This is a genomic window from Amycolatopsis camponoti (assembly GCF_902497555.1).
GTDB lineage: Bacteria > Actinomycetota > Actinomycetes > Mycobacteriales > Pseudonocardiaceae > Amycolatopsis > Amycolatopsis camponoti.
The window spans coordinates 731,832-787,481 of sequence record NZ_CABVGP010000003.1 but is presented as its reverse complement, the minus strand read 5'-3'; the positions used below and the strand labels follow the sequence as shown (position 1 = coordinate 787,481).

The following is a 55,650-nucleotide window of genomic DNA, read 5'->3' as shown; positions in this document are numbered from 1 at the left end:
CGACGACACAGCCGGCTTCAGCCACGCGTGCAGCCGGCGCGTGATCGCCTGGACCTCGTCGGAGTCCGCCGTGAGCCCGGCCGCGTGGGCCGATCCGAACGCGGCGGCGATGTCCCGCTGCTCCAGCTGGTGGGCCTTCTTCTCCTCGGCCGACAGTGAGCGCCACCACTCGTCGCTCGTCCGGTACGCCGATGCGCCCCAGCGCTCGGTGACCTCCTTTTCGTAGCGGGTGTGGTCGAAGCCGTCGAAGACTTCTTCTGCCATCAGTCGTTCACCTCCCTTCAGTTTCCGTAGCGTCGTCCGGACCGAATCGATCTGCCGTCCGATCCGCCGCTGCTCCTGTTCGAGCAGCTCCAGGTGGGTCTCGAGCGCCGCGACGCGGTCGCGTTGCCCGTCCAGGACCTCCGCGATCGCCGGCAGCCCGAGGCCGAGTTCGCGCAGCAGCAGGATCCGCTGCAGCCGGACGAGCGCCTGCTCGTCGTAGTAGCGGTAGCCGTTGCTGCCGACGCGGCTGGGCTCGAGCAGGCCGACCGCGCCGTAGTGGCGCAGCGTCCGGCTCGTCGTCCCGGCCGAGCGGACGATGTCCTGGATCGACCACTCCATGCCGTCGACGATAGAAGTTGACGTCACGTCAAGGTCAACCGCTAAAGCTTTCTAGTGCTCTCTAGCAATACCGCGAGATTCGCGCAGAAACACCGATGAGGGTTCGACGGCGGGACGAGCGGGCACTCAGCGAGTAGGTTCGACCAGGCAGCGGCCCGTACGAGGAAGGCAACGACCGTGATACTCCGTCGACTGGCACGTCCCCTGCTGGCAGCGATATTCGTGAGCGGCGGGATCAATGCGCTGAGGCACGCCGAGGGGCACGCGAAGGCGGCGGAGCCGTTCCTCAAGGGCGCGTTCGACAAGGTCGGTGACGTCGTCCCGGAGCAGGTTCCGCGCGACCCGGTGACGCTCGTCCGCATCGACGCCGGGGTGAAGATCGGCGCCGGTCTCGCGCTCGCCACCGGGAGGGCCCCGCGGCTCGCGGCCGGGCTCCTGCTCGGCAGCCTGGTGCCGACGACGCTCGCCGCGCACAGCTTCTGGACCATCAAGGACCCGGGCGAGCGCCAGCAGCAGCAGATCCAGTTCTTCAAGAACGCGAGCCTGGCCGGTGGCCTGCTCCTCGCGGTCAGCGACACGCACGGGAAGCCGTCGGCGGCTTGGCGCGCGCGTCACGCCGCGAAGGACGTCGGCGTCGCGGCCGGGAAGCTGAGCCGCAAGGCCGAGAAGCGCGCGAACAAGCTCGCGAAGCGCGCCCAGAAGGCGCTCCCCAACTAGAACGCGAAAAGGGCCGCCCCCGCGAGCGAGGGGCGGCCCTTTTTCGTGCGCTACTTCTCGAGGATCGCGGTGACGCCCTGGCCGCCGGCCGCGCAGATCGAGATCAGGCCGCGGCCGGACCCCTTCTCGTGCAGCAGCTTCGCCAGCGTCGCGACGATCCGGCCGCCGGTCGCGGCGAACGGGTGCCCGGCCGCCAGCGACGAGCCGTTGACGTTCAGCTTCGCCCGGTCGATCGCGCCGAGCGGCGCGTCCAGGTCCAGCTTCTCCTTGGCGAACGCCGGGTCCTCCCACGCCTTGAGCGTGGCCAGCACCTGCGACGCGAACGCCTCGTGGATCTCGTAGAAGTCGAAGTCCTGCAACGAAAGCCCGGCGCGCGTGAGCATCCGCGGCACGGCGTACGCGGGCGCCATCAGCAAGCCCTCTTCACCGTGGACGTAGTCGACAGCGGCGGTCTGCGAGAACGTCAGGTACGCCAGCACCGGCAACTGGTGCGCCTTCGCCCACTCGTCGGTGGCGAGCAGGACGGTCGACGCGCCGTCGGTCAGCGGCGTCGAGTTGCCCGCGGTCATCGTGCCGCCGGGGCCGCCGAAGGCCGGCTTGAGCTTGGCGAGCTTCTCCGCGGTCGAGTCCGCGCGCAGGTTCTGGTCGCGCGCGAGCTTGAGGAACGGCGTCACGAGGTCGTCGAAGAACCCGCGGTCGTACGCGGCGGCGAGGTGCTGGTGGCTGGCCGCGGCCAGCTCGTCCTGCGCCTCGCGGGTGATCTCCCAGATCTTCGCGGTGAGCGCGGCGTGCTCGCCCATCGACAAGCCGGTCCGCGGCTCTTCGTTGCGCGGGATCGCCGGGACGATGTGCCCGGGCCGGATCTTCGCGACGAGCTTGAGCCGGTCGCCGAGCGTCTTGGCGGAGTTGAGCTGGATGAGGATCTGCCGCAGGTCCTCGTTGACGGCCAGCGGCGCGTCGCTCGTGGTGTCGACGCCGCCGGCGATGGCCGAGTCGATCTGGCCGAGCGCGATCTTGTTCGCGACGTTGATGATCGCCTGGAGGCCGGTGCCGCACGCCATCTGGACGTCGGACGCGGGCGTCGCGGGCGACAGCTTGCTGCCGAGCACGCTCTCGCGGGCCAGGTTGAAGTCCTTCGAGTGCTTGAGCACGGCGCCGGCGGCGACCTCGCCGATCACCTCGCCCTGCAGCGAGAACCGGCTGACCAGACCGTCGAGCGCGGCGGTGAACATGTCCTGGTTCGACGCCTTCGCGTACGGGCCGTTCGACCGCGCGAAGGGGATCCGGTTGCCCCCGATGATGGCGACCTTGCGCACGGAGGGCGCCTGCTTCGGTTGCTTCTGCCTGGGGGGCATGTCTCCACCTCTCGGTCGTGTCTCTCACACTGTAACCTACTAGCGAGTAGGTTAGACTGCGACGTGACGCAGACTGCACGGGAGGCAATCGATGGCTGACAGGTACCAGCAGTTCACGAAAACCCCGTTGGGGAAGTTCGTGGTGCCGAAGCTCGGCTTGCCCAACCCCGCCACGCTGCGCCGGTACAAGCCCGGGCAACCCGCCCTCGAGGGTCCCGCACTTCTCGGCGCCGCGCCTGGTAGCCGGCTGGAAAAGACCCTTAAGGATCAACTGGCCGACGCGGGCATCGACGTCGTCACGTCGGCGGGTGACCGGCACGCGGCGCTCGTCTTCGACGCCACCGGCGTCACCGACCCTTCGCGCCTGCGCGAGGTCTACGACTTCTTCCACCCGGTGATCCGCAGCGTCGGGCCGTCCGGCCGGGTCGTCGTCCTGGGCACGCCGCCGGAGCAGGTCGAGGGCCGCGAGCGGATCGCTCAGCGCGCTCTCGAAGGCTTCGTGCGCTCCGTCGGCAAAGAGCTGAAGCGCGGCGCGACGGCTCAGCTCGTGTACGTCGCCGAAGGGGCCGAAGAGGCTACGGAGTCGACGCTGCGCTTCCTGCTGTCCGCGAAGTCGGCGTTCGTCGACGCGCAGGTGATCCGGATCGGCGCCGAAGGCAAGACGGCTGTCGCGCCCGCGAACTGGGAGAAGCCCCTCGACGGCAAGGTCGCGCTGGTCACGGGCGCGTCCCGCGGCATCGGCGCGGCGATCGCCGAGGTGCTGGCCCGCGACGGCGCGCACGTCGTCGCGCTCGACATCCCCGCTCAGGGCGCCGACCTGTCGAAGGTGGCGAACAAGATCGGCGGGTCGTCACTGCAGCTCGACATCACTTCGCCGAGCGCGCCCGCGAAGCTCGCGGAGTACCTGAAGGAGCGTCACGGCGGTGTCGACGTCGTCGTGCACAACGCGGGCATCACGCGCGACAAGACGCTCGGCAACATGAGCGAGAGCGCGTGGGACTCCGTGATCGCGGTGAACCTGGCGTCGCAGCTCGCGGTGAACGACAAGCTGCTCGGCGATCGCGTGCTGAACGAGAACGGCCGCATCATCGGCGTCTCGTCGATCGCGGGCATCGCCGGCAACGTCGGCCAGGCGAACTACGCGACGTCGAAGGCGGGCGTCATCGGCATGGTGAACGTCGGCGCGCCGCAGCTCGCGGCGTACGGCGGTACGATCAACGCCGTCGCGCCCGGGTTCATCGAGACCAAGATGACCGCGGCGGTCCCGCTGTTCATCCGCGAGGCCGGCCGCCGGCTGTCGAGCCTCGGCCAGGGCGGCCTGCCGGTCGACGTCGCCGAGACGATCGCCTGGTACGCGAACCCGGCGTCGGCCGCCGTGAACGGCAACGTGGTCCGCGTCTGCGGCCAAGCCCTGCTGGGGGCGTGAGGTGGCGATCCGCGAACTCGACAGCACGCCGAGCCTGGCGACGCTGTACCCGAAGGCCCTGCTCGGTTTTCGCAAAACGGGATCTTCGCTGCCCGACACGGAGCTGGTGCGCACAGGCGTCGTCGTCGACCCGGCGCACCTTGCCGCGTACAACACGGTCTGCGGGTTCCGGCTGAGCGACGAGCTGCCGGCGACCTATCCGCACATGCTGGCGTTCCCGCTGCAGATGGCGCTGATGACCGAGTCGGGCTTTCCGTTCCCGCTGCTCGGCATGGTGCACGTGGCGAACCGGATCACCCAGCGCCGCGCGTTGCGCCTGGGCGAGCCACTGACGATCCGGGTGCGCGCGGAGAACCTGCGCCCGCACGAGAAAGGCCGTCAGTTCGACGTCGTCAGCGAAGCATGGGCCGGCGACGATCTGGTGTGGGTCGACGTGAGCACGTACCTGCGTCGCTCGGGCGCGTCCGGCGCTTCCGCCCGCCGCGAGCAGCTGGCGCCGCCGACGCCGGACGCGATCTGGCGAGTGCCGGGCGACATCGGCCGCCGCTACGCCGAGGTTTCGGGTGACCGCAACCCGATCCACCTGCACCCGCTGACGGCTCGCCTGTTCGGCTTCCCGCGCGCGATCGCCCACGGGATGTGGACGAAGGCCCACGCGCTGGCGGCGTTCGAGGGCCGGCTGCCGTCGGCGTTCACGGTGGACGTCCGCTTCAAGCAGCCGGTGCTGCTCCCGGCCAAGGCGGGCTTCACGACGTGGGCGGACGGCGACGGCTGGGCGTTCGAGCTGTGGAGCAAGGCGAAGCCGCACCTGGAGGGCACGATCACCTCACTCTGACGGCTTCCAGACCTCGCCCTCGATGAGGTCGTTGAAGCCGAGCCAGACGAGGTTCATCAGCCACGACGCGAGCACGCCGTCGGAGATGTCGGGGTGGTCGAGGGCCCAGTCGGCCAGCGACTCGGCCGCCCCGACCAGGGCCGCGGACAGGCCTTCGCCGGAGAACTCGGCCTGCTCGCCGACGCCCTTGCGGGTGCCCGCGGACACGACGAGCGCCGCGACCAGCTGGATCGCGCGCGCCCGCATGTCGGTGATCTCCGCGGCGAACGCGCCACCGACGGTCAGTGCCTGGCGGTGCAGCACCGTCCACGACTCGCGGTACTCCGAGACGAAGCGGTAGAACGAGCGCAGGCCGTGCCAGAGCTGCATGTCCGGCGGCAGGTCGGGCTGCACGCCGGCCTGGATGGCCTCGAGCAGCCGCGTCGCCTCGCGGCGGATGCACGCACCGAACAGGTCCTCCTTGGACCCGAGGTAGGTGTAGATCATCGGCTTCGAGACGCCGGCGACGTCGGAGATCTCGTCCATCGAGGCCGCGTGGTAGCCGTGGCGCGAGAACACCTGGACGGCCGCGTCCAGGATCTGCCGCTCGCGCACGGCGCGCGGAAGCCGCCGGGCCCGCTCGGGCGGACGCTGATCATCCTCTGACACGCTGGACCTCCCTGTTGCTGCCCGGAGACGGTACCGGGCGTTGCCCCGGGAGGGTGATTTCGGCACGCTTGCCCGCCTACCTACTGGCGGGTAGCCTACGTGTGAGTAACTTGAGAGGGAGTGACCATGGCCGACAACGCCGGGATGACCAGCGCAGATCAGGTCGCGGAGCTCCGTGGGGCGGCGCTGCTGAACGCGCTGGAGCGCCTCGACCCGCTCGGCCCCGAGGCGCACGCCCTCGACGTCAACGCCCTCGCCGACGCGGTCGACCCGCGCGACCTCGGCAAGGACGACTTCCGAAGACTCCTGAACGCACTGCTTCGCCTGGCGGAGCGCGCCCCGGCGTTCGACCTGAGCAAGGTCGACCCGGCGCGCTTCGCGGCACTGGTGTCCTCGGCATCCCGCGCGCAGCTCGAGAGTGTCGTAGCGGAACGTCCCCTGCGCGAGCGGGTACTGGACGAGATCTTCGCCCGCATGGGCGCGCACATCCGGCCCGAGAGGGCCCGCGACCTGCACGCGGTGGTCCACTGGCGCCTGTCGGGCGGCATCGGCGAAGGCGGCTACGACCGCTACGAGACGGTGATTTCGCACGGCTCGTGCACGGTGAGCCGCGACATGCGCTCAGCACCCCGGGTCACGATCACGATCGCCCCGGCCGACTTCTTCCGCCTGATCACCCACCAGGCGACGCCGGCGGTGTTGTTCGTCACGGGAAGAATCAAGGTCAAGGGTGATTTGGCCTTCGCGGCCGGGCTGATCGGATACTTCGATCTCCCGCACCCCGTATAGTCCGTCGCTGTGCCCCGAAAAGCGAAATGGCGCCTTTCCCGGCCCCGCAGCGGTGTTCGTGGCGGTCACGCGGTCAACGCGTTCGCGGAGAAGCTGGTCATCGCCAACCTGACGCCCGAGCAGTTCATCCAGGTCCTGGAAACCCTGCACATGCTGGGCTCCGCGGGTGCGGGTATCGAGCTGAGCTCCCTGTCGACGGACGTGCTGGTGGACGTGGTCGGACGAGCCTCACGCGACCAGCTGAAGGCGATCGCGGCGCACTCCGAGTTGCGCGCGGTGTTCCTGGACGAGATATTCCGCCGAATGTCCGAGCACTTCTTGCCGGAACGAGCACGCCACGTCGATTTCGTGGTTTCCTGGCGCTTTTCCGACGGCACCGGCGAGGACGGCTACGACCGCTTCCAAACGGTGATCGAGGACGGCTTGTGCGTTTCTTCAACGGACTTGTCGCGGACTCCAGACACGACGATCACCCTGTCCGTGGACGACTTCATCAAGATGGCAACGGGCAACGCCGCGGTGGCGGCGATGTTCGTGACTGGGCGAGTGAAGGTGAAGGGCGAGTACGCCCCGGCGGTCCGCTTCTCCAGCTACTTCGACATCCCCAAACCGACCGGGGACTAGCTGTCGCACGTTGGTGACACCAAACTGTCGGTGTCCACCTTTAGGGTGGATCCATGAGCGGTCCTGATGTCGGCAGCGTGCCGGAGATCTTCTTGGAGCCTGGTCGGGTCTGGGGTGCCGTCCCCGGTGTCCCGGAAGGAACCACCTTCTCGAGCCGACGTGAGGCGTACGACCGCGGCGTGCACTTGGCTCTGCAGGCAGGCATCGTCGGCGTCGCGCGGACGTGTGCAGCGTCGATCGTGCTTTCCGGCGGGTATGAGGATGTCGACGGCGGCGAATGGATCTTGTACACCGGCCACGGCGGCCGGAAAAACCGCAAGCAGGTCGATCACCAGACCTTCAACGACCCGGGAAACGCTGCGCTCGTGGCGAGCCGGGTACATCAGACACCTGTCCGAGTTGTGAGGGGCTCCGAGGCGGAGTTCGGGCCAGACAAGGACTACCGGTACGACGGATTATTCCTGGTGAAGGATTCGTACTACGAAGTCGGTGGCGACGGCTTCAAGATGTGTCGCTTCCTCATGGTCAAGTATGGCTCCCGGGTGGATATCAATTACCCGGACATGGTCATTGAACTTTCACCTGTCGAGAAGCATTCGATGAAGCCGGCGGGTAAAAGTAAGCCCGCTCGCCGAAAAGCGGTAACCAGGCCAATCGTGCGCTCGCCCGAAGTTTCCGACTTCGTCAAGCAGGTCCACGACGACACGTGTCAGATGTGTGGTATCAGGTTGGTCGTTAAGGGTCAGGGATTTTCGCAAGGGGCGCACATTCGTGCTCTTGGTGGTATTCAGGCTGGCCCCGATGTGCCCGAGAACGTTCTTTGTCTATGTCCGAATTGCCACTCCCTGTTTGATCTGGGGGCAATCCTGGTTCAGCCCGATCATTCCTTGCAATATAACGGAATGAGTGTCGGAAAGCTTCGGATGGACGGCCGGCACTTCGTCGACGACAAGTACCTCACGTTCCATCGTGAGATTCACTCGTGATCAGTTCTCGACGACTCGGCCTTCGATCACCGTCGGCTGGTCGCGCCGCGGTTCCTGAGGAGGTACGACCTCGCTGTCCACCACCATCACCGGCCCCCGGCGCTGGTTGGCGAACCGCACAGCCCGCTTCTCCATCCGGCGAAGCCACAGCTTCCGAGCCACCGCGCGCGACGGCGGCAGCATCAGCAGCAACCCCAGCACGTCACTCACGAACCCCGGGACCAGGATCAACACTCCGCCGAGCGCGACCAGCATCCCGTCGGTCAGTTCCTTCTCCGCCGGCTGCCCGGCCCGGGCGGCGGACATGAACGCCCGCATCGCCTTGGCGCCCTCGCGGCGGGCCAGCCAAGAACCGATGAACGCGCCGGCCAGGAGGAGGCCCAGCGTGCCGAGCACGCCGACGGCCGAACCCACCGCCCAGATCGCGGCGATCTCGGCGAAGACGTAAAGCAGGAACGCGACAGCCATACCTGGACAACGAACGACCTGTCCGATTTGCTCCCGCGCCCGATGACCAGCGGCTAGTCTCACCCTTCGTGTCCGACTGGCTCCGCTGGCTCCTGATCGCGATCGTCGTGCTCGCCGCGGTCGGCCTGGTCGTCGGGCGGCGGGTGTCGCCGGACCGGCTGAGGGTCTCCTGGCTGCGGATGCCGGACCTCGCCGGGCGGGGCTCGATCCTGGTGTCCGTCCTCGCTTGGCTGGTCGTCGCGATCGTTGTCGCCGGCGGGACCACCGGGGGACTGCTGTGGTTCCTCGGCTGGCCGAAGCTGCCGGCCGCCGGGGTGTTCGGGGTCGACCAGCTGCTCGACCTGCTCAAGATCGCCCTCTCCGTCGTCGCCGGGTTCGGTGGTGTGGTGCTGCTCGCCGTCAACTACCGCAAGCAGCGGGTCACTGAGAAGGAACACGACCTCGCCGTCGACAAGGCTGATCGCGAGACCGTGCAGAGCTTCAACGAACGACTGGGCACCGCCGCCGAGCAGCTCGCCCACGAGAGCCCGGCTGTTCGGCTGACCGGCGTCTACGCCCTCGCCGGCCTCGCCGACGACTGGGTCGACAAGCGCCAGGTCTGCGTGGACGTCCTCTGCGGTTACCTGCGCCTCCAGCCCGAGGTCATGACACCCGGCGAGACCGAGGTCCGGCAGGCCATCCTCCGGATGATCCGGGATCGGCTCGCGGGCTTCGAGTGGTGGCTGCCGGTCGACTTCGACTTCACCGGGATCGTGTTCGAGAACGCCGACTTCTCCGGCCTGCGCTTCCCCGGCCGGGTCGTCGTCTTCGACCGGGCCACCTTCACCGGTGAGCTGACGTCCTTCGACCACACGCGCTTCGAGGGGCTGCTCAGCTGCCACGGCGCGCAGTTCTCCGCCGTCCGGACGTCCATCACCTACGCGTGGTTCAACGGCGGTGCCGAGTTCGTCGGTGCCGAGTTCGGCGGCCAGCAGCTGATCTGCTCCGGGTGGGACGCCCGCGCGCCGGTCGACTTCTACCGTTGCCGATTCCCGGTCGGCTCGCTGGACTTCTCCGCCTTGTCCATCGAGCACGCTGTGGTTCGATTCGAGCAGGCCGAATTCAGCGATGCCGCGCTCGATTTCGGCTTGCTGGGCAACTGGTCCGGCAGTGGCGCCTTCGCTCGGCTGAGCTTCGAGGATGTTCGGTTCATCCGGTGCCGGCTCGACCTGCAATTCCTGTCCGAGAGCGAGCGGGCGATCTGGCTTACTGACTGCTTGCTCGACACGACGGCCGTCGTGATCGACGACCGCGAGGCGTCGATGCCGTGGCTCAACCTCCGCAACGTCGAGCTGCGCGGGGGCACCGAGATCCCCGAAGAGATCATCCGGCGCCCCCGGTCGCTCAGCTCGGCACCTCGTCCAAGTACGCCTGCGCCTGAAGCGTGAACAGCTCCGCGTACCCGGCCTTCGCCGCCATCAGCTCCTCGTGCGTTCCGTACTCCGCCACCTTTCCGTGGTCCAGCAGCAGGATCCGCTCCGCCTGCCGCACCGTCGAGAACCGGTGCGAGATGTACAGCGTCGTCCGCCCCTCGGACAGCTCCCGCAGCCGCGAGAACAGGTCGTGCTCCGCCTGCGCGTCCAACGCCGACGTCGGCTCGTCCAGGATCAACAGTGGCGCCTCACGCTGGAACGCGCGGGCCAGCGCGATCTTCTGCCACTCGCCGCCCGACAGGCTGACGCCCTGGTCGAACCAGCGGCCCAGTGGGCTGTCGTAGCCGGAGGGCAGCCGCTCGATGCGCTCGTCCGCGCCCGCTCGGCGGGCCGAGTTCTCGATGTGGGGACGGTCCTCCAGCCGGGTCAGGTCGCCGAGGCCGATGTTCTCCGCCGCCGTTCCCTGATACGTCACGTAGTCCTGGAACATCGCGCTGATCCGGGTTCGCAGTTCCACCGGGTCGTACTCGCGGATGTCCACGCCGTCCAAGAGGATCCGGCCGGCGGTCGGGTCGTAGAGCCGGCACAACAGCTTGAACAGCGTCGACTTGCCTGCGCCGTTGCGGCCCACCACCGCCACCGTCTCGCCCGGGCGGATCTCGAAGCTGACGTTGTCCAGGGCCGGCTCGTCCGCGCCCGGGTACGCGAACGTCACCGAATCGAACTCGATGTGACCGTCCACGACAGACGGGAAAGCGCGCGGAGACGAGGGAGCCGTGATCTCCGGCTTCGTGTCCAGGAAGCGGTACAGCGTGTCGAGGTACAGGTTGTTCTCGTACATCCCCGAAAACGCCGTGAACAGCCCGGACACCGACGCCTGCACGGACGTCGCCGCGGCCGTGTACAGCGCCAGGTCGCCGAGCGTCAGCTCCCCGCCGACCGCCTTCAGCGCGATGTACAGCGCGATCGCCGAACCCGCGAGCGTGCTCAGCAGGCCCCAGGACGTCGAGCTGAGGTTGCGGTTGATCGTCAGCTTCCGCTGCCGCTCGTACGACACGAGGCCGAGCCGGCGGAACCGGTCGACGAAGTACGGGCCGAGCCCGAACAGCTTCGTCTCCTTGGCGTACGTGTCCGTCGTGACCAGCGAAGACAGATAGTCCATCCGTCGCTTGATCGGCGACATCAGGAACGTCAGCCAGAACGCGCGCGAGCCGTACTTCGACTGCGAGATGAACGCCGGGATCGGCGCCAGCAGGGCGACCAGCGCCAAGAGCGGGCTCACGGCCACCAGCAGCGCGATCATGCTGCCGAACGTGATCAACGTGCGGACGAGCCCCAGCGCGGAGTTCATCATCGACAGTGGCCGCGTCGGCGCCTCCTGGGCGGCCTGGCGCAGCATGTCGTACGACGTCGAGCCCTCGAAGTACGCGAGGTGCAGCTCGCTCGCGTGGGCCATCACCTGGTGGCGGATGGTCAGCGTCATGCGCTCCTGCAGCAGCGACTGCGCGATCGACGTCATGGCGCTGCTGATCGCGGTCGCGGCGAGCACGCCGAACTGGAACAGCGCGACGTTGACGATGTCGGCCGTCGTGCCGCGGTGCTGGATCGCCGCGACGACGGAGTCGAGAAGCAGCTTCGCGATGTACGCGGTCACCGTCGGCAGGAGGCCCGAGAGCAGGGTGATCAGCGCCAGGAGGATCGTCAGGACCGGGCTGGCCTGCCACGTCAGCCGCACGACCTTCGGCAGGCCGCGGACCGTGCCCGCCACGGACGTCTTCGCGCGCTTGAGCCGCGAGCGAAGGTCCTTCGGCTGGTCTTCCGGCTTGGGCTCGGGGATCTCGACCGGCCCGGTGAGCCCGCTTTCCGGGACCGTCGACGCATGCCGCCGTCTTCCTCGCCGAGCCAGCATGAACTCCATGCCGCCCCCACCGCCCGGGATCATTTGGCCTCCACGGCGCCGTGCAGGAAGACGTCGACCACCTGGCGCGTGGTGGCGGGGTCGTCGACCGGTGCCATTCGTCGGCCGCCGAACAACAGGGTCAGGAACAGCGCGGCCAGCTGCTCGGGCGTGAGCCGCAGCCGGTCTTTGTCGGGTTCGAACAGTTCGGTGATCGCGCCGCGCATGGCGGCCATCGACTCGCTGCGGCCGCCCTTCCACGTGCCGCGGCGCTCCTTGAGGCGCTGTTCGGGGTCGCGGTGCTTGTGCCGGCCGGACGCGTGCAGCGCCCCCATCAGCGCGCCCATCCGCTCGAGGTGCGCGCCGAGCGCGTCGGCGGCCTCGACGAGGCGCTCTTCGAGCGGCTGCTCGATGGGGATCTCGGCGATCGCGTCGAGCACGTGGTCGGGCCGCAGCGCCTCGGCGGTGCAGGCGTCGAACAGCTCGTCCTTGTCCTTGAACGCGCGGAAGATGGTGCCCTCGCCGATGCCGGCGGCTCGGGCGATCTGGCTGGTCGTGACGCCGGTGCCGTGCTCCATCAGCAGGGGCAGCACCGCGTGCACGATCATGGCGCGCCGGGCTTCGACGCTCATGCCCGGCGCTCGCCGCCGGGTTTCGGGTGCTGGTGTCATGCGACCAGTGTGCGGAGTGAGCACTCACTCCGTCAAGCGAGTATGCCGGAGGCGAACACGAAGAGGGCCGCCCCGAAGCTCCGGGACGGCCCTCTACCTGCGAAAACTCAGTAAGTCATCGCCATGGCCGGGTCGGCCAGCAAGGCGCCGACGTCGGCCAGGAACTCCGAACCCTGCTGGCCGTCGACCACGCGGTGGTCGAAGCTCAGCGACAGCTGGAGGACCTTGCGGACCTTGATCTCGCCGTCCACCACCCACGGCTGGTCCTTGATCGCGCCGAGGCACAGGATCGCGGACTCGCCCGGGTTGATGATCGGCGTGCCCGTGTCGACGCCGAACACGCCCACGTTGGTGATCGTGATCGTGCCGTTCGCCATGTCCGCCGGCGACGTCTTGCCCTCGCGGGCGACGTCGGTCAGCGTCGTCAGCGCCTGAGCCAGCTCCTTGAGCGAAAGAGAGTCGGCGTCACGGACCTTGGGCACGATCAGGCCGCGCGGCGTCGCCGCCGCGATCCCGAGGTGCACGTAGTCCTTGAAGACGATCTCCTGCGCGGCCTCGTCCCACACCGCGTTGATGTCCGGCGTGCGCTTCGCCGCCAGGCACACGGCCTTCGCCGCGAACGTCAGCGGCGTGACCTTCACCCCGGCGAACTCCCGCGACTTCTTCAGCTTCTCGCGGAACTCCATCATCGGCGTGACGTCGATGGTCAGGAACTCCGTGACGTGCGGAGCGGTGTACGCGCTCTGCACCATCGCCGCCGCGGTCATCTTGCGGACGCCCTTGATCGGCACGCGCCGCTCGCGGGTGGTGGGGTCGTAACCGGTGTCCACAGTGGATGCGGCAGGCGCCACGACAGCACCGTTCGCCGCGCGCTCGACGTCGTCACGCGTGATGACGCCGCCCGAAGCGGTGCCGGTCAGCGCGTGCAGGTCGACCCCGAGGTCCTTCGCCAGCTTCCGCACCGGCGGCTTCGCCAGCGGGACGTACCCGCCGCGCGGAGCCGCGACCGGGGCGGGCGCGGGCGCCGCGACCGGGGCGGGCGCGGGAGGAGCGACGACAGCGGCGGCCGGAGCGGGAGCGGCCGGAGCCGCGCCCTTGCGAGCCCGCCGCTGCGTCACGACGGCCTTGGAGCCGTAGCCGACCAGCGGCTTCATCTCTTCTTCCTCGGCCGGAGCCGAAGCGGGAGCAGCGGCCGGTGCCGGAGCGGCCGCCCCACCGGGGTCGACGTCGATGGTGAGGATCGCGGTGCCGACCTCCACCGTCTGCCCCGGCTCGACGTGCAGCTCCGTGACCACCCCGGCCCACGGGATCGGCAGCTCGACGGCGGCCTTCGCGGTCTCGATCTCGACCACGATCTGGTTGACCGTCACCGTGTCGCCCGGCTTCACGTGCCAGGACAGGATGTCGGCTTCGGTCAGCCCCTCGGCCGTGTCGGCCAGGGGGAACTGTTTGTACGTAGGCATTGCGCGGAGATCCCCCTTACCAGGCGAGCGAGCGGTCGATGGCGTGCAGCACCCGGTCCAGGTCGGGGAGGTAGTGCTCCTCGAGCTTGGCCGGCGGGTACGGCGTGTCGAACCCGGTCACCCGCAGGACGGGCGCTTCCAGCGAGTAGAAGCACTCCTGCTGGACGCGCGCGGCGATCTCCGACGTCAGCGACGACTCGGACGGCGCCTCCGACAGCGCGATCAGCCGGCCGGTCTTGCGCACCGACTCGAACACCGGGCCGAGGTCCAGCGGTGAGAGCGTGCGCAGGTCGATGACCTCGAGGGACTTGCCCTCGTCTTCGGCCGCGGCGGCCGCGTCGAGCGCGACCTTCACCGACGGGCCGTACGCGACGACCGTCGCTGTCGTTCCCTCGCGGACGACCTGCGAGGAGAACACCGGGGACGGCGTGCCGTCGGTGTCGATCTCCGCGCGCAGCGCACCCGAGTGGTACAGCCGCTTCGGCTCGAAGAACAGGATCGGGTCGTCCGACTTGATCGCCTGCTGGATGCCCCAGTAGGCGTCGACGGCGTTCGAAATCGAGATGACCTTCAGGCCCGGGATGTGCGCGAACAGCGACTCCGGCGACTCCGAGTGGTGCTCGACCGCGCCGATCCCGCCGCCGAACGGCACCCGGATCACGACGGGCATCTTGATCTTGCCCTGCGTGCGGTAGTGCAGCTTCGCCAGCTGGGACGAGATCTGGTCGAAGCCCGGGAAGATGAAGCCCTCGAACTGGATCTCGCACACCGGCCGGAACCCGCGCACGGCCAGGCCGACCGCGGTGCCGATGATGCCGGACTCCGCCAGCGGCGTGTCCAGCACGCGCTGCTCGCCGAAGTCCTTCTGCAGGCCGTCGGTGATCCGGAAGACGCCGCCGAGCTTGCCGACGTCCTCGCCCATGATCAGGACCTTGGGGTCCTCTTCCATCGCGCGCCGGAGGCCGAGGTTGAGCGCCTTGCCGATGGTGAGTTTCTGGAGGTCGGTCATCAGTGCTCACCCGCCGATACGAAGCCGTCGAGGTAGGACAGGAACTCTTCGCGCTGCGCTTCCAGCACCGGGTTGCCCTCGGCGTAGACGTTGCTGAAGATCCGCTCGGGCGGCGGCTCGGGCATGTTGAACGTGTATTCGCGCAGGTCGGCGGCGAAGGCGTCGGCCTCGGCCTGGACCTGCTCGAAGAAGTCGTGGTCGGCGCCGCCCTTGCGGGCCAGGAACGCCCGGACGCGCTCGATCGGGTCCTTGAGCTTCCACTCTTCGAGCTCGTCGGAGAGCCGGTAGCGCGACGGGTCGTCGGTCGTCGTGTGCGCGTCCATCCGGTAGGTGAACGCCTCGATCAGCACCGGTCCGTTGCCGTGGCGGCACTCGTCGAGCGCCCAGCGGGACACCGCGAGGCAGGCCAGGACGTCGTTGCCGTCGACGCGGATGCCGGGGAAGCCGTACCCGCGGGCGCGCTGGTAGAGCGGCAGGCGCGACTGGCGCTCGGTCGGCTCGGAGATGGCCCACTGGTTGTTCTGGCAGAAGAACACCAGCGGCGCGTCGTAGACCGCGGCCCAGACGAATCCTTCGTGGACGTCGCCCTGTGAGGTCGCGCCGTCACCGAAGTAGCAGATGGTCGCTTCGCCGTCGTCGTCCCCGACCTTGCCCTCGAACTTCTGCCCCATCGCGTACCCGGCGGCGTTGAGCACCTGGTTGCCGATGACGATGCAGTACGGGTGGAAGCCGTGAGCTTTGTAGTCCCAGCCGCTGTGGTCGGTGCAGCGGAAGATGCCCAGCAGATCCTTCATGTCGACCCCGCGCGCGTACGCGACACCGTGTTCGCGGTAGCTGGGGAAGGCCATGTCGTTCTGCTTCAGCGCGCGGCCCGACCCGATCTGCGCGGCCTCCTGGCCGAGCAGCGGGACCCAGATGCCGAGCTGGCCCTGGCGCTGCATCGCGTTGGCTTCGCGGTCCGCGCGGCGGACGAGCACCATGTCGCGGTACAGGCCGCGCAGGGCTTCGTCGTCGATGTCGTCGACGTACTTGTCGAACTGGGGTGACGGGACCCGTTCGCCTTCGGGGGTGAGCAGCTGAGTCAGCTCAGCGCCCCCTTCGCTGGTCGCTCGCAATCCGGCGATCACCTGCTCGGGCGAAGGCTGAGCCGCGACGGCGGCCGGCCCGTCTCCAGGCTCCGGGTGCGTCCACTGTTCGGACGGCATGGGCGGTACTCCTCGGTGTCGGTGCCTCTGGCGGCCGCTTGTGGCGACCACAGCGACTGCACCGGCGGGGACCAGCGGCTCGGGTCTCCGAAGCGCTCGGTCACCGTCGGCGTTGACGGTTCACGCCGACATCCTGGCACGAAGGTCGTGGCTTTGGTCAGTGACGGTTGCTGATTTGTTGCTGAGAAAGGGGCTCTGAACAGGGAAAACGTTAGGAAGCCCGAGCATCGGACCTACGAGAGTAGGGAATCGGTCCGGGCGCTCACCAGGCGTGGCCGCACGAGCACGTGGCCGTGCGCCTGCGTGATCCCCCACTCCGGGGACGCTGTTGTGATGTGCCGCACGCCCGTAGCCCCGTGGCACGATGGGCTCGTGGAGCAGAAATCCGTTCGTGAATCCGTCGTGACGTCGTGGACCGACGACGTCATCCCGAGTCTGTCCGGGCTGGTGGCCATCCCCGCCTTGTCCCCGGCCTTCGACGCCGAGTGGGCGACGACCGGTCACCTGGCCGCCGCCGTCGAGCACGTCCGCGAGTGGATCGCCGCGCGCGACCTGCCCGGGGCGACCCTCGACGTCGTGCAGCTCGAAGGCCGCACTCCCCTGTTGCTCGTCGACGTCCCGGCGACCCCGGGCGCGGCGGACCGGGGCACCGTCCTGATGTACGGCCACCTCGACAAGCAGCCCCCGGTCGGCGGCTGGTCCGAGGGCCTCGGCCCGTGGACGCCGGTGATCCGCGACGGCCGGCTGTACGGCCGCGGGTCCGTCGACGACGGCTACTCCGGCTACGCGGCGACGACGGCGATCGAAGCCGTCCACGCCGCCGGCGGTGAGCACGCCCGGATCGTGGTGCTCCTGGAGACCGGCGAGGAGTCCGGCAGCCCCGACCTGCCCGCGTACGTCGAGCACCTGGCCGACCGCATCGGCGCGGTGTCGCTGGTGATCTGCCTCGACGCCGGCGGCAGCGACTACGAGCGGTTGTGGCTGGTCACGAGCCTGCGCGGGATGCTGCACCTCGACGTCACCGTGCAGCTGCTGGCCTCGGCCCAGCACTCGGGCATCGCTTCGGGCGTCGTCGCCAGCTCGTTCCGCGTGCTGCGGAAGCTGATCGAGCGGCTCGAGGACAGCGAGACCGGCGAGCTGCTGCTCGACGAGCTCAAGGTCGACGTCCCGGCGGACCGGCTGGCCGAGCTCAAGGCCGTCTCGCAGGACTTCCCGGAGGCGCTGTCGAAGGCGTTCCCGCTGGTCGAGGGTGGTCGCGTGATCACCGAGGACGCGCTGGAGCTGATGCTCAACAACGCGTGGCGCCCGACGCTGTCGATCATCGGCGCCGACGGCTTCCCGAAGCCGGCCGACGCGGGCAACGTCCTGCGCGAGAGCACGACGTTGACCCTGAGCTTCCGCCTCCCGCCGACGGCCGACGCCGAGAAGGGCCTCGAAGCCGTGAAGCGGGCCCTGACCACCGACGTCCCGTACGGCGCGAAGGTCACCTTCGGTCACAACCCGCAGGCGGAGGACGGCTGGAACGCGCCGACCGAGTCGCCCTGGCTGACGGCGGCCCTGCGCACGGTCAGCGACGAGGTCTTCGGCCGGCCGCACCGCGCGACCGGCATGGGCGGCTCGATCCCGTTCATGGGCCTGCTCTCGCGCAAGTACCCGGAGGCCCAGTTCCTGGTCACCGGCGCGTGCGGGTCCGACTCGAACATCCACGTGCCGGACGAGTGGCTGCACCTGGACCACGCGCAGCGGGTCACCGAAGCCGTGGCGCACATCCTGGACGCCCACGCCCGAGGCTGATCCCCCTGAGCGGCGCTTTCCCGGGAAAGCGCCGCTCAGGCCAGCCGGGTCAAGTGGACGGACACGTCCAAAGTGGACTGCCCACCACCCGTGAAGATCCCCTTCAACGGCGCCACATCGGCGTAGTCCCGCCCCATCGCCACCCACACGTGCCGCGGCCCGACCGGAATCGCGTTCGTCGGGTCGTACGCCCACCAGCCGCCGGTCCAGACGTCGACCCACGCGTGCGACTCGCCCTCCACCACCTCGCCGAGCTTCGCGGCCGGCTTCGTGTGCAGGTACCCCGACACGTACCGGGCCGGGACGCCGATCGCGCGCAGCATCACCAGCGTCACGTGCGCGAAGTCCTGGCACACACCCTCACGCGCCTGCCACGCGTCGGTCGCCGTCGAGTGGACGCCGGTCGTGCCCGGTTGGTACTTCAGCTGCTTGTTCACCCACTCGCACACCGCCAGCACCGATTCGGCCGGATCCAACCCGGTCCGCAGCGCGCGGGCTTCGCGCGCCAAGGCGGCGTCGCGCGGGGTGTAGTCGGTCGGGCTCAGGTACTCCGTCCGATGATCGATGACCGTCTCCGAACGCAGGTCCTTCCACGACGCCGTGCGGATCGGCTCGGCTTCGTCCGCCGTCTCGACCACCGACGTCGCCAGCACCGTGAACTCCGTGTGCGGCGCGTGCAGGTCGAACGACGTCACGACCGTGCCCCAGTAGTCCGTGTAGCGGTACGCACGCGTCGCCGGGGTCGTCTCGATGCGCGTCGCGACCGTCGTCTGACGGCGGTCCGAGCGCGGGGTCAGGCGCGCTTCGTTGTACGACTGCGTCGCCGGCGTCGCGTACCGGTACCCCGTCCGGTGCGCCACCCGCAGCTGCCACGTCACAGTGAAACCTCCGCACCGCTCCACGCCACCCACGGCGACGTGCTGAAGTACTGCAACGACACGGCTTCCCCGATCTCCCGGATCGTCGTCTGCAACGTCCCGAGCCGCCGCGGCAGGTCGGTCAGCAGGTCCGCCGGGCGCAAGAACTCCAGCTCGCTGCGGGCCCGGCCGAGCTGGCGGAGGGCCTCCGACTTCTCGTTGTTGCGCGCGCCGCCGCCCGGGTCGAGCCGCTGCAGGCACTCCTCCGCCTGCCGCAGCGCGTGGAACACCGAACGCGGGAACAGCGTGTCCCGCAACAGGAACTGCACGACGCGGCCCGCGTCGAGCGCGCCGCGGTACGTCCTCAGGTACGTGTCCTGGGCGCCGGCCGAGCGCAGCACCGTGATCCACCCCGGTGACGACGCGCGGTCCGCGACCCGCGACAGCAGCAGCCGCACCACCATGTCGGCGCGTTCGATCGAGCGGCCGAGCACCATGAACAGCCAGCCGTCGTCCCGCGACATCGTCGAGTCGGCGAGCCCGGCGAACATCGCCGCGCGCTCCTCCACGAACGAGAGGAACGCGTGCGGCCCGGCTCGACGCGCGTAGCGCTGCCGGTCCGGGACCGCGTTCCACGTCGCGTTCAGGCACTCCCACAGCTCGGTCGAGACGACTTCGCGCGCACCCCGCGTGTTCTCGCGCGCCGAGTTGATCGAGCCGACGATCGACGCCGCGTTGTCCTTCGCGTACGCCACCAGCTCGGTCAGCTTCCAGACGTCGAGGGCCTCGCCGTCCGGGGTGTCGATGCCCAGGACGGCCAGCAGCTGGCGGCTCGCGTGGTCGGGGTCGACCGTCGCGTCCTCCAGCAGCTGGTGGACCGAGACGTTGAGGATCCGGGAGGTGTCGTCGGCGCGTTCGACGTACCGGCCGATCCAGTACAGCGACTCCGCGTTGCGTGCCAGCATCCGGACCTCCCTAACTCTGTTGTTGCTGCTGTTGTTGCTGCTGGGACGACGTCAGCTCGGGCCCCTGCTCGGCGATGAGGCCGTCCACGGTGGACATCGCGCCGAGGGCGGGCTGCTCCAGCTCGCGCTCGGCGCTCGACGTCCGGGACGTCAGCACCCACGTGTCCTTGGAACCGCCGCCCTGCGACGAGTTGACGACCAGGCTGCCCTCCGGCAGCGCCACCCGCGTCAGCCCGCCGGGCAGGACGAAGATGTCCTTGCCGTCGTTGACGGCGAACGGCCGCAGGTCGACGTGCCGCGGCGCGAGCCGGTCCTCGACCTTGGCCGGCACGGTCGAGAGCTGGACCACCGGCTGCGCGATCCAGCCGCGCCGGTTCGCGCGCACCTTCCGCCGCAGCGTCGCCAGCTCCTCCGGGGTCGCTTCGGGCCCGAAGACGATCCCGTAGCCGCCGGAGCCCTCGACCGGCTTGACGACCAGCTCGTCGAGGTGGGCCATGACGTGGTCGAACTCGTCCGGCAGCCAGCACCGGAACGTGTCCACGTTGGGCAGCAGCGGCTTCTCGTTGAGGTAGTACTTCACCATCTCGGGCACGTAGGTGTAGACGAGCTTGTCGTCGCCGACGCCGTTGCCGACGGCGTTCGCGACGACGACGTTGCCCGCGCGCGCCGCGTTGAGGACGCCGGCGATGCCGAGCACCGAGTCCGGCCGGTAGTGCACCGGATCGAGGAACTCGTCGTCGATGCGCCGGTAGATGACGTCGACCTGGCGCTCGCCCTCGGTCGTCCGCAGGTAGACGACGTTGTCGCGGCAGAACATGTCGCGGCCTTCGACCAGCTCGACACCCATCAGCCGGGCCAGCAGCGAGTGCTCGAAGTACGCCGAGTTGTGGACGCCGGGGGTGAGCACGACGACCACCGGGTCGGCGACGTTCGCCGCGGCCGCCGCGCGCAGCGCCCGGAGCAGGTGCGACGCGTAGTCCCCGACCGGCCGGACGCGGTGCTGGGCGAACAGGTCCGGGAAGACCCGCGCCATCGTCCGCCGGTTCTCCATCACGTACGACACCCCGGACGGGTTGCGGAGGTTGTCCTCCAGCACCCGGAACGTGCCCTCCTCGTCGCGCACCAGGTCCACTCCGGACACGTGGATGCGCACGCCGTTCGGCGGGTTGATGCCGAAGGCCTCCCGCTGGAAGTGCTCGCACGAGGTGATGAGCCGCCGCGGCAGCACGCCCTCGCGCAGGATCTGGCGGTCGCCGTAGATGTCGGCGAGGAACGCTTCGAGCGCGCGGACGCGCTGGGCCACGCCGCGCTCGAGCTTCGACCACTCCGCCGCCTGGATCACCCGCGGCACCAGGTCCAGCGGGAACGGCCGCTCCTGGCCGGACAGCGAGAACGTGATCCCCTGGTCGACCATCGCCCGGTCCAGCGCCATCGACCGGGAGTTGAGGTCGTGCGCGTCGAGTGCGGCGATCGACTCGTAGAGCGCGCGGTAGGGCCCGCGGACCGTGCCGTCGTCGGCGAACATCTCGTCGTACGCACCGGCGTGCGGGCGTTCCGGCGAGAGGTACCCGTCGAACCGCGCCCCCGGCCGGGTGATCCGGCGGGTCGTCGCCTTCCTCGCGCGTCGACCGGACGGGGGCAGCCGGGGCGGGATCGCGTTCATGAACGACATCCTCACCCACGTGGCCCTTCGTGCGCGACACTCTCGCGGAGGTGGGCGCGGGGCGAAACGTCGCTGTAACTCGACAGTGCTGTGCTTTGGTATGGATGAGTGGCAATATGCGTGCTCTCACGAACTGAGAACTACGAGGAGTGACGACGTGGCCCGAGTACCCCAACTCAAGGCGCTCGCCCTGATCCCGGCGCTGGCGTTGGCGGCCGCCGCCCTGACCGCGTGCGGGGGCGACGACGGCGGCACGGCGGCCGGCGGTGTCCAGCTGATCGCGTCCGGCAAGCTCACGACCTGCACGCACCTGCCCTACCAGCCGTTCCAGGTCAAGCAGGGCGACAAGATCGTCGGCTTCGACGTCGACCTCGTGGACCTGGTCGCGAAGAAGCTGAACGTCACGCAGAACATCGTCGACATCGCGTTCGAGAACATCGAGTCGGGCGAGGCCATGAACAGCGGCCAGTGCGACCTGGCCGCGGCGGGCATGACGATCACCGACAAGCGCAAGCAGAAGTTCGACTTCTCGAACCCGTACTTCGAGGCGACCCAGGCGCTGCTGGTCAAGTCCGGCTCGCCGATCAAGGACTTCAGCAACGTCGCCGGCAAGAAGATCGGCGTCCAGTCGGCCACGACCGGCGCCGACTACGCCAAGGAGCACGCGAAGGGCGCCGAGATCGTCACCTTCGACGACCTGGCGCTGGAGGAGCAGGCGGTCAAGAACGGCACGGTCGACGCCGGCGTCAACGACAACGGCGTGCTGTACGACTTCGTGAAGACGAACCCGGACACGGCCGTCGCGACCGAGTTCAAGACGAACGAGTTCTACGGCATCGGCGTCAAGCAGGGGAACTCCGCCCTGGTCACGGCGATCAACGACGCGCTGAAGGCTTCGGTGTCGGACGGCACCTACGCGCAGATCTACCAGAAGTGGTTCGGCAAGGCACCGACCTGGCTGCCCGGTAACCCCACCCAGTAAGACCCCCGCCTGTGGCCGGTGCTTCGGCACCGGCCACAGCGGTGTTTCCAGAGGTGTCTTAACCGCCCTTTCCGGGCTTGCCTGAGGAGTGAAATGGCACTGAGCCGACGCCGGCGACGTTCGGCGTTCCGGGGTGCGCAGTACGTCCTGTTGCTCGTGATCATCGTGGTCTTCGCGTTCCTGGCCAACTGGGGTCAGATCGGGCGGGCGTTCTTCGACCTCGACGTCGCCGCCGCGCAGTTCCCCGACGTGATCACGGTCGCGCTCAAGAACACCATCATCTTCACCGCGCTCGGCTTCGCGCTGGGCCTGGGGCTCGGCCTCGTGCTCGCGCTGATGCGGCTGTCCTCGGTGGGCCCGTACCGGTGGTTCGCGCGGGGGTACATCGAGTTCTTCCGCGGCCTGCCCGCGCTGCTGATCTTCCTCGCGGTCGGGGTCGGCGTCCCCATCGCGTTCCCGGACACGCACCTGCCGCGCAACATCTCCATCATGATCGCGCTCGGCATCGTGTCCTCGGCCTACATGGCCGAAACGATCCGGGCCGGCATCCAGGCCGTGCCGCGCGGGCAGGTCGAGGCCGCCCGCTCGCTCGGCATGTCGCCGACGCGGTCGATGATCACGATCGTCATCCCGCAGGCGTTCCGGATCGTGCTGCCGCCGCTGGCCAACGAGCTGATCATGCTGACGAAGGACTCGTCGCTGGCGTTCCTGCTCGGCACCACGCCGGCGCAGCAGGAGCTCGCGCAGTTCAGCCGCCAGGCGCTGCTGGAGGCGAAGGGCCTGACCCCGATCGTCGTCGCGGGCCTCTGCTATCTCGTCATCACCATCCCGCTGTCGATCCTGCAGCAGCGGCTGGAGAAAAAATACGGCGCCGGAGTGTCCGGGGGTACCAAGTGAGCGACGTGATCGTCGAAATCGCCGGCCTGCACAAGGCGTTCGGCCCGCTCGAGGTGCTCAAGGGCATCGACCTGCAGGTCGAGCGGGGCCAGGTCGTCTGCATCATCGGGCCGTCCGGCTCGGGCAAGTCCACGTTGCTGCGCTGCGTGAACCTCCTGGAGGAGCCGCAGCAGGGCAAGATCGTGGTGAACGGCAACGAGATCACCCACGAGGACGTCGACATCGACGGCGCTCGCCGCAAGATCGGGATGGTCTTCCAGGGCTTCAACCTCTTCGCGCACTTGACCGTGCTGGAGAACCTCACGGTCGCGCAGCGCAAGGTCCTCAAGCGCGGCAAGGAGGAGTCCGAGCGGATCGCGCGGGAGAACCTCGAGAAGGTCGGCCTGAGCGAGAAGGAGACGTCGCTGCCCGGGCAGCTGTCCGGCGGGCAGCAGCAGCGCGTCGCGATCGCGCGGGCGCTGTCGATGAACCCGGACGTCATGCTGTTCGACGAGCCGACGTCCGCACTGGACCCGGAGCTGGTCGGCGACGTCCTCGCGGTCATGCGCCAGCTGGCCGAAGAGGGCATGACGATGCTGGTCGTCACGCACGAGATGCAGTTCGCCCGCGAGGTGGCCGACAGCGTGCTGTTCATGGACGGCGGCGTGGTCGTCGAGCAGGGTCCGCCCGGCCAGGTGATCGGCGACCCGCAGCACGACCGCACGAAGTCGTTCCTCGCGCGCGTCCTGGACCCGACGAACAGCGCGGGTCTCGAGGGTCAATAGCCGTTTGCCCTGCGCGTCCGAAAGTGGACGCGCAGGGCAAACGCTTTTCTAGTGGTGCGTGTTGTCGTAGGTGAAAATCCACTTGTCGTTTCCGGCGGTCAGCTGGAAACAACCCTGGACAATCGTGTAGTAGCGCTGGTACTCCTGCTGCGTCCGGTGGCACGAGTCATACCAGTCGAATGGGCCCGCTACCACCACTTCATTGGTGCTCGCCGAGGTGGCGAACGCCGCTGTGCCGCCCAAAGCGAGCGCTCCGCCGGTCGCCAACGCGGCGGTGACCAGTGCTCCACGTACGAGTGCGCGCATTTCTACCCCTCTGCTGCCGGAACAGTTTTTCCGATTGCTGATCGGAAACGGCTGCACGGGTACACGCGTGCTGGGTTCGCGCGGAAATCCGCGGTCGATTAAATGCCACCAGCGCCCCTCCCCGAGCAATCGGTTAAAAGATCACATCATGCGTGGCCGGTGGGCGTCAATGGGCCGGTTCGGTGATCTACCGGTGATATAGTCGGCGCGGGGACGGGGTGTGATTCCGGGGGTTCCGACGCGGCGCCACTGGGAACGAGGTGGGGGGAGAAACAGCCATTACGACCGAAAGCGCGCTGCCTCCGCTCGACCCGTTCGCGGGCATCCCCGACCGTCGCTACGAGGTCAAGGCCGCCGACCTGCTGAAACCCGGCAACGGTGGCTTGCTGCGCTGGCGGCGAACGGCCACGAACGCCCCGATCGTCTACGTCGAGGACGCCTACATCACCGGCACGCTCGACCTGCGTGCCGCGGACCTCAAGTACCTCTTCCGGTTCGAGCGCTGCCGGTTCGAGCAGCCGCCGGACGTGCGCGAGGCGCACCTGCTCGGGCTCGTGTTCCGCAAGTGCTGGCTGCCCGGGCTCAAGGCGCGCAACATGCGCAGCCGCAACGACGTCCGGCTGATCCGCAGCGTCGTGCAGGTCGACGGCGCCGACCGCGAGATCGAGGAGACCACCGTCCAGCGCGGTGACGACCGCGAGCGCGGGATGCCGAACGCCGCGGTCAACCTCACCGACGCGGTGATCGAGGGGTCGCTGGTGCTGACCCGCACGGTGATCGCCCACCCGCACGGCAAGGCGATCCACGCCGACCGGCTGGTGCTCGCCGGCGCGCTGCTCGCGTACCGGATGGTCGCGAACGGCGAAGTCCGGCTCCCCGGCCTGCGGACCGGCGGTAACGTCAACTTTTCCGGCGCGACGCTGAACAACCCGGACGGCTTCGCGCTCAACGGCAACGGCCTGCACATCGGCGGCAGCCTGCTCTGCGAGGTCGACAACTACGGGCCCGCCAGCCAGCGGAAACGCTTCTCCGCGACCGGGATCATGTACCTGCCGAGCGCCACGGTGGACAGTGACATCGTGTTGCGCGAAGCGAAGCTGACGGTGTCGCAGCAGGGGCCGATCGCCGTCGACGCGTGGAAGTCCAACGACCCGTATCTCGACCCGCGCCCGGCGCTGGTCGCCGATCGGATGCGCGTCGACGGCAACGTCGAGCTGTCCGACGGCTTGCAGGCGCTGGGCACGTTGCGCATGGTCAACGCCCGGATCGGCGGCTCGCTGCGGCTGGCCGGCGCCGAGGTCAGTGTGGTGCGCGGCAAGTCGCAGCCGTACTACGACCGCGCGCTGCACCTGGACGGCACCGAGATCGGCGGCGACATCGAGGCGACGAGCCTGCGCGTCCCGGCCGGTCAGCTGCGGCTGGCCGACGTCACGGTCGGGGGCAACTTCCTGGCCTGGAACTCGATGTTCCGCCACCCGGGCCGGGACGTGTTCTCGGCGCGCCGGTCGAAGATCGCGGGCAACTTCCAGCTCACGGACGCGACGATCCACGGCACGTTGCGGCTGCAGGGCGTCGAGGTCGGCGGCTCGATCAACCTGGCCGGGACGCGGCTGACGGAGCCGGGCCTGCGCGCGACCAGCAGTTTTTCGCTGGACGTCCGCACCGGCCGGATCGGCCGCGACCTGACGTTGCGGGACAACAACGGCCGCCCGTTCGTCGCGGAGGGCGGCGTCAACCTGGACGGTGCCCAGGTCGCCCGCCGAGTGGACCTGCGCGGTTCCCAGCTGGGCTCGCTGCCCCCGTTCATGGTGGCGCTCGACGCGGGCGACGTCGCGGCGGACGAGTTCACGCTGACGCCGAACGTGCCCCCCACCGGCCGGGTCGTGCTGCGCCGCGCGCACTGCGGGACGCTGACCGACAACGAGGAGTTCTGGGCCGCGTCCGAAGGCATCGAGCTGGAGGACTTCCGGTACGACGCGCTGGGCAAGAGCATTCCACTGGCCGACGACAAGGCGCTGGACCACCGCATCGACCTGCTGAGCAGGGCCATGCGCGGCTACCGGCCCGGCCCGTACGACCAGCTGGCGCACATGCTCCGCGCGGCGGGAAACGAAGAGCACGCGTCGACGGTGGCGTTGCGCAAGCAGCAGTTCCGCTACGACGCGCTGGCCGGCGGCTTCAAGTTCTTCGGCCCGGGGGTGCGGCTGTGGAGCTGGCTGCAGCGGTCGATGGTCGGCTACGGCTACCGCCCGGTGCGCGCGCTGGGCTGGCTGTTCACGCTGCTCGTGCTGGGGAGCCTGTGGTTCGGCCTCGGCTCGGACGACTGCATCCACTGGGTCAGTTCGGATCCCACGCACCAGATCATCGCGAACGGCCCCCGGTGCGTGGTGAACCAGCAGGACACGGGGTTGCAGTGGAACCCGGTGATCTACACGGCGGACCTGCTGGTGCCGATCGTGGACTTCGGCAACAAGTCGCGCTGGTACATGCACGGATCGGACAACTGGGTGGCGGCCGGGTTCACGGCGTCGGGCTGGATCCTGGCGACCACGGTGGCGGCGGGCGTCAGCCGGATGCTGCGGCGGGAGAGCTAGCAGCTTCTAAGTTTCTCTAGCTTTGGCGCTAGACAGCGTCAGATTCGCTTAGTCGATGAAGCGGGACCAGAAATCTATATAACGCGGCCCGTCCGGCGGGGCCGTGCTGATGCCGCCCGTCGCGAACTCGCGGTGCAGGTAGTCCCGCAGGTCGGAGCCGTAAACGATGATGTCCGTCTGGTACACCGACAGCACCGGGTAGCCCGCCGTGTCCGGGAAGCCGGGCAGGTACCGGTGCCCGCACACCGGCACCAGCTGCGGGACGTCGGCCAGGCGACGGCGGGCTTCGCGGACCGCGTCCTCCGGGCCGACCGGGCGCGTGCCCCAGTCCGGCAGCCAGAAGCCGTTGTGCTCGACGTCGTACAGCACGCCGTCGACCGGCCAGGCCAGCCGTTTGCGCAGCTGCTCCGGGTTGCCGCAGCGCCAGTCCGGCCAGCGGTCGCCGATCGGGACGCCGGCGGACAGGAACGTGCGGTGGTCCGCGGCGAAGCGGAAGCCGAACCGGCGCTCGACGTCGTCGAGCTCGGGTCCGGTCAGCCCGGGACGCACCGGTTCCCGGAGGTTCTCCTGCAGGTGCCGTGCCTCCTCGAAGGTGAGGGCGCCGGCCGGCTGGACGGGGGTCATGTCCCGAGCCTAAGCGGCGGCTCACCCCGCCGCGCGTTCTTTTCCGCCGTCTTCACGGGCACCACCATGGGGTGAGTTTGTTCTCTCATCGGCGGAACCTCGGAACAGAGCGTGAGCACATGTAGTTCACTCTTGCCGTGACCTCACCCCGACCGCAGGCCCGCGTGCGCGCGCCCGAGCTGCGCGGCGACGTCTGGCTGAACACCGGCGGGCGCCCGCTGACCCTCGCCGAGCTGCGCGGGCGCATCGTCCTGCTGGACTTCTGGACCAGCGGCTGCATCAACTGCCTCCACGTGCTCGACGAGCTGCGCCCCCTCGAAGCCGAGTTCGCGGACGTGCTCGTCACGATCGGCGTCCACTCGCCGAAGTTCCTGCACGAGGGCGAGCGCGCGTCGATCGAAGCCGCGGTCCGGCGCTACGAGGTGCACCACCCGGTCGTCAACGACCCGAAGATGGAGCTGTGGTCGCAGTACGCGGTCCGCGCGTGGCCGACGCTGGCGGTCGTCGACCCCGAGGGGTACGTCGTGCACGTCGCCGCGGGCGAAGGGCACGAAGAGGCGCTTCGCCGCGTCATCGCCGACCTCGTGAAGAAGCACGAAGCGAAGGGGACGCTTCGCCGCGGCGGCAGCCCGTACGTCCCGGTCGAGGAGCAGGTCAGCGAGCTGCGGTTCCCGAGCAAGGCCGTCGCGACGGCCGAGGGACGCGTCCTCGTCGCGGACACCGGGCACCACTCCGTCGTCGAGTTCGCTTCGGACGGTGAGACGGTCATCCGGCGCTTCGGCAGCGGAGAACGCGGTGGCCAGGACGGACCGTTCGACATCGCGACGTTCGCCGAGCCGTCCGGCATCGCGCTGCTGCCCTACGACGTCGCCGAGCGCGCCGGCTACCACGCCGTGGTCGCCGACACCGCCGGTCACCGGCTGCGCGGCCTCGACCTGATCACCGGCGAGGTCACGACGGTCGCGGGCACCGGCGCGCAGTGGCGCACCGGACCGGACTCCGGCAAGGGCGTCGAGGTCGACCTCACGAGCCCGTGGGACGTCGCCTGGTACGGCGCGGCCGGCGGGGTCGTCGTCGCGATGGCCGGCAACCACACGCTGAGCGTGTTCGACCCGGTTTCCGGCACGATCCGCCGCTTCGCCGGGACGACCGTCGAAGGCCTCCGAGACGGCGACGTCGGCGAAGCGTTCTTCGCGCAGACGTCGGGCCTCGCCGCCGACGGCGACAAGCTGTGGCTCGTCGACGCGGAGACGTCGGCGCTGCGCTGGATCGAGCCCACCGGCGAGTCGTTCACCGTGCACACGGCGATCGGCGTCGACCTCTTTTCGTTCGGCCACACCGACGGCCCGGCCGACCAGGCGCTGCTGCAGCACCCGCTCGGCCTCGCCGTGCTGCCCGGCGACAAGGTCGCGATCGCGGACACGTACAACGGCGCCGTACGCCGCTTCGACGTCTTCACGCGCCAAGTGACGACGATCGCCACCGGGCTTTCGGAGCCACAGGGCCTGCTGCTGCACGACGGCGAGCTGCTGGTCGTCGAGTCGGCGGGCAACCGCATCGGCCCGCTGGACTCGTCCTCGGCGCCGACGCTCGTATCGGGCGACGCACACGCCGTACGCCGGCCACCGACGGTGCTCGCACCGGGCGAGATCGACTTTTCGGTCGTGTTCCAGGCGCCGCCCGGCGAGAAGCTGGACGACCGTTTCGGCCCGTCGACGCGGCTGGAGATCAGCGCGTCACCGCCGTCGCTGCTGGCCGACGGCGTCGGCACCGGCACGGATCTGTCGCGCAAGATCCTGCTGGCCGAAGGCGTCACCGAAGGCGTGCTGCAGGTCGTCGCGCAGGCCGCGAGCTGCGATGACGGGGGCGAGCACCCGGCGTGCCGGATCACGCGGCAGGACTGGGGCGTCCCGGTGCGGATCCAAGCGGATGGGGCGCGCGAGCTGAGCCTGGTCATGGCGGGTGAGCCCGCCGAGTAGCATGCCAACCGTGTCTGACGGGGCGAAACTCGAGATCCAGATGCTCCACGACCGGGTGCTGGTGAGGCTGGCCCCGGAGGAGGGCGAGCGCCGCAGCAGCGGCGGCATCGTGATCCCGGCGACAGCGCAGGTAGCGCGCCGGCTGGCGTGGGGTGACGTGCTGGGCGTCGGGAACAGCGTGCGCAACGTCAAGACCGGCGACCGCGTGCTCTTCAACCCGGAGGACCAGTTCGAGGTCGAGATCCGCGGCGAGGGCCACCTGGTGATGCGCGAACGCGACATCCACGCGGTCGCAACGGAGCGAACCGAACACGGCACGGGGCTGTACCTGTAGGCGGGGTCGTGGCAGAAGACAAGGTGCGCGAACCTGCCGAGGTGCGGGAAAGCGAGCCTGCGACCCCGGAGCCGGCCGCCGAGCCCACGCCCGGGGAAACCGAGCCCGCCGAGCCTCTTGCCGCCGAGGAACTCGCCGAGTCGAGTGCTGAACCCGAAGCCGCGACCGCGGAGCCCGAAGCCGCCGGCACTACTGATCTCTTCGCCGATGATCTGCTCGGCGAACTTCTCGAAACCCCCGTTCCACCTCCCGCCCCCGAGACTGCCGCGCGGAGGCTTCGGACCGGTCTTGCCCGGACCATGATGTCCGTCGGGATCGCGCTCGGGCTCTTCGTCATCCTCTACGCCATCGACCTCGTCGCCAGCGCCGGGGATGTTCCGCGGGGGGTGACCGTGGCCGGCGTCGATGTCGGGGGGCTGACCCATGCCGAAGCGGAAGCCAAGCTGCGCAAGGAACTCGAGCCGCGGCTCATCCGGCCCGTCGTCGTCCACGGGGGTGATGTCCAGGCCGAGCTCGTGCCCTCGAAGTCCGGGCTCGGGCTCGACTGGCCGAACACCCTCGGGCTCGCCGGGCACCAGCCGCTCAGCCCGATCACGCGGGTCATGTCCTTCTTCACCAGCCGCGAGGTCGGGGTCGCCACGCAGACCGATCCGAACCAGATCGCCCAAGCCGTGCGCGAGCTCGCCGAGGGCAGGCTGAACCACCCGGCCACCGAAGGTTCGGTCGGGTTCATGGCCGTCGGCGACGGTGGTGTCACGCCCTACCCCGTCCTGCCGCGGCAAGGTCAGCAGCTGACCGACCTCGCCGGCGCCGTGCACGCCGTCACCGAGCACTGGCTCGACCCCGGCGGGGTCAAGCTCGGCATGGCGATCACGCCCGTCAAGGCGACCGCGGCCGGTGTGCAGGCCGCCTACCGGCAGATCGTCGTGCCCGCTGTCGCGAAGCCGGTCGTCGTGCACGGGCAGGGCAAGGACGTCCCGCTCACGCCGGCCACGATCGCGTCGTCGTTCCAGTTCGCCGCGGTCGAGGGCGGGGCCGTCGAGGTCCGCATCGACCAGGGCAAGCTGCAGGCCGCCCTGAAGGACGGGCTCGCGAGCACCGAGACCGACGGCAAGGACGCGCAGATCGTCTTCACCGGCGACCAGCCCGCCGTCGATCCCTCCGAGGACGCCCGGAAGGTCAACTGGGAGAAGACCTTCCTGCCGCTCATCGACGTCCTCAAGAAGACCGACGGCCGGGACCTGCCCGTCGTTTACAGCGCGTCGAAGCCCGGCGTGACCACCGACGCCGCCAGCGCGCTCGGCATCAAGGAGGTCGTCGGCGAGTTCACCACCGGTGGCCTCGCCGGCCCGGCCGCGACGAACAACCGGACGCTCGCCGCCCGCGTGTCCGGCACGATCGTCAAGCCCGGCGAGACGTTCAGCCTCGGCGCCCGCTCCGGCCCGCGCACCGCCGGCAACGGCTACGTGCCCGCCCCGGCCGACGAAGACGGCACCGGCGCGACCGTCACCGGCGGTGGCGTCTCGCAGCTCGCGTCCACTTTGTACAACGCGGGCTACCTCGCGGGCCTGACCGACGGTGGCCACCTCGAGCACGACCGCTACCTCGACCGCTACCCCGTCGGCCGCGACGCCAAGGCCGTCAACGCCGACGGCAGCCCCGTCGAGCTCAAGCTGACGAACGACTCGCCGACCGGGATCGCCGTCCAGGCCGTGGTGTCCGGCGACTCCGTGACGGTCCGGATCTGGGGCACCCGCCACTACCGCGTCGAGAGCCAGACCGGTGCCCAGACACCCGGTGACCCGCCACCGGTCCAGTTCGGCGGAAGCGGCACCGACCCGTGCCAGCCGTCGATCGGGACGCCCGGCTTCAGCGTCACCGACACCCGCGTGCTCTACGACGTCGTGAGCGGCGCCGAGGTCCGGCGGACGTCGCACACGGCGACGTATGGCCCGCGCCCGACCATCCTCTGTTGAGTTGTCAGCGAAGGACCATGCACCCCGCCTCCTCGAAGTCGCGCAGCCACGCCGGCTCCCGGAAGTGCTTGTTCCACCGCAGATCCAGCTTGTCCAGTTTGGACAGTCGAGCCATCGACGACGGCAGGGTCTCCAGGAGGTTCTCCCGCAGGTCCAGCTGACGCAGCTCGGTCAGCGAACCGATCGACGCGGGCAGCGACGTCAACCGGTTGCCCCGCAGGTGCAGCTCCCGCAAGGCACCGAGCGTGCCGATCGACTCCGGCAGCGCGGTCAGCTCGTTGCGGTACAACCGGAGTTCGCGCAGCGAAGAGAACCCGGACAGATCCGACGGCAACGCGGTGAGCCGGTTGTCCGTGCAGCCCAGGTACCGCAGCCGGCCCAACCGGCACCACGCCGGAGGGAACGCCGTCAGCCGGTTGTCACTGACGTACAGGTACTCGGTGAGCCCGGCCAGCTCGCCCAGCTCGTCCGGCAATGACTCGAACCGGTTGTGCGCCAGGTCCAGCGTGTGCACCGAAGAGAGTGCCGAAATCCCCGGCGGTAGCGAAGAAAGCCGGTTCGTCGCGAGGTTGAGCACCTCCAGCCCGGTGTGCTCCCACAACGACGCGGGCACCGTCGAAAGGGAGTTCTTGTACAGGTCGAGCCGGGTCACCCCCGGTGGCAGCGAGGGAAACGACGTCAGCCCCCGGCCGCTCAGCTCGAGTGCCGTCATGACGGCCGCCGCGTCGAAGGCAGCAACGCCCAGCTCCCGGCATCGTCCGGAGTGGACACCTGGATCCGCAGTCCCGGCGCTTCGGACACCGCCAGCTCGGTCAACCGGAGGTTCAGCCGGCCGGCCCGCGGGTGGTTCAACCGCCGCAGCCGGGCCTGCGGCTCCGCGACCTCGTGCCGCGCCCACAGCCCGGCGAACTCCGGGCTCAGCGCCGACAGCCGCCGGATGTCCTCTTCCCAGGACGGATCGCCGACGTGCCTGCCGTACTCGGTGCGCATCCGCGCGACCATGTAGGGGACCTCCTCGTCGTAGTTCAGGAGGAACCCCCGCGCGTTCGGCTCGGTCACGCAGCACCACAGCAGGTTCTTGTGCAGGCACGGCAGGCTGTGCCACTCCCAGAACAGCTCCTCCTGGGCCGCGTTCGACTCCAGGATGTCGAACCGGCCGTTGACCACCGTGGCGGGCAGCGGATCGAGGGCGCGCAGCACCTCGAGCACCGTGTCCGGCACCAGCTCCACGGTCGACGGCAGCCGCGACGGCGTCAGCTCCGCCAGCCGGTACAGGTGCTCCCGCTCCGGGTGGTCCATCCGCAGCGTGCGCGCCACCGCGTCGAGCACCTGCGAGCTCGCGTTGATCGGCCGCCCCTGCTCCAGCCACGTGTACCAGGTGACGCCGACGCCGGCGAGCAGCGCCACCTCCTCCCGGCGCAACCCGCTGAGACGCCGGCGTGGGCCGGGCGCGAGGCCGACCTCCTCCGGGCCGATCCGCGCCCGGCACGCCTTGAGGAACGCGCCGAGTTCCTCCCGGCGGCTCGTGCGGACCTGGGTCTGGGTCATGCGGACATGGTGCCGGAGGGGTACGACAGTTTCTGGACTCAGCCGGCGACGCTGGTACTCCCAGCACCAGCATCAGCAGGCTCTCTCCGCGCGTCGCCAGGGAAAAGCAGGCTCGGAGCCATGACTCTGACCACCCCTGTACCGGCCGGCCCGGCCACGGACCGGGCAGCCCGGCCGGACCGGCGGCCGTGGTTCCTGCTGGCCGTCCTGCTGCTCGGCCAGTTCATGGCGCTGCTCGACGTCACCGTCGTGAACGTCGCCATGACCGGCATCCGCACCGACCTGCACACGTCCGGCGCCGCGCTGCAGCTCGTCGTTTCCGGCTACACCGTGGGCTACGCGATGCTGCTGATCACCGGCGCCCGCCTCGGCGAGCTGTTCGGACGGCGACGGCTGTTCGTCACCGGCACGATCGCCTTCACCGTCTGCTCGCTGCTGTGCGGCCTCGCGCCGGGTGCGGCGCCCCTGATCGTCGCCCGGATCGCCCAGGGCGCGGGCGCCGCGCTGATGATGCCGCAGGTCATCAGCGTCATCCAGGCGCAGTTCACCGGCGCCGCGCGGGCCAAGGCGCTCAGCGCGTACACCGCCGTCATCTCGGTCGCGTTCGTGGCCGGCCAGGTGCTCGGTGGCGTGCTCGTCGGTGCCGACCTCTTCGGCGCGGGCTGGCGGCCGATCTTCCTGGTGAACGTCCCGATCGGCGTGCTCGTCGCGGTGTTCGCGCTGAAGCTGCTGCCCGGCGGCGCCGCGAAGGCCGGCCGCCGGCTCGACCTCGCCGGACTCGCGATCGCCGTGCCGGCCGTGGTCCTCGTCGTGCTGCCGCTGGTGCTCGGGCACGAAACCGGCTGGCCCGCTTGGACGTACGGATCGATCGCCGTGGGGGTTCTGCTGGCCGTGCTGTTCGTGGTCGTGGAACGCCGCGTGCGCGACCCGCTCGTCGACCTGGCCGCGCTCAAGATTCGTGGTGTCGCGCCGGGTCTGGCCACGCTCGGGGCGGGCGTCGCGTCCTACGGCGGCTTCCTCTTCTGCGTGTCGCTGCACCTGCAGTCGGGCCTCGGCAAGACGGCGATGGCCGCCGGCCTGGCGATGGCGCCCGGCGGTGTCGTCTTCGGCCTGTGCGGGTTCTTCTGGAACCGGCTGCCGCGGCGGGTGCACGCCTGGCTGACCCCGTGCGGTTACGTGGGATCCGCGATCGCCTACGCGCTGCTCGCCCTCGGGAGCGACGGCGGCGCGCTGTTCTTCGTGGCCCTGCTGCTGTTCGGGCTGTCGATGGGCCCCGCGTTCGGCTCCCTGATGGTGAACGCGCTGACGCACGTCCCGCTCGAGCGCGCGGCGGACGTCAGCGGTCTGCTGACCACCACGCTGCAGCTGGGCCAGGTCGTCGGCGTGGCCACGTTCGGCAGCTTGTTCCTGACGCTCGCCGTGACGTCGTCCGCGACCGCGCTCACCACGACGATGACCTGCGCCGCCGTGCTGCTGCTCGCCGGCGCAGGCCTGGCCGTCAGGCGGTAGTGCGGCTGCCGCCCTTGACCTTCGCGTAGATCGCCGAGGCCGCGATGACCCCGACGACGGCGGCGACGATCTGGAAGATGTGCCGGATCCAGTCGATGCCGGACGTGTCCTTGACGCCGAACACGCCCGCGAGCCAGTTGCCGATGAACGCGGCCACGATGCCGACGACGATGGTCAGCCAGATCGGGATCTTCTGGTCGCCCGGCGCGAACAGCCGGCCGAGCACGCCCAGGATCAGGCCCACGATGATCGTCGAGATGATGCCCCAAATTCCGCCGAGCACTGCTGCCTCCTCCGATAGCGCAATAAGCGCCACGGTGGCACCGATCCCGGCGCGTCGCCCGCGCAGACCCCCGAAGGAGTGAGGGCGAAAAAGATCCGGCCCGGCTCGCCTCCGAAGGCGAACCGGGCCGGATCGGCCTGGGCGGTGCTTACCTCGTCACGCCACGGCGTCCGTAGGCGCCGGCGGCGATGCTCACCCCGATGGCGGCCAGGACGACCTGGGTGAGGACCTCCAGCCAGTCGATGCCATTGGTGTCGGCGTACCCGAGCCCGCGCGCGATCGCGGTGCCGATGAAGGCGGCGATGATGCCGATCACGATGGTCAGCCAGATCGGGATGCTCTGCTTGCCGGGGGCGACCAGCCGGCCCAGAACACCGATGATCAGCCCGACGATGAGTGCGCTGACGATGCCGGCAACAGTCATCACTTGCTCCTCTCAAGGATCCGCGAACCCGGCCACTCGGGTCCGTCGGACTCGGTGAGCGGAGTGCCCGCACCGCCGGACCCTGAAACGCGAAAAGGGCTCTCCTCACGTGAGGAGAGCCCTTTTCGTGACCATCAGAAAGCAGCTTCGTCGAGCTCCATCAGCGCGTTGTCGGCGGCTTCGACGATCGCGCGGCGAGCCGTCAGCTCCGGCAGCACCTGCTTCGAGAAGAACGACGCCACGGCGATCTTGCCCTCGTAGAACGGGACGTCCTTGGCGGACGCGCCCGCGTCGAGCTTCGCGATGGCGACCTCGGCGTGCTTGAGCAGCTGCCAGCCGATGAGCAGGTCGCCGACCGACATCAGCAGGCGGACCGTGTGCTGGCCGACCTTGTTGATGTTCTGCGGGTCCTCCTGCGACGTCGTCAGGTAGCCGATCAGCGAGCCCAGCATGCCCTGGGTGTCCTCGAGGGCCTGCTTGAGCAGCCCGCGCTCGTTCTTGAGCCGGCCGTTGCCCGCCTCGGACTCGATGAACTTGGTGATCTCGCCGGCGACGAAGGCCAGCGACTGGCCCTTGTCGCGGACGATCTTGCGGAAGAAGAAGTCCAGCGACTGGATCGCCGTGGTGCCCTCGTACAGCGAGTCGATCTTGGCGTCGCGGATGTACTGCTCGATCGGGTAGTCCTGCAGGAAGCCGGAACCGCCCAGCGTCTGCAGCGACTGCACGAGCTGCTCGGTGGCGCGCTCGGAGCCGACGCCCTTGACGATCGGCAGCAGCAGGTCATTGACGCCGTGCGCGACCTTCTGGTCACCCTCGCCGGTCCACAGCTGGTCCTGGAAGGACGCCGTGTACAGGTAGACCGCACGGAGGCCCTCGGCGTACGCCTTCTGGAGCATCAGCGAGCGGCGGACGTCCGGGTGGTGCGTGATGGTGACGCGCGGGGCGGCCTTGTTCAGCATGTTCGGCAGGTCGGCGCCCTGGACGCGCTCCTTGGCGTACTCGAGCGCGTTGAGGTAACCCGTCGACAGCGTCGCGATGGCCTTGGTGCCGACCATCATCCGGGCGTACTCGATGACCTGGAACATCTGCGCGATGCCGTCGTGGACCTCGCCGAGCAGCCAGCCCTTGGCCGGGGTGCCGTGCTGGCCGAAGGTCAGCTCGCACGTCGTCGAGGCCTTGATGCCCATCTTGTGCTCGACGTTCGTGACGTAGGCGCCGTTGCGCTCGCCCAGCTCGCCGGTCTTCGAGTCGAAGTGGAACTTCGGGACGAGGAACAGCGACAGGCCCTTGGTGCCCGGCTTGGTCTCGATGCCGGGACCCTCGGGGCGCGCCAGCACGAGGTGCATGATGTTTTCGCTCATGTCGTGCTCGGCCGAGGTGATGAACCGCTTCACGCCGTCGATGTGCCAGGAGCCGTCCTCCTGCTTGGTGGCCTTGGTGCGGCCCGCGCCGACGTCGGAGCCGGCGTCCGGCTCGGTCAGCACCATCGTGGCGCCCCAGGCCCGGTCGATCATCAGCTGGGCCCAGTGCTTCTGCTCTTCGGTGCCGTTCTTGTTCACGATCATCGCGAAGTTCGGGCCCGCCAGGTACATGAACAGCGGGGCGTTGGCGCCGAGGATGAGCTCGGACGCGGCCCACTGGACCGTGGGGGGCAGACCGAAGCCGCCGAGGTCGTTGGTCAGGCCGAGGCGCCACCACTCGCCGTCGAGGAGCTGCTGGTAGCTCTTCTTGAACGACTCGGGGATCTTGACGCTGAAGGTCTTCGGGTCGTACACGGGCGGGTTGCGGTCGGCGTCGGCGAAGGACTCGGCCAGCGGCCCGGTCGCGAGCTTGTTCAGCTCGGACAGCACACCGCGGGCGGTCTCTTCGTCGGACTCGGCGAGCACACCCTTGCCCAGGCGCTCCTGCACGCCCAGGACCTCGAAGAGGTTGAACTCCAGGTCTCGGACGTTGCTCTTGTAGTGGCCCATGTCGTCACTCCAATGTGTTCGGCTCCCCGGCCGGGCACACGTCGCCTTACTCGCCGGTAACTTCAGGATATTACCTGCGGGTAACTGGAGCAAGCAGATCCGCACTTCCGAGTAGGGAAATCCGGGTCTCTTCAGGGGTCAGCGCTGCCCCGGAAGGGCCGTTGTGTCGGCTGTCACGGGCACGTGACCGTCCTCGGCCCGGGCGACCAGTATCCCGCCCCGGAAGGCGATCGTCACGGCGTGTGTCCGGTCCCGCGCGGACAGCTTGCGCAGGATGCTCTTGACGTGGGTCCGGACCGTCTCGACGGACAGGAACAGCAGCTTCGCGATCGCCGAGTTCTCGAGACCCTCCGCGACCAGCTGCAGCACCTGGTACTCGCGCCGGGACAGCGGCATCCCGCCACGCGGCCCCGGGGGGCTGTCGTGGGCGAGGTCGCCCTTCGGCACGGTCGACCGCTTCGGCCGGGCGGTGAGCGCGGCCAGCGCCGGGTCGATGTACCGGCGTTCGGTGTGGGCCCGCCGGATCGCTTCGGCGAGGCGTCGCGAGTCGATCGACCGCGGCACGATCGCGTGCGCGCCCGCGGCGATCGCGGTCGCGAGGTACTGCTGCGTGCGGTTCGTGTCCCGGATGAGCGTGACGATGATCAGCGCCGGGTCGCCGGCGTTGAGCAGCTTCGTCAGGTGGCAGTTCGGGTCGAGTGCCGAGTCGAGCACGACGACGTCCGGTTTCACCTGCTCGCACAGCTGCAGCGCCGCGTGGTGGCTGGCCGCCTGGCCCGCCCAGTGCAGCCCCTGGCTGCGGTGGACGAGCGCCGCGAGACCGTCGCGGAAGATCGGGACCGGGTCGACGACCGCCACGCCGAGACTTCGCCCGCCGGGTCCGGCCGGCCCGGTGGGCCTGCGGGTGGGCTCGATGCCGTGCATCGTGGGCCTCCGTCTCTGCGCCGTCACTCTGGGGACGCCTGACGCGACCCCTCGGTTCACGCGTCCGGCACCGTCCGGTCCCCCCTGCCGGGACCGGCCAAAAGTGACTCCTCCTGCTTGGTACGAGTCGCGATTGCGCAGCTCATGACGCCATCTCCCCCTCATGGCCTAATCGCTCAGTCACAGCAAACTCTGTGTAGAAATCCCTGGAGGGAAGTGGGCTCGACCGGGCGGGAAAGGACCTGATGGGGCGGTTGGCGCTACTGAGGGTGGCCCGCCTCTTGTTCAACGATTTCGACGACCTTCGGATGCGGTCCGCAGCCGCGCGAACTCCACCGCCAGCCCGGCCGGCGTCCAGTGCGCGTTCAGGCCGCTCGGGTTCGGCAGCACCCACACGTGGGTGTCCCCGATCCGGTGCTCCTGCGGGCCGACGCGCGCCTTCGGGAAGCCGAACGCGGTCCGGTAGGCGGTGATCCCGACGACGGCCAGCCACCGCGGCCGGCACTCGAGCACCTTCGCCTCCAGGAGCTTGCCGCCCTCGCGGAACTCGTCGGCGGTCAGCTCGTCGGCGCGGGCGGTGGTCCTGGCGACGACGTTCGTGATGCCGAGCTTCAGGTCGAGCAGCTGTTCCTGCTCGCTCGGCTCGTAGCGCCGCGGCGTGAACCCGCCGGCGTGGAGGGCGGGCCAGAAGCGGTTGCCGGGGCGGGCGAAGTGCAGCTTCAACGCGCCGGAGTAGAGGCCGGGGTTGATGCCGCAGAAGAGGACGTCGAGGCCGGGGGCGATGACGTCCGGGATGGTCGTGTCCTGCGCGGCGGCCAGCTGGTCCTTCGTGGGTCGGGTGCTCACCGGTCCAGTTTCCGGCACGCCGCCGAGAATTCACCGGCCTCCCGTCGCTGGGGGTGGCGAAGTGACCACAGACCTGCGTAACCTGTTGTGATCTCCCGCACAGCGCCGTACCGAGGAGGATTTCGTGCAGCTTCCGATCGTCCTCGGGCTGGTCGCGCTCGTCTTGGCCGTCGCCGCTCTCGTGGTCGTCCTCGAGGATCGCCGGGCCGCCAAGCGGGCCGCCCTGCAGCGGAAGGCGCGGTTAGCGCGTCTCGGCGAAGTGGACCCGCTCGCGCCGGGCCGGCTGCACGCCGATCGGTGAACGCAGGACCGCCAGCAGCAGCGCTCCGAACACCCAGCCGACGCCCGCGCCGAACGTGTTGTTCATGAGGTCGTCCACGTCGAAGATGCGGTAGACGTACGGCGCCGTCCCGAAGTTCGCCGTGACCTGGGTGAACTCGATCGCCAGTGACGCGGCGAAGCCGATCAGGACCGTGCCGGTGAGGCCGCGGCGCCACAGCACCCGGGCGAACACCCCCAGCGGGACGAACAGCAGCACGTTCAGGCACGCCTGCTGGAACGTCTGCGTCATGAACCACTGCGACCCGTGCTTGAGCATCTCCGTGTGGATGTCGGTGATCCACTGGAACGGGTGCAGCTGCGCGGTCTGGCTCAGCCGGCGCGCGCCGGGGCCGGGCAGCGGCAGGAAGACGACCGCCAGGGTCATGCAGCCGTACAGCAGCACCGCGCCGGTCGTCGCGATGCCGCGCGGGCGCAGGCCACCGTGCCGGGCCAGCTGCGTGATCAGCTGCGGCACCAGCACGACGGTCCACAGGGCGAGGAAGCCGATGAACCCGTACTGCAGGGCGGTGACCTGTGCGTTCGTCATGCCACCGACGTTATGGATCTTGACCGGCCGTCACTTCGGTCGAAGAGCCGGACCCCATCGGCCACCCGGCCGACCGCGGCCCGCCGATCGGTCAGTCGTCTTCGCGTTCCTCCGAGCGCTCGGCCCGCCACGCGCTGAACACCGTGCCCCCGATCAGCAGCACGACGACGGCCAGCACCACGAGTACGACCTCGATGCCCATACTTCCCCCAGTTGCCGGATCGATCGCCACATCGCGCGCGCGTTAATGGGTGTTACCGAACCCTCGGTGCGTGCGAGTGTGCCCGAATGGTCCACGTGCGACGGCTGACCCCCGACGACGTCCCCGCGCTGCGCGAAATCCGGCTCCGCGCGCTGGCGGACACCCCCGAGAACTTCGGCTCGCTCGTAGCGGTCGAACGCGCCAAGCCGGACGACGACTGGCGAGCCTGGCTGATTGACCGGGCCTGGTTCGCCGCGTTCGACGGCGACGACGCCGTCGCGCTCGTCTGCGGCTGGCCCGCGGAACGGGAATGGCTGGTCTACTCGATGTGGGTTGCGCCACAGGCTCGCGGCCGCGGAGTCGCCGCGGACCTCATGGGAGCCGTCCGCGAAGCGGCCGAAGAAGCCGGCGCGGAAGCGATCGGACTGCACGTCTTCGAGGGGAACGACCGCGCGCGACGCGTCTACGAGCGACTCGGCTTCGTCCTCACCGGAGAGTCCGAAGTCATAACCGGAAAAGGGAGACGTAACCGGATGCGGCTTGCGCTGACCCGGGAATGACCACGACGCTCGGCACGTCGAAGTCTTGTACAGGGGCCACGAAAGGAACGCTCATGGCACCGCTCCGGGTCGGCATCGTCGGGCTCAGCGCGAACGGCGGCTGGGCCGCCACCGCGCACGTGCCCGCGCTGGCCGCGGTGGACGGCTACGAGCTCCGCGCGCTGAGCGGGAGCAGCGCCGAGTCGGCGCGGGTGGCCGGGGAGAAGTACGGCGTACCGCTGACCTTCGGCGACGCCGGGGAGCTGGCGCGGCACCCGGAGGTCGACCTGGTCGTCGTCGCGGTGAAGGTGAGCGAGCACCGGGCGCTGATCGAGCCCGCTTTGGCCGCCGGCAAGCAGGTGCTGAGCGAGTGGCCGCTCGGCGTGAGCCTGGCCGAAACCGAGGCACTGGCCGAAGCCGCTCGAGGGAAGCCGACCGCGGTCGGCCTGCAGGGACGGTCCGCGCCCGCGTTGCGCTACCTGCGTGACCTCATCAAGGACGGGTACGTCGGCCGTGTGCTCTCGACGTCGTTGATCGGCTCGGGCGGCAACTGGGGACCGTCGGTCCGGGCCGGGCGCGACTACCAGCTGCACCCCGAAAACGGGGCGACCATGCTGACGATCCCGTTCGCGCACACCGTCGACGCGTTCGACATGGTCCTCGGCCGGTTCGCCGAGCTGTCGGCGACGATGGCGACCGTCCGGTCGCGGGTGCGCGACGAGGTCACCGGCGACTCGGTCGCGATGACCGCGCCGGACCAGATCGCCGTCAGCGGCGTGCTGAAGGGCGGTGCCGTCGCGTCGCTGCACCTTCGCGGCGGCTCGTCGCCCGCCACAGACTTCCACTGGGAGATCAACGGCACCGAGGGCACGCTGGTCGTCACCGCCGCGGACCCGTTGTTCTGGATCGCGAAGCTGACGCTGCGCGGCAGCCGGACCGGCGTGCAGGAGAAGCTCACCGTGCCCACCCGCTACGAGCTGCCGCAGCTGGCCGGACGCAGTGCCGAGCCGTCGTACAACGTGGCGCACGCCTACGCCCGGCACCTCAAGGGCGACCTGCCGGACTTCGCGCACGCACTGCGCGTGCACCGCGTTCTCGACGCCGTCCAGCGGTCCGCCGACGCCGGGACGCGGATTCACCCGGACGCAGAGTAACTGTTACCGACGGTAGTAGCTTTTCCGCTACGGCCGCCTTACTCTCGGGTAATGGACGACGTTGTCTACGACCGCGCGGGCCGGGGCGAGCCGCTGGTGCTGATCCACGGCATCGGCCACCGTCGTCAGGCGTGGGCGCCGGTGTTTCCGCTGCTCACGCCGCATCGTGACGTCATTGCCGTGGACCTGCCGGGCTTCGGCGAGTCGCCCGAGCCGTCCGGCGGGTACGGCGTCGAGCCCGCGCTGGTGATGTTCAAGGAGCTGTTCACCGAGCTGGGCCTGGACCGCCCACACGTCGCTGGGAACTCCCTCGGCGGCCTGCTGTCCCTGGCGCTCGGCCAGGCCGGGCTCGTCCGCAGCGTCACGGCGTTGTCGCCGGCCGGCCTGTGGAACCGGACGCAGAAGATGTACGCGATCGCCACGCTCAAGGCCCACCGCGCGCTCGCCCAGTGCACGCCGCCGCACGTCGTGCGCCGCATCGCCGCGACCCCGGCCGGGCGCCGGGCGCTGGTCGGGATGATCGTCGGGAAGCCGGGCCTGCTGACCCCGGACGCCGTCGTCGAGGACGCGCACGCGCTCGCGACCGCGCCGGGCTTCGAGCCGACCGCCGCGCAGTCCCGCGGGGACTTCCGCTTCACGGGCCCGGTCACCGGCGTTCCGGTGACGATCGCCTGGGCCGAGCACGACCGGATCCTCGCCCGCCCCCGCGTCGCCGACCTGCGGAAGGTCGCTCCCAAGGGGACGTTCCGGCTGCTGCCGGGCTGTGGGCACGTGCCGATGAACGACGACCCCGAACTCGTCGCGCGGGTGTTGCTCGACGGAAGCCGTTAGGTGACATTCGCTTTACGTCCGTCTTTTGACCCTGGTCGGTGACTGCTTCGCGAGGCAGAATCCTCCGCCGTGCGCCCGTTTGGGGACCTTGGGCGCGAATCGGAGGAAACACGCATGAGGCTTTCAACCCGGCTCGTGGTGCTCGCCGCGGCCGCGCTGGCGACGACCGCGGTGACCACCGCGCCCGCGTCCGCGGGCCAGCGCCCGGACCCCACCACCGACGTCCGGATCATCGGGTTCAACGACCTGCACGGCAACCTCGAGCCGCCGGCCGGCTCCAGCGGTCGCGTCCGGCAGTCCGACGGGACCACTGTGGACGCCGGCGGTGCCGCTTACCTGGCGACGCACGTGAAGCAGCTTCGCTCGCAGGTGCGCGACTCGTTCGTCGTGTCCGCCGGCGACAACATCGGCGCGTCGCCGCTGACCTCGGCGCTGTTCCACGACGAGCCGACCATCGACTTCCTGAACATGCTGGGCGTCAACGCGTCCGTCGTCGGGAACCACGAGTTCGACGAGGGCTACAAGGAACTGCAGCGCATGCAGTTCGGCGGCTGCCACCCGACGGACGGGTGCCAGTTCGAGAAGAGCTTCAGCGGTGCGAAGTTCCCGTTCCTCGGGTCCAATGTGTACTTCACCAACGGACTGCCCGCGCTGTTGCCGTTCACCGTCAAGTTCGAGGGCGGCGTGCCGATCGGTGTCATCGGCGCCACGCTGAAGGACCTGCCGTCGGTCGTCACGCCGGAGGCGATCAAGGGCCTGAAGTTCGGTGACGAGGTCGAGGCGATCAACCGCACCGCGAACCTGCTCGACTTCTTCGGCGTCAAGGCGCAGATCGTGCTCATGCACCAGGGTGACAGCACCGAGCTCGAAGGCCCGAACGACTGCAAGGTCCTGCCGGGCCCGGCCACCGCGATCGCGAAGGCGGTGACCCCGAAGGTCGACGCGATCTTCACCGGCCACAGCCACCAGCAGTACAACTGCGTGATCAACGACCCGGCCGGCCAGCCGCGCCCGGTCATCCAGGGCGCGTCCTTCGGCCGGCTGCTGTCGGTCGTCGACCTCAAGATCAACCTGAAGACGCGCGACGTCGTGCGGTCGCAGACCAAGGCGTTCAACGAGATCGTCACGCGGACGGTCACGCCGGACCCGGCCGTGGCGGCGCTGGTCGCCGACGCCGTGGCGAAGTCCGGCCCGATCGCGAACAAGCAGATCGGCACCATCACCCAGGACCTGAAGGCCGCGGGCAACGCGGCCGGCGAGTCGGCCCTCGGCGACGTCATCGCCGACGCGCAGCTCGCGGGCACGCAGTCGAACAGCGCGGTCATCGCGATGACCAACCCGGGCGGCATCCGCGCCGACCTGAACTACGCGTCGTCGCCGGCCGGTGAAGGCGACGGCGTGGTGACCTACGGCGAGGCGTTCACCGTCCAGCCGTTCTCGAACATCATGCAGACGATCACGCTGACCGGCGCGAACCTCAAGAACGTGCTGGAGCAGCAGTGGGCGCCGGGCGTGAACCCGAAGTTCCTGCAGATCTCGAGCTCGCTGCACTACAGCTGGTCGGCGTCCGCGGCGCAGGGCTCGCGGGTCTCGAACATCACGGTCAACGGCACGCCGGTCGACCCGGCGGCGACGTACCGCGTGTCGGTGAACAACTTCCTCGCCGCCGGCGGGGACGGCTTCACCGAGTTCACCAAGGGCACGAACCTGGCCGGCGGACCGGTGGACCTGGACGCGCTGGTCGCGTACCTGGGCGCCCACCCGAACCTGGCCCCGCCCGCGGCGGACCGGGTCACGCAGCTGCCGTGATCCGGTTTTTCCAAGACGGCGGACCGACAATGGACCCATGCCGACTTGGGAAGACGTCGTACGCCTGGCCTCGGAGCTCCCCGAGGCCGAGGCGTCGACCTGGTACCGCACGCCCGCGCTGAAGGTGGCGGGCAAGGGGTTCGCGCGGCTGCGCACCGAGGCCGAGGGCGGCCTGGTCGTACTGTGCGGGCTCGACGAGAAGGCCGCGTTGCTGGATTCCGGCGACGCGGCCTTCTTCACGACCGCGCACTACGACGGGTACGGCTCGATCATCGTCGATCTCGAGCGCGTGGACGTCGATCAGCTGCGTGAGCTGCTCGAAGACGCGTGGCGGCTGAAGGCGCCTCGCCGGCTCACGACTTGAGCTCGCCCTTGAGCATGCTCATCAGGATCATGTCGTGGCGCTCGCCGTCGGCCGCGACGAACGCCTCGCGGTGGCGGCCGTCTTCGGAGAAGCCGACCTTGCGGTAGACGTGCCGCGCGCGCTCGTTCTCGGCGACCACCCAGAGCGTGATCATGTGCAGCCGCATGGAGTTGAAGCCGTAGCGGCACATCAGGCGCAGCGCCTCGGTGCCGTAGCCGCCGCCGTTGCGGTAGTCGGCGTCGCCGATGTAGACGTCGAGCTCGGCGTTGCCGATCTCGGGTTCGGCGTCCCGGAGGTCGATGATGCCGATGAGCTTGCCGTCGGCTTCGATCCCGAGGACGACCAGCTCGTAGCTGTTGACCGGCCGTTCTTCGGCGCGCTTGCGGATCTGGGCGAGCGACCGCGGGTGGCTGTTGGTCATCCACCGGCCGACCTCGGGATCGTGGATCCAGCCGTGGATCTTCTCGGCGTCTTCCGGTTCCAGCGCGCGCAGCCGGACGAGGTCTCCTTCGAGCATGTCGTCATCGTGCCGGACTCCGCGGCGGGGTTCGCGCGATTTTCGGGTGACCCCGGCTCCGGCCGCCGGATGCCCCGGTGGTGGGATATGGCGCATGCCGACCGAGTGGCCGCTGCGCCAGGACCCGGAAGCGCCGGTGATCATCGCACTGGCTCTGGTGAACGACCCGGACGCGCTGGGGTTCGTCGTCCTGGACGACGAGGACGACTGGTTCATCAGCGACGGCACCGAGCTGTCCGACGACGTCGTCGTCAACCGCGAGAGCTTCGGCAAGATGTCGGTGCGCGAAGCCTTCGAGCTGCTCCCGCAGCTGGGCGCGCTGGCCGGCCTGCCGACGGGCATGGCCGCCGACTGGGACCCCGAGCGCCGCACGTGGCTGCTGTCGTCGGTGACCGGTTCCGACGACGAAGACGAGGACATCCGGCTGCTCAGCCAGCGCCGCGAGGCCTGGAAGTTCGCGGGTTCCCCGGACGACGAAGCCCAGATCAGCACCGGCCTGACCGAGATCCCGACCGGCTCGCAGCAGCCGGTCCGCGCGGTCCGCCAGGTCGTCCGCGAGCAGGACGGCACCTGGCTGTTCGTCGGCTTCGAGGTCCCCGAGGCGGAGGACTTCGAGGTCGAGGGCCTGGAGCTGGAGCACGTCGCGAACCTGTACCCGGACGTCCGGACGGTCCTCAAGGCGGCGCCGGGCCAGGTGTACGACCGCGAGACCCCGGACGCCGAGTGGGAGCTCGTCGAGGGCTAGACCCTGACCGGCAGGTGGAAGAGCCCGCGGGTGATCGGGCTCGGCCACCAGGTGAGCCCTTCTTCGGGCACGGCGAGCTGAGCGGTCGGCAGCCTGCGAAGCACGGTCTCGAACGCGACGTCGGCTTGCAGCCGGTCGGTGCGTGCCCGCACGGCTTCGTCCGGGTGGGTCAGCAGCGCGAGCGCGCCGGTCGAGATGAGTCCGACGGTCGTTTCGTGGCCGCCGATGAGGATCAGGAAAGCCGTCGACGTCACCTCGTCGGCGGTGAGCGTGCCCGCGGCTTCCTGCGCGACGAGGTCGCTGATCAGGTCGGTGCCCGGCGTCGCGCGCTTGGCGTCGACGACCTCGGAGACCAGTCGTTCCAGCACGTCCGTCGCTTCGCGGACGTTGGAGCCGTCGGTGTCGTCGGCCGAGTCGATGACGAGCGACCACTCGTGGACGTCCTCGCGGTACCGCTCGGGCACGCCGAGCAGGTCGCAGATGATCGCGATCGGCAGCGGGTAGGCGAGTTCGGTGACGAGGTCGCCGTGCCCGCGTGCCTCGATGGCGCCGACCAGCTCGTCGGCCATCTGCCGCGCGCTCGCGCAAGGCCTCCATCCGGCGCGGGCCGAACGCGCCGGCGCAGGCGCGGCGCAACCGGGCGTGGTCGGGCGGATCGGCGTTGATCATGTTGGTGGCGAGTGACGGGCGGTGGTCGAGCGGTCGCGGTCGAAGTCCGGACCGAACAGCGCGGGCTCTCCCATGCCTGCCACCCTGCCCGCGAAACTTTTCCGGCGGCAAGTGTCCCGGCGCGGCTTCGCCCGTTCGTCCTTACAGTGAGAACCGGCGATCGGCGCCGGTTGAGGACCTGTGAGGAGCAGCCATGCCCCAGTACGCCGCGATCATCTTCGCCTCCGACGTCGACCCGACCAAGCCCGAGGCCGCGGACATGATGAAGGACTACGCCGAGTTCCACGACGGCGCCCAGGCCGTGATCCGCGGCGGCGCGGCGCTGTACCCGACCGCGACCGCGACGACGGTCCGCGTCACCGGCGGCAAGGGCGGCGACATCGTCACCAGCGACGGCCCGTACGCGGAGACGAAGGAAGCCCTGACCGGCTTCTACCTCATCGAATGCGCCGACCTCGACGAAGCCGTCAAGGTCGCGGCGCGCATCCCGGGCGCCTGGGACGGCGCGATCGAGGTCCGGCCGGTCGTCGACTTCGGCCAGTGACCCACGCCGGGGACGCGGTCGCGCGGCTGGTCCGGGACGAGGGCACCCGGGTACTGGCCACGCTCGTCCGCGTCACCGGCAGCGTCGACCTGGCCGAGGACGCGGTCCAGGACGCCGTCGTGCGCGCGCTGGAGACGTGGCCGCGCGACGGCGTCCCGGGCAACCCCCGCGGCTGGCTGCTGGTGGCGGCCCGCCGTCGCGCGGTGGACGTCGTCCGCCGCGAAGCGAAGCGCCTCGGGAAGGAGGCGGACGCGATGCCCGCCTTCGACCCGTCCCCGGACCCGGTCTCCGTCCGCGACGATCTGCTGCGGCTGGTCTTCACGTGCTGCCACCCGGCGTTGTCGGTGGACGCCCAGGTCGCCTTGGCGCTTCGGACGTTGGGAGGTTTGTCGACAGCGGAGGTCGCCCGCGGACTGCTGGTCCCCGAAGCGACGATGGCGAAGCGCCTGACGCGCGCGAAGCAGAAGATCGCCCAGGCCCGGATCCCTTACCGGGTGCCCGCGGCGGAGGAGCTGCCTTCACGCCTGGCCGGCGTCGCGTCGACGGTGTACCTGATCTTCAACGAGGGCTACACGGGCCGCGAGTCGCTTCTCGCCGAGGGAGTCCGCTTGGCCCGGTTGCTGGCTTCGCTGATGCCGGACGAGCCGACGGCGCTGGGGCTGCTGGCGTTGGTGCTGCTGCAGGACGCCCGCCGCGCGGCCAGGTTCTTTGACGGGGTGCCTGTGTTGCTGGCCGACCAGGACCGTTCGCGGTGGGACTTCGAGCTGATCAAGGAAGGCGTGGCGCTGGTCGGAGTCGGCCTGCGCCGCACACCTTCGGTCCCGAACCCGTACGTGATCCAGGCGGCGATCGCGGCCTGCCACGATTTGGCGCCATCGTACGAGGAGACGAACTGGGACGCGGTGATCTCCTGGTACGACGTGCTGTTGTCGGTCCAGGACACCGCGGTGGTCAGGCTGAATCGCGCAGCGGCGGTGGCCGAACGAGATGGGCCGTCGCCGGCTCTGGCTTTGGTGGATTCGCTGCGCGAACTGGAGGACTACCCGTGGTGGCACGCGTCGCGGGCGGAGTTGTTGCACCGCTTGGGTTCCGCGTCGGCGTCCGAGGCTTTGGAGCGTGCGGTGGAAACGGGACTTCCGGACGCGCACGCGGCGCATTTGCGGGGCCGGATACAAAAAGAAAACCCCGGACACAATGCCCGGGGTTTCCGTGAGAGCGGATGACGGGAATCGAACCCGCGTATTCAGCTTGGGAAGCTGATGTTCTACCATTGAACTACATCCGCAGCGCGCCGCAAGCATACACGGCGGCGTGATCCCCTTGTCCAGACCCCTCCCTCCTTGACTCCTCCGCCGCAAGTGACAACACTTGTTGTCGACCTCGGAGGTGAGCGCCATGGATGAGCCCGAGCTGTTCCGCGAAGGCGGGTTCCGGCTGGCCCAGCGGCTGCTCATCGCCGGGGACATCCGGGGTGACGAACGTCAGGTCGCGCGGCTGCGGGAGTTCGCCCAGGTGCAGGACCAGCGTGCCGATGATGTCGTCGCCTGGATGGCGCGGCAGCCCAAGGGGCAGGGGCGGAAGCTCTTCGAGGACGCGTTGAAGGACGGCGTCAAAGAGGACGGGCCGCTCAAAGCCTTCTTCGACGAGGTCGACGCGAAGCCCTACTGGGTCGATGACGAACGGCTCGAGCGCGGGGCCAAAGCCATCACCCGAGCCGGTTTGCTCGGCCTCTTCCCGCTCGGCGACATGTCGCTGATGGGCGGCTACCTCGCGTCCCGCGCCACGAAATCGCTGGTCGGGACCGGGGCGATCGAGTACCAGGCCACGCGACGGCTCGTCGAGACCGCCGCCTGGTGGATCGACGTCACCACGCCCGGCGCGCTCAAGCACGGCGAGCAGGGCTACGCCTCCGCTCTGCGCATCCGGGTCGTGCACGCCCACGTGCGCGCCGCCATGAACCGGCGAGAGGACTGGGACTACGACGCCTGGGACCGGCCCGTCAACCAGGTGCAGACCGCCGGCACCCTGCTGCTCTTCTCCCTCGTCTACGTCTTCGGCACGCAGCTGCTCGGCCTCCGCTACTCCGCCCGCGAGCGCGGCGACATCCTGCACCTCTGGCGCTACATCGGCTGGCTCATGGGCGTCGACGACGAGCTCCTGCCCACCTCCGAAGAGGACGCCTGGCGCCTCCTCTGGCTGCTCGCCGCCACCGAGTTCATCCCGGACGACGACTCCAAGCGCCTCGCCAAGGCGCTCATCGCGGCCAACGCGGCCGTCGGCGAGGGGCGCGGCGCCGTCGGGAAGGTGCTGTCGCACGTCTCCGTCGCCGTGCACTCGTCGATCAGCCGGCTCGTGCTCGGGAAGACCAACGCCGACTTCCTCGGGCTGCCGAACGACCCCGTCGCGCAGGCCGCGATCGTCGCCGTCGCGGGGGTCAACTTCGCCGCCGAGACCGTCCGGCGGTTCATCCCCGGGGCCACCGCGCTGCAGGAACGGATCGGCGAGGCCGGGCGCCGCGGGTACGTGAAGCGGCTCGAGAAGATCTTCGCGCCCGATACGACCTATGCGCAGCACATGCGGGCCGCCTGAACAGTGACCTGGCTCGCCGTGGTCTAGCTGGATCTAAATTTCTAGGTTAGCTACGCTGCCGCGGTGCTGCTAAGTGACCGTGACCTTCGCAAAGAGATCGAATCTGGCGGTCTTGGCCTGGACCCGTTCGACGCGAACATGGTCCAACCCTCGAGCGTCGACGTCCGGCTCGACCGGTACTTCCGCGTCTTCAACAACAGCAAGTACACCCACATCGACCCGCAGCTGCAGCAGGACGACCTGACCTCGCTGGTCGAGAAGGAGGGCGACGAGCCCTTCGTGCTGCACCCGGGCGAGTTCGTCCTCGGCTCGACGTTCGAGCTCGTCACCCTGGCCGACGACCTCGCCGGCCGCCTCGAAGGCAAGTCGTCGCTCGGCCGGCTCGGGCTGCTCACGCACTCGACCGCGGGGTTCATCGACCCGGGCTTCTCCGGGCACATCACCCTGGAACTGTCGAACGTCGCGAACCTGCCGATCACGCTCTGGCCGGGCATGAAGATCGGCCAGCTGTGCATCTTCCGGCTCTCCAGCGCGGCCGAGTTCCCGTACGGCTCGAGTGAGGCCGGGTCCCGCTACCAGGGGCAGCGCGGCCCGACCCCGAGCCGGGCGTACAAGAACTTCCACCGCGTCGACACCTGGCGCTAAGCCGCGATCTTCTCGTTCCAGTCGGTGCGGTGGTCCCACATGAAGGCGTTCGGGTCCTCGTCGAACGGCTTCGAGAACACCCGCTTGATGAAGAAGTCGCGGATGACGCGCCCGACCGGGCCGATCACCTTCTGGTCTCCATTGCGCTTTCCCGCCGCGACCACGGCTTCGACGCGCTCGCGCCGCAGGCCCTCGTAGGTGGCCAATGCCTGCGAGACGTCCGGCACGTCGCGAAGGCACTTGCCCAGCGTGACGGCGTCTTCGATGGCCATCGACGCGCCCTGGCCCGCCGCCGGTGACGTCGCGTGCGCCGCGTCGCCGATGATCACCATGCGGCCGCGGTGCCAGACCGGGACCGTCGGGAAGTCGAACGTCGGCCACGCCGGGTAGACGTCGCGGGTCGCGCGGATGATCTCCGTCGCCGGTGTCCGGTCGCGCGCCACCAGGTGCAGCAGCTCGGCGCGCAGCTTCTCGCCGGCCAGGCTCGCCAGCTCGGACGTCGTCGGCTCGGTCTTGCGGGCCGGGTTCGCGAACCACCAGACGCTGCCGTCCTTCGGGTTGACGACGTGGCAGAAGAAGACGCGCTTGCCGAACACCATGTTCAGCACGCCCGGCTCGTCCGGCAGGGTCAGGCCTTCGGCGAAGCCGCCGGTGTTGAGCAGCGGCACGTACCGCGGCGCCGGCGCGTCCGGGTCGATGATCGTGCGGACGCGCGACCGGAGCCCGTCGGCGCCGATCAGGAGGTCGCCGGTTTCGTGCGAGCCGTCCGAGAAGTCGGCTCTGACCTGCGAAGACGTCTGGCTCGCGCCGATCAGGCGTTTGCCGTACTCGGCGTGGATCCCGCGCCGGGCGGCCTCGTCGCGCAGGGCGACGTAGAGGTCGGAGCGCAGGACGGTCTGGCTCACCGTGCCGTCCTCGAGCGTGCCGCCCAGCGGGAACTCGGTCAGCCGGGTGCCGTTGCCGAGCCCGATCGACATGCGCGGCGAGTCGAAGCCCGTGCTCTTGACGACGTCCTTGAGGCCCAGCGGCAGCAGCGCGTCCAGGCCGTTCACCGCCAGCGTGAGGAACGCGCCGACGCCCTCCGCGCCCCGGTCGTACGCCTCGAACAGCACCGGTTCGTGCCCGGCTTCGTGCAGGGCGATCGCCGTGATCGTGCCCGCGATGCCGCCCCCGATGATCAGTGCCTTGGTCATCTCGTTCGTCCCCTCGAATCTCTTAGAAACTAATTCGTTCTGTCGAACTAAAGAGTGGGCTAGGCTGGGGCCCGTGTCAAGCGAGCGAGCGCACCTGGTCGAAGAAGTCCTGCTCAGGTCCCGGGAGCTGTCGACGGAGACGGTCATGTTCCACACCGCCATCTCCGAGACGCGGGGGCTGTCGGCGGTCGACAGCAAGGTCCTGGACTACCTCGCGCGGTTCGGGCCGCAGACGCCGAAGGACCTGGCGCGGCTCTCCGGCCTGGCGCCCGCGTCGGTGACCGCGATGATCGACCGGCTGGAGCGCAAGGGCATCGTCGATCGCCGGCCGCACCCCGACGACCGCCGCCGCGTCCTCATCGCGTTGGACGAACAGGCCATCGCGAGCGGCGTGCACCTCTGGGACAACCTCGTCAAGCGCATGTACGAGCTGTGCGACCGCTACACCGACGACGAGCTCCGCACGGTGATCGGGTTCGTCGAGGGGGCCACCGCCCTCACCCACGAATCGACGGCGAAGCTGACCGGCTCCACGGACGGGTGAGAATCGGCGCGTAGGCCCCTCATTCGTGCCAGGCTCCGAAAGGTCGTCCCGGCCCCCGGAGGTAGCGAGGAATGCGGTTGTCCACTAGACCGCTTCGCTGGGTTCTCGTTCTGGCCATGATCATTTCGGTTTCGGCGCTGACGCCGGCGGCCGGTGCGGCCGGTGCTCCACCCTTCGCGGTGGGCTACGACGACGTCGTCTACGGCGACTTCCTGTACGCGGGCAACGGCGTCCTGCGCTGCCCGGTCGTCGCCGACCACGCGCCGGCGGCCGGCCCGGTCGACACGCCCGCGGCGTGCGCGAACACCGCGGACCGCAAGGACACCCTCGTCAACGACGACTTCTTCATGCAGTGGGCCGACGTCGACGCCGACCCGGGCACGTTCGACTCCGCCAGCGCGTCCGTGCGCATCCCGCCCGGTGCCCGAATCGTGTTCGCCCGCCTGAACTGGGCGGGCAACACGACCGGGACGACGTGCGGTCTCCGGGAGGGTGCTCCCGCCGTTCCGCCGCCAGGGAACCCCGCGACGCAGAACGTCCGGCTTTCCGTGGGCAGCGCGAAATCCGTCGACGTGAAACCGTCGGCGTTCGCCGAAGACGGCCCGTACTACTCCGCCCACGCCGACGTGACCAGCCAGTTCGCCGGCGCGCCGACCGGCGCCGCGCTCGACATGACCGTCGGAAACGTTTGGGCCCCCAAGGGTTTCGACTGCGTCGGCGGCTGGTCGGTCGCCCTGGTCTACGCGTATCCCTCGCGCAACCCCGACTTCGCGCCGAACAAGCGCAAGGTCGTCGTCTACGACGGACACGTCCGCCAAGCCACCGACGTCCCCACGGAAACGACGATCACCGGCTTCCGCGCGGCGGCCGCCGACGCGCACCTCGGCGTCACCGCCTACGACGGTGACTGGGGTGGCTCGGGCGACCAGTTCCTGGTCGACGGCACCCCGGCCGCCGAGCCCGCGACCGGCGGGACGTCGAACTTCTTCATCTCCAACGCCGACAACGCGGCCGCGCCGGGGGTGAAGAACAACTTCAGCGTGGACGCCAAGGCGCTCGACGTCGACACCATCCCCGCGGGCGCGACGAGCGCGAAGCTCGCCTTCGTCACCAGCGGCGACGCCTACCTCGCGCAGAACATGGCCTTTTCCGTGCCGGTGCCGGAACTCCAGGTCGCCTTGCGCGCGGCGCGGCCGAAGGCGCACGCCGGCGAGCCGGTGACGTTCGCCGTCGCCGTGACCAACCCGGGCAGCGTCACGGCGTCCGGCGTGCAGGTCGCCGACGAAGCCGTGCCGGCCTGCGCCAAGCCACTCGGCACGCTCGCCCCGGGCCAGACGGTCACCTACGACTGCACCGGCCCCGCCCCGGCCGACGACTTCACGAACACGGCGAAAGCGACCGGCACGAGCGCGCTCGGTGACGCGCTCGACGGCGACGCGACCGCCGCCATCGACGTCGTGCACCCGGCGTTGGGCATGACGAAGACCGCCGACAAGCCCGCCTACCGCGCCGGCGACACCGCGACCTTCGCGATCAAGGTCACGAACACCGGCGACGTCGGGCTTCCCGGCCTGCGCGTCACCGACCCGAAGGTGCCTTCGTGCGACCTCACCGGAGCGCTCGCGCCGGGCGAAAGCCGCACGACGACGTGCGCGGCGAAGGCCCCGATCGCCGACGGCGTCAACACCGCGACCGCGACCGCCGCCGACGAGCTCGGCTGGCAGGTCAAGGCCGGCGCGGACGCTCCCGCGCCGACGATCGCGCCCGCCGTCGAGGTCACCAAGACCGCGGACCGGCCGGTGATCCACGCGGGTGACGCCGTGACGTTCTCCGTCGCGGTCAAGAACACCGGCGACAGCCCGCTCGCCCCGGTGAAGGTCACCGACGACACGACGACGTCGTGCTCGCACGCGTTCGACGGCCTGGCCGCGGGCGCGACTCGGACGTACACGTGCACGGCGAACCCGTCCACGACGACGACCTCGCACGTGACCGCCACCGGCACCGACCTCGCGGGCCGGGAGGTGGCCGCCACGGGGTCGGCGACCGTCACGGTGATCACCCCGGCCCTGACGCTCACGAAGGACGCCACGCCCGGCGTCGTCCGCCCCGGCGACCCGATCACGTTCACGATCACGGTCGCCAACGCCGGCGACGCACCGCTGACCGAGGTCGCCGTCACCGACGACCGCACGCCGGCGTGCGCGCGGACGATCGGCGCCATGCCGCCACGGGGCAGGCAGACGTACACCTGCACCGCGCCGGCCCCACCGGACGACTTCACCAACACGGCGGCCGCGTCCGGCAAGGACCAGCTCGGCCGCACGGTGAAGGTCACCGACGACGCCGTGGTCGACGTGATCCACCCGGCGGTGGCGCTCGCCGCGCAGGCTTCGCCCGCTGCGGTCCGCGAAGGCGACACGGTGACGTGGACGATCACCGCCACCAACACGGGCGACGTGCCGCTGACCGGCGTGACGATCGCGGACGACCAGGTCGCGGGCTGCGCGAAGCCGCTCGGGACGCTCCAGCCACGGACGGCCTCGACGTACACGTGCACGACGGTCGCGGGTGCCACCGGCTTCGCGAACAAGCCGGCCGTGACGGGCACGGACCCGACGGCCCGGCCGGTCACGGCGAGCGCGGAGGCCGCGTTCGCCGTGCAGCACCCGGGCGTGGCGATCACCGCGGAGGTCACGGACGGGCCGTTCCGCGAGGGCGACGCGGTGCCGCTGCGCATCACGGTGCGCAACACCGGTGACGTGCCGCTGACCGGCCTGCGGGTCACGGACTCGCAGGGGCCCGCCGCGCGGCCCGCAGGCGCACGAGGCACCAGCCAACCGACGGGTACGCCAGGCAGCAGCCAGGCCGCAGGCGCGCCGACCATCGACACGCAGACCGCGACCACCCGAACCGCCGCCCCGCGAGCCACCGGACCGCAGGCGCGAGCCACCGGCTGCGCCCAGGCGATCGACGGCACCCTCGAACCCGGCGCCACCCGTGACTTCGCCTGCACCCTCACCGCCCCGGCCGACGACGTCACCGCCGCCGTCCAGGTCGCCGGCACTCCGCCCGTTGGTCCCGTGGTCA

The 55,650-nt window shown here is 69.7% G+C and carries 54 protein-coding genes and 1 tRNA gene (2 of these 55 running past the window's edge); 29 read left to right on the top strand and 26 right to left on the bottom strand.

Annotation, left to right across the window (positions count from 1 at the left end):
* Positions 1-603, bottom strand: the 5' portion of a protein-coding gene (locus tag AA23TX_RS40180; RefSeq protein WP_155548187.1) for a MerR family transcriptional regulator. Its footprint begins 132 nt before the window's first position; 603 of the gene's 735 nt are visible here — the first part of the coding sequence; the start codon lies at positions 601-603; its stop codon lies beyond the left edge, outside the window.
* A 177-nt stretch (positions 604-780) separates the two neighbouring features.
* Here AA23TX_RS40180 and AA23TX_RS40175 point away from each other — a divergent pair, with 177 nt between their 5' ends.
* The gene (locus AA23TX_RS40175; RefSeq protein WP_155548186.1) at positions 781-1,320 is read left to right on the top strand and encodes a DoxX family protein; all 540 of its coding nucleotides are present in this window, start codon (positions 781-783) and stop codon (positions 1,318-1,320) included.
* Between the two features lie 50 nt (positions 1,321-1,370).
* Here the strand turns inward: AA23TX_RS40175 and AA23TX_RS40170 are convergent, their stop codons facing one another.
* A complete protein-coding gene (locus AA23TX_RS40170) occupies positions 1,371-2,675 on the bottom strand; it encodes an acetyl-CoA C-acetyltransferase (RefSeq protein ID WP_155548185.1) in 1,305 nt (434 codons plus the stop codon).
* Positions 2,676-2,766: 91 nt separating this feature from the next.
* Between AA23TX_RS40170 and AA23TX_RS40165 the strand changes: the two genes are divergently transcribed.
* Together AA23TX_RS40165 and AA23TX_RS40160 are read left to right on the top strand one after the other, a co-directional pair.
* Positions 2,767-4,101 (top strand): 3-oxoacyl-ACP reductase, encoded by a 1,335-nt coding sequence (locus AA23TX_RS40165; RefSeq protein WP_155548184.1) that lies wholly within the window; start codon positions 2,767-2,769, stop codon positions 4,099-4,101.
* Position 4,102: 1 nt separating this feature from the next.
* Positions 4,103-4,936, top strand: a complete 834-nt coding sequence (locus tag AA23TX_RS40160) for a MaoC family dehydratase (protein WP_155548183.1) — start codon at positions 4,103-4,105, stop codon at positions 4,934-4,936.
* On the opposite strand, the gene AA23TX_RS40155 is transcribed toward AA23TX_RS40160, so the two are convergent.
* Positions 4,928-5,584, bottom strand: coding sequence for a TetR/AcrR family transcriptional regulator (locus AA23TX_RS40155; protein ID WP_155548182.1), 657 nt, complete (start codon positions 5,582-5,584; stop codon positions 4,928-4,930). The two genes, AA23TX_RS40160 and AA23TX_RS40155, sit on opposite strands and share 9 nt — an antisense overlap.
* A gap of 126 nt (positions 5,585-5,710) precedes the next feature.
* Here AA23TX_RS40155 and AA23TX_RS40150 point away from each other — a divergent pair, with 126 nt between their 5' ends.
* The 3 genes from AA23TX_RS40150 to AA23TX_RS40140 all read left to right on the top strand — a co-directional run bounded on the left by AA23TX_RS40150 (position 5,711) and on the right by AA23TX_RS40140 (position 7,983).
* The gene (locus AA23TX_RS40150) at positions 5,711-6,373 is read left to right on the top strand and encodes an SCP2 sterol-binding domain-containing protein (protein WP_196425802.1); all 663 of its coding nucleotides are present in this window, start codon (positions 5,711-5,713) and stop codon (positions 6,371-6,373) included.
* 93 nt (positions 6,374-6,466) lie between these two features.
* Entirely contained in the window at positions 6,467-6,997 is a 531-nt protein-coding gene (locus AA23TX_RS40145; protein ID WP_155549382.1) for an SCP2 sterol-binding domain-containing protein, read from the top strand.
* 53 nt (positions 6,998-7,050) lie between these two features.
* Positions 7,051-7,983, top strand: coding sequence for a YDG/SRA domain-containing protein (locus AA23TX_RS40140; RefSeq protein WP_155548180.1), 933 nt, complete (start codon positions 7,051-7,053; stop codon positions 7,981-7,983).
* Here AA23TX_RS40140 and AA23TX_RS40135 read toward each other — a convergent pair whose 3' ends face one another.
* Positions 7,984-8,451, bottom strand: a complete 468-nt coding sequence (locus tag AA23TX_RS40135; RefSeq protein ID WP_155548179.1) for an FxsA family protein — start codon at positions 8,449-8,451, stop codon at positions 7,984-7,986.
* Positions 8,452-8,519: 68 nt separating this feature from the next.
* On the opposite strand from AA23TX_RS40135, the gene AA23TX_RS40130 reads away from it, so the two are divergent.
* Positions 8,520-9,878 (top strand): hypothetical protein, encoded by a 1,359-nt coding sequence (locus AA23TX_RS40130; RefSeq protein WP_155548178.1) that lies wholly within the window; start codon positions 8,520-8,522, stop codon positions 9,876-9,878.
* Here AA23TX_RS40130 and AA23TX_RS40125 read toward each other — a convergent pair.
* From AA23TX_RS40125 to pdhA, 5 genes are all read right to left on the bottom strand, one after another.
* On the bottom strand, positions 9,835-11,781 hold the full coding sequence (locus AA23TX_RS40125; protein WP_155549381.1) for an ABC transporter ATP-binding protein: 1,947 nt from the start codon (positions 11,779-11,781) through the stop codon (positions 9,835-9,837). The two genes, AA23TX_RS40130 and AA23TX_RS40125, sit on opposite strands and share 44 nt — an antisense overlap.
* A 20-nt stretch (positions 11,782-11,801) precedes the next feature.
* The gene (locus AA23TX_RS40120; RefSeq protein WP_155549380.1) at positions 11,802-12,392 is read right to left on the bottom strand and encodes a TetR/AcrR family transcriptional regulator; all 591 of its coding nucleotides are present in this window, start codon (positions 12,390-12,392) and stop codon (positions 11,802-11,804) included.
* A gap of 146 nt (positions 12,393-12,538) precedes the next feature.
* Positions 12,539-13,894 (bottom strand): dihydrolipoamide acetyltransferase family protein, encoded by a 1,356-nt coding sequence (locus AA23TX_RS40115; RefSeq protein ID WP_155548177.1) that lies wholly within the window; start codon positions 13,892-13,894, stop codon positions 12,539-12,541.
* 16 nt (positions 13,895-13,910) lie between these two features.
* Complete coding sequence (locus tag AA23TX_RS40110) at positions 13,911-14,903, bottom strand: alpha-ketoacid dehydrogenase subunit beta (RefSeq protein ID WP_155548176.1); 993 nt, start codon at positions 14,901-14,903, stop codon at positions 13,911-13,913.
* A complete protein-coding gene (gene pdhA, locus AA23TX_RS40105) occupies positions 14,903-16,108 on the bottom strand; it encodes a pyruvate dehydrogenase (acetyl-transferring) E1 component subunit alpha (protein ID WP_155548175.1) in 1,206 nt (401 codons plus the stop codon). The genes AA23TX_RS40110 and pdhA overlap by 1 nt, the downstream gene beginning before the upstream one ends.
* Before the next feature lie 372 nt (positions 16,109-16,480).
* Between pdhA and AA23TX_RS40100 the strand changes: the two genes are divergently transcribed.
* On the top strand, positions 16,481-17,902 hold the full coding sequence (locus AA23TX_RS40100; RefSeq protein ID WP_196425800.1) for a M20/M25/M40 family metallo-hydrolase: 1,422 nt from the start codon (positions 16,481-16,483) through the stop codon (positions 17,900-17,902).
* A gap of 35 nt (positions 17,903-17,937) precedes the next feature.
* Here the strand turns inward: AA23TX_RS40100 and AA23TX_RS40095 are convergent, their stop codons facing one another.
* The 3 genes from AA23TX_RS40095 to AA23TX_RS40085 are packed head-to-tail and all read right to left on the bottom strand — an operon-like array spanning position 17,938 to position 21,396.
* A complete protein-coding gene (locus tag AA23TX_RS40095; RefSeq protein ID WP_155548173.1) occupies positions 17,938-18,780 on the bottom strand; it encodes a transglutaminase family protein in 843 nt (280 codons plus the stop codon).
* On the bottom strand, positions 18,777-19,724 hold the full coding sequence (locus AA23TX_RS40090; RefSeq protein ID WP_155548172.1) for an alpha-E domain-containing protein: 948 nt from the start codon (positions 19,722-19,724) through the stop codon (positions 18,777-18,779). Before AA23TX_RS40090 ends, AA23TX_RS40095 begins: the two co-directional genes overlap by 4 nt.
* Positions 19,725-19,734: 10 nt before the next feature.
* Entirely contained in the window at positions 19,735-21,396 is a 1,662-nt protein-coding gene (locus AA23TX_RS40085; protein ID WP_155548171.1) for a circularly permuted type 2 ATP-grasp protein, read from the bottom strand.
* A 148-nt stretch (positions 21,397-21,544) separates the two neighbouring features.
* Here AA23TX_RS40085 and AA23TX_RS40080 point away from each other — a divergent pair, with 148 nt between their 5' ends.
* From AA23TX_RS40080 to AA23TX_RS40070, 3 genes are all read left to right on the top strand, one after another.
* Positions 21,545-22,369, top strand: coding sequence for a basic amino acid ABC transporter substrate-binding protein (locus AA23TX_RS40080; RefSeq protein WP_230863030.1), 825 nt, complete (start codon positions 21,545-21,547; stop codon positions 22,367-22,369).
* Positions 22,370-22,462: 93 nt separating this feature from the next.
* On the top strand, positions 22,463-23,266 hold the full coding sequence (locus AA23TX_RS40075; protein ID WP_155548169.1) for an amino acid ABC transporter permease: 804 nt from the start codon (positions 22,463-22,465) through the stop codon (positions 23,264-23,266).
* Entirely contained in the window at positions 23,263-24,030 is a 768-nt protein-coding gene (locus AA23TX_RS40070) for an amino acid ABC transporter ATP-binding protein (RefSeq protein WP_155548168.1), read from the top strand. The genes AA23TX_RS40075 and AA23TX_RS40070 overlap by 4 nt, the downstream gene beginning before the upstream one ends.
* 48 nt (positions 24,031-24,078) lie before the next feature.
* Here the strand turns inward: AA23TX_RS40070 and AA23TX_RS40065 are convergent, their stop codons facing one another.
* Positions 24,079-24,336, bottom strand: coding sequence for a hypothetical protein (locus AA23TX_RS40065; protein ID WP_155548167.1), 258 nt, complete (start codon positions 24,334-24,336; stop codon positions 24,079-24,081).
* Positions 24,337-24,614: 278 nt separating this feature from the next.
* Here AA23TX_RS40065 and AA23TX_RS40060 point away from each other — a divergent pair, with 278 nt between their 5' ends.
* The gene (locus AA23TX_RS40060) at positions 24,615-26,930 is read left to right on the top strand and encodes an oxidoreductase (protein WP_155549379.1); all 2,316 of its coding nucleotides are present in this window, start codon (positions 24,615-24,617) and stop codon (positions 26,928-26,930) included.
* Positions 26,931-26,978: 48 nt separating this feature from the next.
* On the opposite strand, the gene AA23TX_RS40055 is transcribed toward AA23TX_RS40060, so the two are convergent.
* Positions 26,979-27,554, bottom strand: coding sequence for a hypothetical protein (locus AA23TX_RS40055; RefSeq protein WP_155548166.1), 576 nt, complete (start codon positions 27,552-27,554; stop codon positions 26,979-26,981).
* Positions 27,555-27,718: 164 nt separating this feature from the next.
* Between AA23TX_RS40055 and AA23TX_RS40050 the strand changes: the two genes are divergently transcribed.
* The 3 genes from AA23TX_RS40050 to AA23TX_RS40040 are packed head-to-tail and all read left to right on the top strand — an operon-like array spanning position 27,719 to position 31,843.
* Positions 27,719-29,533 carry an NHL domain-containing thioredoxin family protein gene (locus AA23TX_RS40050; protein WP_155549378.1) on the top strand — a complete coding sequence of 605 codons (1,815 nt, stop codon included), beginning with the start codon at positions 27,719-27,721 and terminating at the stop codon, positions 29,531-29,533.
* Position 29,534: 1 nt separating this feature from the next.
* Entirely contained in the window at positions 29,535-29,867 is a 333-nt protein-coding gene (locus AA23TX_RS40045; protein ID WP_155548165.1) for a GroES family chaperonin, read from the top strand.
* Positions 29,868-29,875: 8 nt separating this feature from the next.
* Positions 29,876-31,843, top strand: a complete 1,968-nt coding sequence (locus AA23TX_RS40040; RefSeq protein WP_155548164.1) for a VanW family protein — start codon at positions 29,876-29,878, stop codon at positions 31,841-31,843.
* Between the two features lie 4 nt (positions 31,844-31,847).
* Here AA23TX_RS40040 and AA23TX_RS40035 read toward each other — a convergent pair whose 3' ends face one another.
* Both AA23TX_RS40035 and AA23TX_RS40030 read right to left on the bottom strand, forming a co-directional pair.
* Positions 31,848-32,555, bottom strand: a complete 708-nt coding sequence (locus AA23TX_RS40035) for a leucine-rich repeat domain-containing protein (RefSeq protein WP_155548163.1) — start codon at positions 32,553-32,555, stop codon at positions 31,848-31,850.
* A complete protein-coding gene (locus AA23TX_RS40030; protein WP_155548162.1) occupies positions 32,552-33,391 on the bottom strand; it encodes a helix-turn-helix transcriptional regulator in 840 nt (279 codons plus the stop codon). The genes AA23TX_RS40035 and AA23TX_RS40030 overlap by 4 nt, the downstream gene beginning before the upstream one ends.
* Positions 33,392-33,511: 120 nt before the next feature.
* Between AA23TX_RS40030 and AA23TX_RS40025 the strand changes: the two genes are divergently transcribed.
* Positions 33,512-34,900, top strand: a complete 1,389-nt coding sequence (locus AA23TX_RS40025; RefSeq protein ID WP_155548161.1) for an MFS transporter — start codon at positions 33,512-33,514, stop codon at positions 34,898-34,900.
* On the opposite strand, the gene AA23TX_RS40020 is transcribed toward AA23TX_RS40025, so the two are convergent.
* The 5 genes from AA23TX_RS40020 to mug form a co-directional block, all read right to left on the bottom strand.
* A complete protein-coding gene (locus AA23TX_RS40020) occupies positions 34,890-35,183 on the bottom strand; it encodes a GlsB/YeaQ/YmgE family stress response membrane protein (protein ID WP_155548160.1) in 294 nt (97 codons plus the stop codon). The genes AA23TX_RS40025 and AA23TX_RS40020 overlap by 11 nt on opposite strands.
* Positions 35,184-35,331: 148 nt before the next feature.
* Positions 35,332-35,607, bottom strand: coding sequence for a GlsB/YeaQ/YmgE family stress response membrane protein (locus AA23TX_RS40015; protein WP_155548159.1), 276 nt, complete (start codon positions 35,605-35,607; stop codon positions 35,332-35,334).
* 134 nt (positions 35,608-35,741) lie between these two features.
* Positions 35,742-37,577 carry an acyl-CoA dehydrogenase gene (locus tag AA23TX_RS40010; RefSeq protein WP_155548158.1) on the bottom strand — a complete coding sequence of 612 codons (1,836 nt, stop codon included), beginning with the start codon at positions 37,575-37,577 and terminating at the stop codon, positions 35,742-35,744.
* A 138-nt stretch (positions 37,578-37,715) separates the two neighbouring features.
* The gene (locus tag AA23TX_RS40005) at positions 37,716-38,501 is read right to left on the bottom strand and encodes a response regulator transcription factor (protein ID WP_155548157.1); all 786 of its coding nucleotides are present in this window, start codon (positions 38,499-38,501) and stop codon (positions 37,716-37,718) included.
* 285 nt (positions 38,502-38,786) lie between these two features.
* Entirely contained in the window at positions 38,787-39,347 is a 561-nt protein-coding gene (mug, locus tag AA23TX_RS40000) for a G/U mismatch-specific DNA glycosylase (RefSeq protein ID WP_155548156.1), read from the bottom strand.
* A gap of 124 nt (positions 39,348-39,471) precedes the next feature.
* Between mug and AA23TX_RS49815 the strand changes: the two genes are divergently transcribed.
* On the top strand, positions 39,472-39,648 hold the full coding sequence (locus AA23TX_RS49815; RefSeq protein WP_196425799.1) for a hypothetical protein: 177 nt from the start codon (positions 39,472-39,474) through the stop codon (positions 39,646-39,648).
* Here the strand turns inward: AA23TX_RS49815 and AA23TX_RS39995 are convergent.
* Positions 39,589-40,215 carry a VanZ family protein gene (locus AA23TX_RS39995; RefSeq protein WP_155548155.1) on the bottom strand — a complete coding sequence of 209 codons (627 nt, stop codon included), beginning with the start codon at positions 40,213-40,215 and terminating at the stop codon, positions 39,589-39,591. The two genes, AA23TX_RS49815 and AA23TX_RS39995, sit on opposite strands and share 60 nt — an antisense overlap.
* A gap of 288 nt (positions 40,216-40,503) precedes the next feature.
* Between AA23TX_RS39995 and AA23TX_RS39990 the strand changes: the two genes are divergently transcribed.
* From AA23TX_RS39990 to AA23TX_RS39970, 5 genes are all read left to right on the top strand, one after another.
* Positions 40,504-40,977: a GNAT family N-acetyltransferase gene (locus tag AA23TX_RS39990; protein ID WP_155548154.1), complete on the top strand. Its 474-nt coding sequence runs from the start codon at positions 40,504-40,506 to the stop codon at positions 40,975-40,977.
* A gap of 53 nt (positions 40,978-41,030) precedes the next feature.
* Positions 41,031-42,110: a Gfo/Idh/MocA family protein gene (locus AA23TX_RS39985; RefSeq protein WP_155548153.1), complete on the top strand. Its 1,080-nt coding sequence runs from the start codon at positions 41,031-41,033 to the stop codon at positions 42,108-42,110.
* 51 nt (positions 42,111-42,161) lie between these two features.
* Positions 42,162-42,941, top strand: coding sequence for an alpha/beta fold hydrolase (locus tag AA23TX_RS39980; protein WP_155548152.1), 780 nt, complete (start codon positions 42,162-42,164; stop codon positions 42,939-42,941).
* Between the two features lie 114 nt (positions 42,942-43,055).
* Positions 43,056-44,750 (top strand): bifunctional metallophosphatase/5'-nucleotidase, encoded by a 1,695-nt coding sequence (locus tag AA23TX_RS39975; RefSeq protein ID WP_155548151.1) that lies wholly within the window; start codon positions 43,056-43,058, stop codon positions 44,748-44,750.
* A gap of 37 nt (positions 44,751-44,787) precedes the next feature.
* The gene (locus tag AA23TX_RS39970; protein ID WP_155548150.1) at positions 44,788-45,114 is read left to right on the top strand and encodes an MmcQ/YjbR family DNA-binding protein; all 327 of its coding nucleotides are present in this window, start codon (positions 44,788-44,790) and stop codon (positions 45,112-45,114) included.
* Here the strand turns inward: AA23TX_RS39970 and AA23TX_RS39965 are convergent.
* Positions 45,104-45,631, bottom strand: a complete 528-nt coding sequence (locus tag AA23TX_RS39965; RefSeq protein ID WP_155548149.1) for a GNAT family N-acetyltransferase — start codon at positions 45,629-45,631, stop codon at positions 45,104-45,106. The two genes, AA23TX_RS39970 and AA23TX_RS39965, sit on opposite strands and share 11 nt — an antisense overlap.
* A gap of 94 nt (positions 45,632-45,725) precedes the next feature.
* On the opposite strand from AA23TX_RS39965, the gene AA23TX_RS39960 reads away from it, so the two are divergent.
* Positions 45,726-46,376: a hypothetical protein gene (locus tag AA23TX_RS39960; RefSeq protein WP_155548148.1), complete on the top strand. Its 651-nt coding sequence runs from the start codon at positions 45,726-45,728 to the stop codon at positions 46,374-46,376.
* Here the strand turns inward: AA23TX_RS39960 and AA23TX_RS39955 are convergent.
* Complete coding sequence (locus AA23TX_RS39955; protein WP_230863029.1) at positions 46,373-46,945, bottom strand: cytochrome P450 family protein; 573 nt, start codon at positions 46,943-46,945, stop codon at positions 46,373-46,375. The two genes, AA23TX_RS39960 and AA23TX_RS39955, sit on opposite strands and share 4 nt — an antisense overlap.
* 293 nt (positions 46,946-47,238) lie before the next feature.
* Between AA23TX_RS39955 and AA23TX_RS39950 the strand changes: the two genes are divergently transcribed.
* On the top strand, positions 47,239-47,589 hold the full coding sequence (locus AA23TX_RS39950; RefSeq protein ID WP_155548147.1) for a YciI family protein: 351 nt from the start codon (positions 47,239-47,241) through the stop codon (positions 47,587-47,589).
* On the top strand, positions 47,586-48,812 hold the full coding sequence (locus tag AA23TX_RS39945) for an RNA polymerase sigma factor (RefSeq protein WP_155548146.1): 1,227 nt from the start codon (positions 47,586-47,588) through the stop codon (positions 48,810-48,812). Before AA23TX_RS39950 ends, AA23TX_RS39945 begins: the two co-directional genes overlap by 4 nt.
* Here AA23TX_RS39945 and AA23TX_RS39940 read toward each other — a convergent pair.
* Positions 48,804-48,874, bottom strand: a tRNA-Gly gene (locus tag AA23TX_RS39940). The genes AA23TX_RS39945 and AA23TX_RS39940 overlap by 9 nt on opposite strands.
* 110 nt (positions 48,875-48,984) lie before the next feature.
* Here AA23TX_RS39940 and AA23TX_RS39935 point away from each other — a divergent pair.
* Both AA23TX_RS39935 and dcd read left to right on the top strand, forming a co-directional pair.
* Positions 48,985-50,178 (top strand): oxygenase MpaB family protein, encoded by a 1,194-nt coding sequence (locus AA23TX_RS39935; RefSeq protein WP_155548145.1) that lies wholly within the window; start codon positions 48,985-48,987, stop codon positions 50,176-50,178.
* A gap of 63 nt (positions 50,179-50,241) precedes the next feature.
* Entirely contained in the window at positions 50,242-50,823 is a 582-nt protein-coding gene (gene dcd, locus AA23TX_RS39930; RefSeq protein ID WP_155548144.1) for a dCTP deaminase, read from the top strand.
* Here the strand turns inward: dcd and AA23TX_RS39925 are convergent.
* Positions 50,820-52,016, bottom strand: a complete 1,197-nt coding sequence (locus AA23TX_RS39925; protein ID WP_155548143.1) for an FAD-dependent oxidoreductase — start codon at positions 52,014-52,016, stop codon at positions 50,820-50,822. The two genes, dcd and AA23TX_RS39925, sit on opposite strands and share 4 nt — an antisense overlap.
* 73 nt (positions 52,017-52,089) lie before the next feature.
* Between AA23TX_RS39925 and AA23TX_RS39920 the strand changes: the two genes are divergently transcribed.
* Both AA23TX_RS39920 and AA23TX_RS39915 read left to right on the top strand, forming a co-directional pair.
* Complete coding sequence (locus AA23TX_RS39920) at positions 52,090-52,560, top strand: MarR family transcriptional regulator (RefSeq protein WP_155548142.1); 471 nt, start codon at positions 52,090-52,092, stop codon at positions 52,558-52,560.
* A 116-nt stretch (positions 52,561-52,676) separates the two neighbouring features.
* Positions 52,677-55,650: the 5' portion of a CLIPPER-2 domain-containing protein gene (locus tag AA23TX_RS39915; protein ID WP_155548141.1), read on the top strand. Its footprint extends 1,535 nt past the window's final position; 2,974 of the gene's 4,509 nt are visible here — the first part of the coding sequence; the start codon lies at positions 52,677-52,679; its stop codon lies beyond the right edge, outside the window.

What these genes read in the sequence shown, in the direction of transcription:
- AA23TX_RS39925 (WP_155548143.1), bottom strand. Translation starts at nt 52,016, where the DNA reads ATGACCAAGGCACTGATCATCGGGGGCGGCATCGCGGGCACGATCACG.
- pdhA (WP_155548175.1), bottom strand. Translation starts at nt 16,108, where the DNA reads ATGCCGTCCGAACAGTGGACGCACCCGGAGCCTGGAGACGGGCCGGCC.
- AA23TX_RS40045 (WP_155548165.1), top strand. Translation starts at nt 29,535, where the DNA reads ATGCCAACCGTGTCTGACGGGGCGAAACTCGAGATCCAGATGCTCCAC.
- AA23TX_RS40110 (WP_155548176.1), bottom strand. Translation starts at nt 14,903, where the DNA reads ATGACCGACCTCCAGAAACTCACCATCGGCAAGGCGCTCAACCTCGGC.
- AA23TX_RS40165 (WP_155548184.1), top strand. Translation starts at nt 2,767, where the DNA reads ATGGCTGACAGGTACCAGCAGTTCACGAAAACCCCGTTGGGGAAGTTC.
- AA23TX_RS40030 (WP_155548162.1), bottom strand. Translation starts at nt 33,391, where the DNA reads ATGACCCAGACCCAGGTCCGCACGAGCCGCCGGGAGGAACTCGGCGCG.
- AA23TX_RS40090 (WP_155548172.1), bottom strand. Translation starts at nt 19,724, where the DNA reads ATGCTGGCACGCAACGCGGAGTCGCTGTACTGGATCGGCCGGTACGTC.
- AA23TX_RS39990 (WP_155548154.1), top strand. Translation starts at nt 40,504, where the DNA reads ATGGTCCACGTGCGACGGCTGACCCCCGACGACGTCCCCGCGCTGCGC.
- AA23TX_RS40085 (WP_155548171.1), bottom strand. Translation starts at nt 21,396, where the DNA reads ATGTCGTTCATGAACGCGATCCCGCCCCGGCTGCCCCCGTCCGGTCGA.
- AA23TX_RS40035 (WP_155548163.1), bottom strand. Translation starts at nt 32,555, where the DNA reads ATGACGGCACTCGAGCTGAGCGGCCGGGGGCTGACGTCGTTTCCCTCG.
- AA23TX_RS39960 (WP_155548148.1), top strand. Translation starts at nt 45,726, where the DNA reads ATGCCGACCGAGTGGCCGCTGCGCCAGGACCCGGAAGCGCCGGTGATC.
- AA23TX_RS39955 (WP_230863029.1), bottom strand. Translation starts at nt 46,945, where the DNA reads ATGGCCGACGAGCTGGTCGGCGCCATCGAGGCACGCGGGCACGGCGAC.
- AA23TX_RS40125 (WP_155549381.1), bottom strand. Translation starts at nt 11,781, where the DNA reads ATGGAGTTCATGCTGGCTCGGCGAGGAAGACGGCGGCATGCGTCGACG.
- AA23TX_RS40135 (WP_155548179.1), bottom strand. Translation starts at nt 8,451, where the DNA reads ATGGCTGTCGCGTTCCTGCTTTACGTCTTCGCCGAGATCGCCGCGATC.
- AA23TX_RS40170 (WP_155548185.1), bottom strand. Translation starts at nt 2,675, where the DNA reads ATGCCCCCCAGGCAGAAGCAACCGAAGCAGGCGCCCTCCGTGCGCAAG.
- AA23TX_RS39950 (WP_155548147.1), top strand. Translation starts at nt 47,239, where the DNA reads ATGCCCCAGTACGCCGCGATCATCTTCGCCTCCGACGTCGACCCGACC.
- AA23TX_RS39985 (WP_155548153.1), top strand. Translation starts at nt 41,031, where the DNA reads ATGGCACCGCTCCGGGTCGGCATCGTCGGGCTCAGCGCGAACGGCGGC.
- AA23TX_RS40150 (WP_196425802.1), top strand. Translation starts at nt 5,711, where the DNA reads ATGGCCGACAACGCCGGGATGACCAGCGCAGATCAGGTCGCGGAGCTC.
- AA23TX_RS40075 (WP_155548169.1), top strand. Translation starts at nt 22,463, where the DNA reads ATGGCACTGAGCCGACGCCGGCGACGTTCGGCGTTCCGGGGTGCGCAG.
- AA23TX_RS40010 (WP_155548158.1), bottom strand. Translation starts at nt 37,577, where the DNA reads ATGGGCCACTACAAGAGCAACGTCCGAGACCTGGAGTTCAACCTCTTC.
- AA23TX_RS39970 (WP_155548150.1), top strand. Translation starts at nt 44,788, where the DNA reads ATGCCGACTTGGGAAGACGTCGTACGCCTGGCCTCGGAGCTCCCCGAG.
- AA23TX_RS40005 (WP_155548157.1), bottom strand. Translation starts at nt 38,501, where the DNA reads ATGCACGGCATCGAGCCCACCCGCAGGCCCACCGGGCCGGCCGGACCC.
- AA23TX_RS39935 (WP_155548145.1), top strand. Translation starts at nt 48,985, where the DNA reads ATGGATGAGCCCGAGCTGTTCCGCGAAGGCGGGTTCCGGCTGGCCCAG.
- AA23TX_RS39995 (WP_155548155.1), bottom strand. Translation starts at nt 40,215, where the DNA reads ATGACGAACGCACAGGTCACCGCCCTGCAGTACGGGTTCATCGGCTTC.
- AA23TX_RS40025 (WP_155548161.1), top strand. Translation starts at nt 33,512, where the DNA reads ATGACTCTGACCACCCCTGTACCGGCCGGCCCGGCCACGGACCGGGCA.
- AA23TX_RS40115 (WP_155548177.1), bottom strand. Translation starts at nt 13,894, where the DNA reads ATGCCTACGTACAAACAGTTCCCCCTGGCCGACACGGCCGAGGGGCTG.
- AA23TX_RS40015 (WP_155548159.1), bottom strand. Translation starts at nt 35,607, where the DNA reads ATGACTGTTGCCGGCATCGTCAGCGCACTCATCGTCGGGCTGATCATC.
- AA23TX_RS39975 (WP_155548151.1), top strand. Translation starts at nt 43,056, where the DNA reads ATGAGGCTTTCAACCCGGCTCGTGGTGCTCGCCGCGGCCGCGCTGGCG.
- AA23TX_RS39980 (WP_155548152.1), top strand. Translation starts at nt 42,162, where the DNA reads ATGGACGACGTTGTCTACGACCGCGCGGGCCGGGGCGAGCCGCTGGTG.
- AA23TX_RS39965 (WP_155548149.1), bottom strand. Translation starts at nt 45,631, where the DNA reads ATGCTCGAAGGAGACCTCGTCCGGCTGCGCGCGCTGGAACCGGAAGAC.
- AA23TX_RS40140 (WP_155548180.1), top strand. Translation starts at nt 7,051, where the DNA reads ATGAGCGGTCCTGATGTCGGCAGCGTGCCGGAGATCTTCTTGGAGCCT.
- AA23TX_RS40065 (WP_155548167.1), bottom strand. Translation starts at nt 24,336, where the DNA reads ATGCGCGCACTCGTACGTGGAGCACTGGTCACCGCCGCGTTGGCGACC.
- AA23TX_RS40055 (WP_155548166.1), bottom strand. Translation starts at nt 27,554, where the DNA reads ATGACCCCCGTCCAGCCGGCCGGCGCCCTCACCTTCGAGGAGGCACGG.
- AA23TX_RS40120 (WP_155549380.1), bottom strand. Translation starts at nt 12,392, where the DNA reads ATGAGCGTCGAAGCCCGGCGCGCCATGATCGTGCACGCGGTGCTGCCC.